The sequence below is a fragment of the Empedobacter sp. UBA7248 genome, from assembly GCF_002472945.1.
GTDB classification, from domain to species: Bacteria; Bacteroidota; Bacteroidia; order Flavobacteriales; family Weeksellaceae; genus Empedobacter; species Empedobacter falsenii_C.
Window position 1 is genome coordinate 173,015 of sequence record NZ_DKSU01000009.1, and the last position, 57,671, is coordinate 230,685.

The 57,671-nt window shown below is 31.4% G+C and carries 56 protein-coding genes and 2 riboswitches (2 of these 58 running past the window's edge); of the genes, 33 read left to right on the forward strand and 23 right to left on the reverse strand.

What is annotated here, in order from left to right:
- From B4A23_RS10665 to B4A23_RS10700, 8 genes are all read left to right on the forward strand, one after another.
- Nucleotides 1-44: the 3' portion of an acyl-CoA thioesterase gene (locus B4A23_RS10665; RefSeq protein WP_180906805.1), read on the forward strand. The gene continues 505 nt to the left of window position 1, outside the view; 44 of the gene's 549 nt are visible here — the last part of the coding sequence; its start codon lies beyond the left edge, outside the window; it ends in the stop codon at nucleotides 42-44.
- 242 nt (nucleotides 45-286) lie between these two features.
- A complete protein-coding gene (locus tag B4A23_RS10670) occupies nucleotides 287-496 on the forward strand; it encodes a hypothetical protein (protein ID WP_291119802.1) in 210 nt (69 codons plus the stop codon).
- 59 nt (nucleotides 497-555) lie between these two features.
- Nucleotides 556-1,107 carry a hypothetical protein gene (locus B4A23_RS10675; protein WP_291119804.1) on the forward strand — a complete coding sequence of 184 codons (552 nt, stop codon included), beginning with the start codon at nucleotides 556-558 and terminating at the stop codon, nucleotides 1,105-1,107.
- Between the two features lie 56 nt (nucleotides 1,108-1,163).
- On the forward strand, nucleotides 1,164-1,991 hold the full coding sequence (locus B4A23_RS10680) for a 5'-nucleotidase, lipoprotein e(P4) family (RefSeq protein WP_180906414.1): 828 nt from the start codon (nucleotides 1,164-1,166) through the stop codon (nucleotides 1,989-1,991).
- 296 nt (nucleotides 1,992-2,287) lie between these two features.
- The gene (locus B4A23_RS10685) at nucleotides 2,288-3,727 is read left to right on the forward strand and encodes an MFS transporter (protein WP_286476800.1); all 1,440 of its coding nucleotides are present in this window, start codon (nucleotides 2,288-2,290) and stop codon (nucleotides 3,725-3,727) included.
- Nucleotides 3,728-3,879: 152 nt separating this feature from the next.
- Nucleotides 3,880-5,541 (forward strand): hypothetical protein, encoded by a 1,662-nt coding sequence (locus tag B4A23_RS10690; protein WP_291119809.1) that lies wholly within the window; start codon nucleotides 3,880-3,882, stop codon nucleotides 5,539-5,541.
- Nucleotides 5,542-5,653: 112 nt separating this feature from the next.
- A complete protein-coding gene (locus B4A23_RS10695) occupies nucleotides 5,654-6,145 on the forward strand; it encodes a hypothetical protein (RefSeq protein WP_291119812.1) in 492 nt (163 codons plus the stop codon).
- Nucleotides 6,146-6,636: 491 nt separating this feature from the next.
- Nucleotides 6,637-7,854, forward strand: a complete 1,218-nt coding sequence (locus B4A23_RS10700) for a hypothetical protein (RefSeq protein ID WP_286501149.1) — start codon at nucleotides 6,637-6,639, stop codon at nucleotides 7,852-7,854.
- A 38-nt stretch (nucleotides 7,855-7,892) separates the two neighbouring features.
- On the opposite strand, the gene B4A23_RS10705 is transcribed toward B4A23_RS10700, so the two are convergent.
- Nucleotides 7,893-9,167 (reverse strand): hemolysin family protein, encoded by a 1,275-nt coding sequence (locus tag B4A23_RS10705; protein WP_291092596.1) that lies wholly within the window; start codon nucleotides 9,165-9,167, stop codon nucleotides 7,893-7,895.
- Nucleotides 9,168-9,236: 69 nt separating this feature from the next.
- Here B4A23_RS10705 and B4A23_RS10710 point away from each other — a divergent pair, with 69 nt between their 5' ends.
- Nucleotides 9,237-9,983 carry a M15 family metallopeptidase gene (locus B4A23_RS10710; protein ID WP_236688214.1) on the forward strand — a complete coding sequence of 249 codons (747 nt, stop codon included), beginning with the start codon at nucleotides 9,237-9,239 and terminating at the stop codon, nucleotides 9,981-9,983.
- 103 nt (nucleotides 9,984-10,086) lie between these two features.
- A complete protein-coding gene (locus B4A23_RS10715; RefSeq protein WP_286485707.1) occupies nucleotides 10,087-10,623 on the forward strand; it encodes a hypothetical protein in 537 nt (178 codons plus the stop codon).
- Here the strand turns inward: B4A23_RS10715 and B4A23_RS10720 are convergent, their stop codons facing one another.
- The 4 genes from B4A23_RS10720 to B4A23_RS10735 form a co-directional block, all read right to left on the reverse strand.
- Nucleotides 10,624-11,238 (reverse strand): alpha-ketoglutarate-dependent dioxygenase AlkB family protein, encoded by a 615-nt coding sequence (locus B4A23_RS10720; RefSeq protein WP_291119817.1) that lies wholly within the window; start codon nucleotides 11,236-11,238, stop codon nucleotides 10,624-10,626.
- 485 nt (nucleotides 11,239-11,723) lie between these two features.
- The gene (gene metF / locus B4A23_RS10725; RefSeq protein ID WP_115000637.1) at nucleotides 11,724-12,680 is read right to left on the reverse strand and encodes a methylenetetrahydrofolate reductase [NAD(P)H]; all 957 of its coding nucleotides are present in this window, start codon (nucleotides 12,678-12,680) and stop codon (nucleotides 11,724-11,726) included.
- A 306-nt stretch (nucleotides 12,681-12,986) separates the two neighbouring features.
- Nucleotides 12,987-15,650: a methionine synthase gene (gene metH / locus B4A23_RS10730; protein WP_291119819.1), complete on the reverse strand. Its 2,664-nt coding sequence runs from the start codon at nucleotides 15,648-15,650 to the stop codon at nucleotides 12,987-12,989.
- Nucleotides 15,638-16,636 (reverse strand): homocysteine S-methyltransferase family protein, encoded by a 999-nt coding sequence (locus B4A23_RS10735; protein ID WP_180906737.1) that lies wholly within the window; start codon nucleotides 16,634-16,636, stop codon nucleotides 15,638-15,640. The genes metH and B4A23_RS10735 overlap by 13 nt, the downstream gene beginning before the upstream one ends.
- A gap of 43 nt (nucleotides 16,637-16,679) precedes the next feature.
- A riboswitch (SAM riboswitch) is annotated at nucleotides 16,680-16,778 on the reverse strand.
- A gap of 445 nt (nucleotides 16,779-17,223) precedes the next feature.
- A riboswitch (SAM riboswitch) is annotated at nucleotides 17,224-17,322 on the forward strand.
- A 127-nt stretch (nucleotides 17,323-17,449) separates the two neighbouring features.
- On the opposite strand from B4A23_RS10735, the gene B4A23_RS10740 reads away from it, so the two are divergent.
- Nucleotides 17,450-18,631, forward strand: coding sequence for a homoserine dehydrogenase (locus B4A23_RS10740; RefSeq protein WP_038331702.1), 1,182 nt, complete (start codon nucleotides 17,450-17,452; stop codon nucleotides 18,629-18,631).
- A gap of 57 nt (nucleotides 18,632-18,688) precedes the next feature.
- Here the strand turns inward: B4A23_RS10740 and B4A23_RS10745 are convergent, their stop codons facing one another.
- Both B4A23_RS10745 and B4A23_RS10750 read right to left on the reverse strand, forming a co-directional pair.
- Nucleotides 18,689-19,135 carry a thioredoxin fold domain-containing protein gene (locus B4A23_RS10745; protein WP_286512028.1) on the reverse strand — a complete coding sequence of 149 codons (447 nt, stop codon included), beginning with the start codon at nucleotides 19,133-19,135 and terminating at the stop codon, nucleotides 18,689-18,691.
- Nucleotides 19,135-21,189 carry a TonB-dependent receptor plug domain-containing protein gene (locus B4A23_RS10750; RefSeq protein WP_291119822.1) on the reverse strand — a complete coding sequence of 685 codons (2,055 nt, stop codon included), beginning with the start codon at nucleotides 21,187-21,189 and terminating at the stop codon, nucleotides 19,135-19,137. Before B4A23_RS10750 ends, B4A23_RS10745 begins: the two co-directional genes overlap by 1 nt.
- Before the next feature lie 105 nt (nucleotides 21,190-21,294).
- On the opposite strand from B4A23_RS10750, the gene B4A23_RS10755 reads away from it, so the two are divergent.
- Nucleotides 21,295-21,951, forward strand: coding sequence for a metal-dependent transcriptional regulator (locus B4A23_RS10755; protein ID WP_038331708.1), 657 nt, complete (start codon nucleotides 21,295-21,297; stop codon nucleotides 21,949-21,951).
- 51 nt (nucleotides 21,952-22,002) lie between these two features.
- Here B4A23_RS10755 and B4A23_RS10760 read toward each other — a convergent pair whose 3' ends face one another.
- A complete protein-coding gene (locus tag B4A23_RS10760) occupies nucleotides 22,003-22,368 on the reverse strand; it encodes a DUF1573 domain-containing protein (protein WP_291119827.1) in 366 nt (121 codons plus the stop codon).
- A gap of 171 nt (nucleotides 22,369-22,539) precedes the next feature.
- On the opposite strand from B4A23_RS10760, the gene B4A23_RS10765 reads away from it, so the two are divergent.
- The 3 genes from B4A23_RS10765 (at nucleotide 22,540) to B4A23_RS10775 (ending at nucleotide 26,709) form a co-directional block, all read left to right on the forward strand.
- On the forward strand, nucleotides 22,540-25,161 hold the full coding sequence (locus B4A23_RS10765; RefSeq protein WP_291119829.1) for a valine--tRNA ligase: 2,622 nt from the start codon (nucleotides 22,540-22,542) through the stop codon (nucleotides 25,159-25,161).
- A 95-nt stretch (nucleotides 25,162-25,256) separates the two neighbouring features.
- Complete coding sequence (locus tag B4A23_RS10770; protein ID WP_291119832.1) at nucleotides 25,257-25,988, forward strand: alpha/beta hydrolase; 732 nt, start codon at nucleotides 25,257-25,259, stop codon at nucleotides 25,986-25,988.
- Nucleotides 25,989-26,070: 82 nt separating this feature from the next.
- Nucleotides 26,071-26,709, forward strand: a complete 639-nt coding sequence (locus tag B4A23_RS10775; RefSeq protein WP_038334451.1) for a LysE family transporter — start codon at nucleotides 26,071-26,073, stop codon at nucleotides 26,707-26,709.
- A 4-nt stretch (nucleotides 26,710-26,713) separates the two neighbouring features.
- On the opposite strand, the gene B4A23_RS10780 is transcribed toward B4A23_RS10775, so the two are convergent.
- Nucleotides 26,714-27,148, reverse strand: a complete 435-nt coding sequence (locus tag B4A23_RS10780) for a hypothetical protein (protein WP_038334450.1) — start codon at nucleotides 27,146-27,148, stop codon at nucleotides 26,714-26,716.
- Nucleotides 27,149-27,211: 63 nt separating this feature from the next.
- Here B4A23_RS10780 and B4A23_RS10785 point away from each other — a divergent pair, with 63 nt between their 5' ends.
- The 4 genes from B4A23_RS10785 (at nucleotide 27,212) to B4A23_RS10800 (ending at nucleotide 32,585) form a co-directional block, all read left to right on the forward strand.
- Nucleotides 27,212-28,621, forward strand: a complete 1,410-nt coding sequence (locus B4A23_RS10785) for an aldehyde dehydrogenase family protein (protein WP_291119834.1) — start codon at nucleotides 27,212-27,214, stop codon at nucleotides 28,619-28,621.
- Between the two features lie 77 nt (nucleotides 28,622-28,698).
- Nucleotides 28,699-29,106: an RrF2 family transcriptional regulator gene (locus B4A23_RS10790; protein ID WP_038334449.1), complete on the forward strand. Its 408-nt coding sequence runs from the start codon at nucleotides 28,699-28,701 to the stop codon at nucleotides 29,104-29,106.
- Between the two features lie 111 nt (nucleotides 29,107-29,217).
- Nucleotides 29,218-30,525, forward strand: coding sequence for a tRNA lysidine(34) synthetase TilS (gene tilS / locus B4A23_RS10795; RefSeq protein WP_291119837.1), 1,308 nt, complete (start codon nucleotides 29,218-29,220; stop codon nucleotides 30,523-30,525).
- Entirely contained in the window at nucleotides 30,519-32,585 is a 2,067-nt protein-coding gene (locus tag B4A23_RS10800; RefSeq protein ID WP_291119840.1) for a protein-disulfide reductase DsbD family protein, read from the forward strand. The genes tilS and B4A23_RS10800 overlap by 7 nt, the downstream gene beginning before the upstream one ends.
- A 72-nt stretch (nucleotides 32,586-32,657) precedes the next feature.
- On the opposite strand, the gene B4A23_RS10805 is transcribed toward B4A23_RS10800, so the two are convergent.
- Together B4A23_RS10805 and B4A23_RS10810 are read right to left on the reverse strand one after the other, a co-directional pair.
- A complete protein-coding gene (locus B4A23_RS10805) occupies nucleotides 32,658-35,756 on the reverse strand; it encodes a M60 family metallopeptidase (protein ID WP_291119843.1) in 3,099 nt (1,032 codons plus the stop codon).
- Between the two features lie 186 nt (nucleotides 35,757-35,942).
- Nucleotides 35,943-36,275: a DUF3060 domain-containing protein gene (locus B4A23_RS10810; protein WP_160279610.1), complete on the reverse strand. Its 333-nt coding sequence runs from the start codon at nucleotides 36,273-36,275 to the stop codon at nucleotides 35,943-35,945.
- A 92-nt stretch (nucleotides 36,276-36,367) separates the two neighbouring features.
- Here B4A23_RS10810 and prmC point away from each other — a divergent pair, with 92 nt between their 5' ends.
- The 3 genes from prmC to B4A23_RS10825 all read left to right on the forward strand — a co-directional run bounded on the left by prmC (nucleotide 36,368) and on the right by B4A23_RS10825 (nucleotide 38,463).
- Entirely contained in the window at nucleotides 36,368-37,192 is an 825-nt protein-coding gene (gene prmC, locus B4A23_RS10815) for a peptide chain release factor N(5)-glutamine methyltransferase (RefSeq protein ID WP_291119846.1), read from the forward strand.
- A 123-nt stretch (nucleotides 37,193-37,315) separates the two neighbouring features.
- Nucleotides 37,316-37,843 (forward strand): hypothetical protein, encoded by a 528-nt coding sequence (locus tag B4A23_RS10820; RefSeq protein ID WP_180904616.1) that lies wholly within the window; start codon nucleotides 37,316-37,318, stop codon nucleotides 37,841-37,843.
- A gap of 53 nt (nucleotides 37,844-37,896) precedes the next feature.
- Nucleotides 37,897-38,463, forward strand: a complete 567-nt coding sequence (locus tag B4A23_RS10825) for a GNAT family N-acetyltransferase (protein ID WP_286512013.1) — start codon at nucleotides 37,897-37,899, stop codon at nucleotides 38,461-38,463.
- 35 nt (nucleotides 38,464-38,498) lie between these two features.
- Here the strand turns inward: B4A23_RS10825 and B4A23_RS10830 are convergent, their stop codons facing one another.
- Nucleotides 38,499-39,311 carry a WG repeat-containing protein gene (locus tag B4A23_RS10830; RefSeq protein ID WP_291119851.1) on the reverse strand — a complete coding sequence of 271 codons (813 nt, stop codon included), beginning with the start codon at nucleotides 39,309-39,311 and terminating at the stop codon, nucleotides 38,499-38,501.
- Nucleotides 39,312-39,442: 131 nt separating this feature from the next.
- Here B4A23_RS10830 and B4A23_RS10835 point away from each other — a divergent pair, with 131 nt between their 5' ends.
- Nucleotides 39,443-40,447, forward strand: a complete 1,005-nt coding sequence (locus tag B4A23_RS10835) for a hypothetical protein (protein WP_291119854.1) — start codon at nucleotides 39,443-39,445, stop codon at nucleotides 40,445-40,447.
- A 36-nt stretch (nucleotides 40,448-40,483) separates the two neighbouring features.
- Here B4A23_RS10835 and B4A23_RS10840 read toward each other — a convergent pair whose 3' ends face one another.
- Entirely contained in the window at nucleotides 40,484-40,831 is a 348-nt protein-coding gene (locus B4A23_RS10840) for a hypothetical protein (RefSeq protein ID WP_291119857.1), read from the reverse strand.
- Nucleotides 40,832-40,921: 90 nt separating this feature from the next.
- On the opposite strand from B4A23_RS10840, the gene lpdA reads away from it, so the two are divergent.
- On the forward strand, nucleotides 40,922-42,313 hold the full coding sequence (gene lpdA / locus B4A23_RS10845) for a dihydrolipoyl dehydrogenase (RefSeq protein ID WP_180906650.1): 1,392 nt from the start codon (nucleotides 40,922-40,924) through the stop codon (nucleotides 42,311-42,313).
- 139 nt (nucleotides 42,314-42,452) lie between these two features.
- Nucleotides 42,453-43,298 (forward strand): lamin tail domain-containing protein, encoded by an 846-nt coding sequence (locus tag B4A23_RS10850; protein ID WP_286501129.1) that lies wholly within the window; start codon nucleotides 42,453-42,455, stop codon nucleotides 43,296-43,298.
- 58 nt (nucleotides 43,299-43,356) lie between these two features.
- Here B4A23_RS10850 and B4A23_RS10855 read toward each other — a convergent pair whose 3' ends face one another.
- Nucleotides 43,357-43,569 carry a hypothetical protein gene (locus tag B4A23_RS10855; RefSeq protein ID WP_291072727.1) on the reverse strand — a complete coding sequence of 71 codons (213 nt, stop codon included), beginning with the start codon at nucleotides 43,567-43,569 and terminating at the stop codon, nucleotides 43,357-43,359.
- A gap of 92 nt (nucleotides 43,570-43,661) precedes the next feature.
- On the opposite strand from B4A23_RS10855, the gene B4A23_RS10860 reads away from it, so the two are divergent.
- The gene (locus tag B4A23_RS10860; RefSeq protein ID WP_180906653.1) at nucleotides 43,662-44,486 is read left to right on the forward strand and encodes a UDP-2,3-diacylglucosamine diphosphatase; all 825 of its coding nucleotides are present in this window, start codon (nucleotides 43,662-43,664) and stop codon (nucleotides 44,484-44,486) included.
- The gene (locus B4A23_RS10865; protein WP_286512007.1) at nucleotides 44,487-45,461 is read left to right on the forward strand and encodes a glycosyltransferase family protein; all 975 of its coding nucleotides are present in this window, start codon (nucleotides 44,487-44,489) and stop codon (nucleotides 45,459-45,461) included. It begins immediately after the preceding gene.
- On the opposite strand, the gene B4A23_RS10870 is transcribed toward B4A23_RS10865, so the two are convergent.
- Genes B4A23_RS10870 through B4A23_RS10890 form a run of 5 tightly spaced genes read right to left on the reverse strand, consistent with a single transcriptional unit; the run spans nucleotide 45,458 to nucleotide 50,353 of the window.
- Nucleotides 45,458-46,999 carry a TrkH family potassium uptake protein gene (locus B4A23_RS10870; protein WP_115000925.1) on the reverse strand — a complete coding sequence of 514 codons (1,542 nt, stop codon included), beginning with the start codon at nucleotides 46,997-46,999 and terminating at the stop codon, nucleotides 45,458-45,460. The two genes, B4A23_RS10865 and B4A23_RS10870, sit on opposite strands and share 4 nt — an antisense overlap.
- Nucleotides 46,999-48,366 (reverse strand): Trk system potassium transporter TrkA, encoded by a 1,368-nt coding sequence (gene trkA, locus B4A23_RS10875; protein ID WP_180906656.1) that lies wholly within the window; start codon nucleotides 48,364-48,366, stop codon nucleotides 46,999-47,001. Before trkA ends, B4A23_RS10870 begins: the two co-directional genes overlap by 1 nt.
- A 20-nt stretch (nucleotides 48,367-48,386) precedes the next feature.
- Complete coding sequence (gene prfB / locus B4A23_RS10880) at nucleotides 48,387-49,487, reverse strand: peptide chain release factor 2 (protein WP_291119864.1); 1,101 nt, start codon at nucleotides 49,485-49,487, stop codon at nucleotides 48,387-48,389.
- A 26-nt stretch (nucleotides 49,488-49,513) separates the two neighbouring features.
- A complete protein-coding gene (locus B4A23_RS10885) occupies nucleotides 49,514-49,912 on the reverse strand; it encodes a hypothetical protein (protein ID WP_291119867.1) in 399 nt (132 codons plus the stop codon).
- A gap of 33 nt (nucleotides 49,913-49,945) precedes the next feature.
- Nucleotides 49,946-50,353 (reverse strand): DUF6146 family protein, encoded by a 408-nt coding sequence (locus tag B4A23_RS10890; protein WP_291119870.1) that lies wholly within the window; start codon nucleotides 50,351-50,353, stop codon nucleotides 49,946-49,948.
- A gap of 38 nt (nucleotides 50,354-50,391) precedes the next feature.
- Here B4A23_RS10890 and B4A23_RS10895 point away from each other — a divergent pair, with 38 nt between their 5' ends.
- Both B4A23_RS10895 and B4A23_RS10900 read left to right on the forward strand, forming a co-directional pair.
- Nucleotides 50,392-50,736 (forward strand): arsenate reductase family protein, encoded by a 345-nt coding sequence (locus B4A23_RS10895; protein ID WP_286485746.1) that lies wholly within the window; start codon nucleotides 50,392-50,394, stop codon nucleotides 50,734-50,736.
- A 48-nt stretch (nucleotides 50,737-50,784) separates the two neighbouring features.
- Nucleotides 50,785-51,000, forward strand: a complete 216-nt coding sequence (locus B4A23_RS10900; RefSeq protein WP_291119873.1) for a hypothetical protein — start codon at nucleotides 50,785-50,787, stop codon at nucleotides 50,998-51,000.
- A gap of 42 nt (nucleotides 51,001-51,042) precedes the next feature.
- Here the strand turns inward: B4A23_RS10900 and B4A23_RS10905 are convergent, their stop codons facing one another.
- The 4 genes from B4A23_RS10905 to B4A23_RS10920 form a co-directional block, all read right to left on the reverse strand.
- Nucleotides 51,043-51,174 (reverse strand): hypothetical protein, encoded by a 132-nt coding sequence (locus tag B4A23_RS10905; RefSeq protein WP_257468234.1) that lies wholly within the window; start codon nucleotides 51,172-51,174, stop codon nucleotides 51,043-51,045.
- Nucleotides 51,175-51,259: 85 nt separating this feature from the next.
- Nucleotides 51,260-53,545, reverse strand: a complete 2,286-nt coding sequence (locus tag B4A23_RS10910) for a GH92 family glycosyl hydrolase (RefSeq protein ID WP_291119876.1) — start codon at nucleotides 53,543-53,545, stop codon at nucleotides 51,260-51,262.
- Nucleotides 53,546-53,634: 89 nt separating this feature from the next.
- Nucleotides 53,635-54,291, reverse strand: coding sequence for a 3-oxoacid CoA-transferase subunit B (locus B4A23_RS10915; protein ID WP_291119877.1), 657 nt, complete (start codon nucleotides 54,289-54,291; stop codon nucleotides 53,635-53,637).
- Between the two features lie 6 nt (nucleotides 54,292-54,297).
- Nucleotides 54,298-55,011, reverse strand: coding sequence for a CoA transferase subunit A (locus B4A23_RS10920; protein ID WP_038331757.1), 714 nt, complete (start codon nucleotides 55,009-55,011; stop codon nucleotides 54,298-54,300).
- Between the two features lie 149 nt (nucleotides 55,012-55,160).
- On the opposite strand from B4A23_RS10920, the gene B4A23_RS10925 reads away from it, so the two are divergent.
- The 4 genes in view from B4A23_RS10925 to B4A23_RS10940 are tightly spaced (at most 20 nt apart) and all read left to right on the forward strand, a layout consistent with a single transcriptional unit that may run on beyond the window.
- Nucleotides 55,161-55,796: a hypothetical protein gene (locus tag B4A23_RS10925; protein WP_286485752.1), complete on the forward strand. Its 636-nt coding sequence runs from the start codon at nucleotides 55,161-55,163 to the stop codon at nucleotides 55,794-55,796.
- 20 nt (nucleotides 55,797-55,816) lie between these two features.
- On the forward strand, nucleotides 55,817-56,557 hold the full coding sequence (locus B4A23_RS10930) for an intradiol ring-cleavage dioxygenase (protein WP_115002068.1): 741 nt from the start codon (nucleotides 55,817-55,819) through the stop codon (nucleotides 56,555-56,557).
- A gap of 6 nt (nucleotides 56,558-56,563) precedes the next feature.
- Nucleotides 56,564-57,370, forward strand: a complete 807-nt coding sequence (locus tag B4A23_RS10935) for an intradiol ring-cleavage dioxygenase (RefSeq protein ID WP_291119879.1) — start codon at nucleotides 56,564-56,566, stop codon at nucleotides 57,368-57,370.
- Nucleotides 57,357-57,671: the 5' portion of a hypothetical protein gene (locus tag B4A23_RS10940; RefSeq protein WP_291119882.1), read on the forward strand. 198 nt of this gene lie beyond the right edge of the window; 315 of the gene's 513 nt are visible here — the first part of the coding sequence; the start codon lies at nucleotides 57,357-57,359; its stop codon lies beyond the right edge, outside the window. The genes B4A23_RS10935 and B4A23_RS10940 overlap by 14 nt, the downstream gene beginning before the upstream one ends.

Sequence of the window (57,671 nt, forward strand, 5' to 3'; positions counted from 1 at the left end):
ATCATTTATTGGACAATCATTTCGTTAAAATAGAACTAGATTAAAGTTTTTATATTATAAATAAAAAACTCAATTCAGTAAATGGATTGAGTTTTTTTTTGGTTTTATATAATTGATAAATAGTGTTTTATAATTTGTCCCCCCAATTGTCCCCCTCAAAAAAATTGAATATTGAACGATCATTACTAAATTGCAAATTATTTGATTTTAAGAAAATTAGGCATTGTATTTGTTTATAGAAATCTTTATTACCAAAAACTAAACTTTTGATTTTATTTGACAAACTATGAAAACTTTATTCAAATTTTTATTACTATTTATTGCGACCACAACCATTTCATTTGCTCAAACAGGAAATATTAGCAATACACAATTAATACATACAAATTTTACTAAAAATACTTCTAAATCTTCAAATCCTATTAGTTTTGCAGTAGCAGGAAGTGTACTTGTTTTAGCTTTTTGTGCTTTTCGTTTCAGAAAAAAAATTGTCTAATACAAAACAAATCCTTTTTTTCAAAATCAGAAAAACAATTTAATTTTTAAATTTGTAGAATGAAATATTTATTCATTTTACTTGTATTGTTAGTGTTGTTTGTTATTTACAAGAAATTAAAAACAGTTCAAATAGAAAAACCACTTCCAAAAGAAGAAGAACCAAAAATATCGTTTTTAAAAATTGAAAAAAATGATGATTTGATTGATGATTCCAATCAACAAATTATAGATTATCAAGTAAAAATAGATTCGGTAGCAAAGAAAAAAAATACATTAGAATTTTTAATTTCTATTCAGAATAATACCGAAAAAACAGTTCGTATAAATATTGTTGAAGCTGATTTTTATTCAAATTTTTCTCAAAAAAAGATCAAAGCTGATGTTACATTTTATGGAGAATTAGCAATGGGAACAAATGATATTTTATTGAAGAATACTATTTTACCCGAATCTCATGTTATCCGAAATATTTATTTTTTCGAAACAGATTTAATTACTTTTAATCAAAACGATTATTTGGAAATCGAAATCGAAATTAATGGAGAACATCATCAGTTCAAAAACTACTTTCATCAAACAACTTTCGAATCGATCAAATACATTCAGTAATCTGATTTTTTGATTTGAATTGTAAGGCTTAATTTTGCATTTCAGAATTTAGAGATATGAAACATATACAATTGATGCTTGGAAGCTTGATGCTTTTTGGATTAACAGCTTGTCAAACACCAAAAATAGTTACTGAACAACAACCAGTTCAGCAAAAAAGTTTGCAAGTTGATGGTAAGATTTATGCTGCATTTTTTCAACAACGTGCCGCTGAATATCAAGCCTTAAGCCAGCAAGCTTATAATGTAGCTAAAATGAGATTAGATGAAGCAATTGCGAAAAAAGGCGCAAAACCTTTGGCGATTGTAACGGATATTGACGAAACTTTTTTGGATAATTCGTACTATGCAGTAGAAATGGCGCGTCAAGGAAAAACGTGGTCGCAAGAAACTTGGGCAAATTGGACGTCGAAAGGAATTGCAACGCCTTTGGCTGGTTCTCAAGAGTTTTTTCAGTATGCGGCGAGTAAGGGAGTTCAGATTTTTTACGTTACAAATCGATATGAAGTGGAACGTCCTGGAACTTTAGCAAATTTAGAAAAATACAATTATCCAATTCAAAGTGCTCAGAATTTAATTTTGAGAAGCAAAGAAAGTAGTAAAGAAGCGCGTCGTCAAAATATTTCGAAAGATTATGACATTGTTTTATTGTTGGGAGATAGTTTGACAGATTTTTCTTCTTTATTTGATAATCATAAATCTGAAAAAGAAAGAGCGGCAGCTGTAGAAACTTTAAAATCTGAATTTGGAAAACGATTTATTGTATTGCCAAATGTTGGATATGGCGATTGGGAATCTGCAATATTTGATTACAAATATGATTTGACTCAAGAGCAAAGAGATTCGATTATATACGAAGCAGCGAGAGAAACTCCTGTGAAATAAAGAATAAAATAAATAAAAAAACTGTCGATTAAGACAGTTTTTTTTTGTTTTATAAAAAAGTGAGAAATTAATTTTTAAATAGTTTTAATATATTTTTGTTAAAAATAATCTATTAATTGTTATTTGATCTGTAAAAAATTAATATTTATTTATTAAATAGATAGTTTTGTTCTTTGTACAGTATAATATTTAAGAATTCACCTATTTGTAAATTAAACTATAAATAACCTATATTTATAAGCTGGTTGTTTAGGCAATCATCAACCAATATTTAAAAAAAAATTATATCAAAACACATGAGTCAATCACAAAAAACTAATTGGGGGCAATTTATCCCACTAGTTACAGTATTCTTCTTTTGGGGATTCGTAGCAGCAAGTAATGAAATTTTAATTCCAGTTTTTAAGAAATCATTTGATTTATCCCAAGCCGAAAGTCAATTAGTAGCAGTAGCTTATTATATCGCTTATACAGTTGGAGCTTTAATTTATATGGGTGCTTCATTATTAGCTAAACAAGATTTAATCAATAAATTTGGGTATAAGAATTCATTATCTTTTGGACTTCTTTTATCTGCCATTGGAACGCTTTTTTTTATTCCGGCAGCCAATACAGGATCATTTCCTTTAATGTTAACAGGTTTGTTTACTGTAGGTCTAGGTTTTTCGTTGCAACAAACTGTTGCTAATCCACTTGCAATTGCTTTAGGAGATGCAAGTACTGGATCTCAACGTTTAACATTAGCTGGAGGTATTAATAACTTAGGAACTACAATTGGACCTTTAATTGTTGCTTATGCAATTTTTGGTGCGGGTGGAGAAGGAGAAACAACTTTGAGTATAGAAGCAGTTAAAATTCCATATTTGTGTTTGGGTGTTGCTTTTTTAGCTGTTGCCATTTTCTTGAAATTTTCGTCTTTACCAAATCATCCAGAACAAGAGGATGATAGTGCAATTACAACTTCAAAAAATGATAAATCATCAGCCTTAAAATATCCTCAATTATTATTAGGAATGCTTGCGATCTTCTTATATGTAGGTGTAGAAGTTTCTACTGTAAGTAATTTACCAGCATATATGCACAATGAATTAGGATTCGATATACAAGGAGTAACACCATACGTTTCATTATATTGGGCAAGTATGATGATTGGTCGTTGGGGTGGTGCTGCAGAAGCATTTGGTTTAGATAAAACAAAAACATTGGCTCTTAAATTTATAGCACCTTATTTAGCTTTTGGAATTTTCTTATTAGTTAATTACATTGCAGGACATGATTTAAAACCATTTTATTTATATAGTGTAATTATTTTAATAATGATTTTAGCTTCTTTATGGACAAATGGAAATCCTGCTAAAATGTTATTAACTTTCTCAATTATCGGAATTGTAGCATTATTAATCGGAATGAATACAACAGGTTTAGTTTCTATTTATTCTATTACAAGTGTTGGTTTGTTTTGTAGTACATTATGGCCTTGTATTTTTGCATTAGCAATTAATGGTTTAGGAAAAAATACTTCGCAAGGAAGTAATTTCTTAATTATGATGATTATGGGAGGAGGACTAGTAAGTATATTCCAAGGATATATTGCAGATTTAACAACTGTTCATTCTAGTTATATCGTTTGTATTTTATGTTTTGTATATTTAGTATTCTACGCAATTGCAACGCCTAAAATTCTTAAAAAACAAGGAATTAATCTTGATGAAGTGAAATCCGAAGGAGGACATTAGGAAGATTTAATATTCAATAATTTATATAAAAGGTTGTTTTGTAATGTATTGCAAAACAACCTTTTATATTTTATATGAAAAATATCATGTGAAATTATTTCTTTTTGTAATATTGTTAAAAATTATACATTATATTTGCGAAATAATTCTTATTGCTACCAAAACCAATTAGAACCAATTTATTTATGAAAAAAACTTTACTTAGTCTTGCACTAATAAGTATTACTTATTGTGCAAATGCACAGGTGGGTGTTGGAACTAACACACCACAATCTACTTTAGACATTAAAGAAAAAAGAACAGGAACTACGAATGATGTTTCCGCTCATGATGGATTATTGATACCAAAGCTTACAAAAGTTGAATTAGCAGCGAAGGACGCTTCTGCATATACTGTTAATCAAAATGGTGCGATAATTTATATATCCAATATTTCAGGGACTCCTACAGGAACAAGTTTAATACAAGTTGCGAATATAGACGCAATTGGGTTTTATTATTTTGATGGAGATTCTCTTGTATGGAAAAAATTAGATACAAATACCAATTTGTATAGTGTAGATGGTGTTTTATCTAATAATAGAATTGTAACGATGGATACTAAAACTTTAAAGTTTAGAGATAATTTTGATAGGGCTACTGATGATCCTAACGTTCAGGAAGCCTTTGTATTTGGAGAATGGTCTAGAATCGGTAATGATATAAATCCTTTAATGGTTATTAATTCAAATCGTAGAATAGGTTTAAATAGAAAAGCTCCTAAGGTTACTTTAGAAATAGAATCAGCGTTTGCAAGTTCAAAAGAACCATCAGGTTTAATTATTCCTCGATTAACATCCGCAGAATTGTCTACAAAAGATTTGGCAACATATAAAAGGAGAGATCTTACACTCGCAGTTCCTTTTGGACATGACTCTCATGAAGGGACACTTGTTTATGTGATAGGTGATACTAATACTGGATTGGTTAGTCCATCATCATCATCATCAGTTAGTTATAGTAGAATGCAGGAAGTAACAAAAGAAGGTTTATATTATTTTGGTTTTGATGAGAAATGGCATCCAGTAGGAGGAAATAGTGTTAGTACTAACATATACACAGCAGATGGTACTTTAGCAGGAAATAGAGTTGTTACACAAGGAACTAATACATTATCATTTATCAATAACTCTAGTACTCCTAGTGGTAATAAAGTTGGTATAGGTACTTCTACACCAGCCGAAGCTTTAGATGTGGTAGGTAATGTTAAAGTAAGTTCTTTAGCAAATGCTACGAATAAAATTGTATATGCAGATGCAGGAGGTGTGCTTAAGCTTGTTTCTCCAGAGGAGTTAAATCCCCCTAAAGCTATTTTGAATACCTCTCAATCTTCTGTTGAACAACGATCAACAATATATGATGGGCCTTGTTATAAGACTTCAGACAACACATCTTCTTGTACGATTACTATTAACCATTATACTTCTTGTGCTGGATTTCAAACACCTGTTAGTACCCAAATTGTTGTGATGAATGGTATTAATACTTCTGGTACTTTTTTAGGTACTTGGTCTGCAAATTTTATTGATAATAAAGGATATACAAACACTACTGCTATAGCAAATCAAGTAGCACCAGATTATCCTAGAATAACATATAGCTCTAATAAGGCAAATTACTTGGGATCTGGAACTTTTAATGGCCAATGTAATGTAGATTTGGTAGCAACTGTTTCGACTTCTGGAACAGTTGGAAATGTAAAAATAGAATCTGTGAAGCGAAGTATGTATGCACATTTGGTGTATCTAGTTGGTGTTTCAAGAACAGCGCAATAATCAATAACAAATAATATATTTACTAAAATCTCAACCATTTGGTTGAGATTTTTTTGTTAACTCATTTATTATTAATAGTTTTAAGTTGTTAACAATAAAAACTTAAACAATTATGCCAATTACCAATCTAAACAACAAACACCTAACTCCGCAACAGTTAACGGAGATTAAAACTGCACTTACTGCAATAGAAGAAGCCTTGGCTACTTTTACGATAAATTTAACACCAGATGAACGAAAAAAATATGGTAGTATAAATGAACAAAATAAATTGATTGTAAACAAAGTGTACGACTATTATAACGATCAACCTAATTTAGCTGCGCCAGATGTAGATTGGGAAGAGTTTTTGAAAGATTATGAGAGTCGAAAAAATATGGAAACCATTTTGGCGCGCATCAATACATTAATAGATAAAGTATACAATGCCAAAATTTTGCACGATTTTGATAATTACCAAGCTGCATTAGAAGATTATTCTTATACGACTTATAAGGCAGGAAGTTCTGCAACAGGCTATGAACAAAAACGTAGTGATATAAAACAGTTTTTTGCAAATAAAGGAAGAGGGACAACAACTGTTAATATTCCGGTAACAGAATAAATAATGATTTCTTTCAAAAAAATGTAGTCTCAAAAGACTACATTTTTTTATTTATAGTATTTAAAAAATAGATTACTCAAATTATTTTTAGATGGTTTTCACGTCCAGAAGCAAGCTGGTTACGTTATTTACCTTGTTGTTTACGTTATCAATGTGAAATTTGACGTTCGTTACGTAAAAAATGACGGTCATGACGTGAAATTTCACATCCAAGAGGTCAAATTTCACGTTCTGAACGCCATTAGCTTACTTCGGGACGTAGTCAGCTACGTTCTAGACGTGATCGACTACGTCTGGAACGTCAAAAAAAGATTTTTTGAAAAGATGAAGAATGATAAAATACTTTGTCGTGTATTTCTAATTGAAATTTGTCTATTTGCTTGATTTTTCTTGTTTTATAAATTATTTATATACTATAATATTTATAATATAGTATATTTGCCAAAAATAATATTTCTCTTAACTACCAACCAATTAGAAATATTACTATAATGAAAAAAACTTTACTTAGCCTGATTTTTTTAGGTTTAACTTGGTACGTAAATGCACAAGTCGGTGTTGGAACAAATGATCCTAAGGCTACTTTAGATGTTAGAAAATCTACTAATACACCTACAACTTCTGTAGATGGAGTAATACCTCCTAATATGACAAAAACAGAATTGGCAAATAAAGCTGCAAGTACGTATGGTAATGCGCAAATAGGAGCGTTAGTATATGTGTATGATGCAACTGGAGGAACATCAGGATTAAGTCTTTCGCAAGTAGCTCAAATAACGACAACAGGTTATTATACATTTAATGGTACTGTTTGGATAAAATTATTAAATGCTACTGATGCAGATACAACAAACGATGCTTGGGTTAATAATTCTGCTAATACCCGTGTAGAGTTAGGAACTACTTCTAACGGTGTTACGAGAGTTGCTGGCACAGAGGTTGTTGCTACAGATGCTGGTAATTTAGGGCTTGGAATAGTAGCTCCAACAACGAAATTACATGTAGTTTCAGGAGGTACAACTACAACTCCATTATCTGCTGTTACAATAAATGATGGAACTCAAGCTCTAAATAGAGTTTTAACTTCTGATAATAATGGTGTTGCTAAATGGTCTGAAGTTACAGTAAGTAAAGTTAGAGGAGTTATGAGACCAGCCAATTCAGCTATTCAATTAATAGGTGGAGGGGCAGGAGTAACAACAAATAATAATACAATATCTTTAACAACAACGGTAGCAACAATAGATAAGATACATTTAGGTTCTTATATAGATTTAGATCCAGGTAAATGGGAGGTAGAAGCTAATGTATTGGTAAATCTTGGTTTACCTGCTAGTGTAGCAGGATTAAACTATGTTTTTAATAAATTTACTTTTACAGAAGAAACTACAGCTGTAGTGGTTAATCAATCTGGAGATTTACCTCTAACTTCAGAAAGTGGTTGGTTAATAGGAGGATCGACAGTGATTTTTGGAGGGTCTAGTGGATCAACAGATGCTTTTTATGCTGTTATTAACGGGAAGGTATTTATTACAAATACAAGTACAGCTAAGAAAAGATATTATTTAACACTCTGGCAAGGTTCTAGAAAATATTCTAATTATAGTAATGGTTCTACTACACAAGCTGCATCTGCTACAATATCAATTACAGGTCTAGGAAGTAGTGCTAATGGAGAAAATTATATTACTGCTCAAAAAATAAATTAGTGAGTTACAAAAAAACTCAACCATTTGGTTGAGTTTTTTTATTTCTTACGATATGCCAATATTTTATCAATACGATTACCATCTTTGTCTACAATTTCTAGCGTCAAATCTTCTACTTCTACTTTATCCCCAACATTTGGAATAGTTTCGTATTTGTCCAAGAAAATCCCAGCAACGGTAACGTACCTATTTTCGATGTCTTCGTCTATATCAATTTCAAAAAACTTCTCGAATTCATAGATCGAAAATTGCCCATCTATCAACCATGTACCATCTTCACGTTCTACGATTTCGTAATCTTCGTCTTGGTTCTCTGGTGTATCACCAACCAATTCGTCCAAAATATCATTTATTGTTACAATACCAGCCGTAGTACCATATTCGTCTAAAATAATTGCGAAATGTGCTTGCGAATTCTGTAACATTTCCAACAACGGATAACTAAACGAATTCTCGTTGACAAAAATAGGTTTGTGTATAAATTTTTTCAGGCTAAAATCTTCCTTACTTACCCCAAACATATCTTTTAGCTTCAAGATACCAACGATTTCATCCAAATTATTGTTCTTGGTAACGGGATAGGCTGAGTATTTGTTTTTCTTGACTTTTGCACGGGCTTTCTCATAATCATCCGAAATATCTAATGAAGCAATTTCTGAACGATGCGTTGCCAACGTATTCACACGACGATCTCCAAGCTCAAAAACACGTTCTAAGATTTCGTGTTCTTTTTCCTGAATTTCACCACCTTCAGTACTTTCTTTGATGATATTTTTTATTTCTTCCTCCGAAACAACTTCGCTGCTATCGTCTTTAATACCAAATAGTTTTAAGAAAAAATTATTTGTAACTGTTAACAACCAAACAAATGGTGAAGTGATGATAGATAACCATTTCATCGGTTTCGAAACAATAGTAGAAACCATTTCAGGAAATTTCATTCCCAAACGTTTTGGTAATAATTCGCCGAATACAATCGAAAAATAAGTGATGATAACCACCATAATAATTGGAGAAAGTGTTTTGGCGTAAGGTGCAATGAAAGCGATAGATGTTAAAAATTCTGTTAAATCTGCAGTTAGTTTATCACCAGAGAAAACCCCTAACAAGATACCAATAAGGGTAATTCCGATTTGTACGGTTGATAAAAATTTGTTTGGATTCTCAGCAAGTTCTAAAGCTGTTTTAGCCCCAGAACTTCCTTTCTTCATTTGATTTTCTAATTTGAATTTTCTTGACGAAACAAGTGCCATTTCTGACATGGAAAAAATTCCGTTCAATAAAATCAATACGATTATTATAACAATCTCCACTTTTATTCTTTAATTTTGATAAAAATAAACCAAAATCTAATACCTACCATAATGTCTCAATTTAATATTATGAAATTTTCTTATTTAATTTTACTTGCTTTTATGCTAAATGCTGGTTGTGCTTTCGGTAGTAGCGATCAAACACCAGAAGAAACAGATACTATTTTACCTGCTTTTACAACTGCTGAATTGATTGGTAAAGGAAATCCTACGATGGTGGGGAATGGGTATAAATTGTTGCCAGAAGTTGCAAAACAATTTGAATTAATGAAAGCTGATGCGCAAAAAGCAGGCTTTAAAATACAAGTGATTTCGAGTTATAGAAATTATACTTACCAAAATGGAATTTGGGAGCGCAAGTATAAAGCGAATCAGGCGAAGAAAATTGCAGCGAAAGAAAACATCGAAAAGATTATTGAATATTCTACCATTCCAGGAACTTCTCGTCACCATTGGGGGACTGATTTGGATATTATAGATGGGACGCGTGGAATACCAGCAGATCCGTTGAATGAGAAACATTTTAATGAAGGAGGATCAATGCATAAGTTTAAGCTTTGGTTAGATGAAAACGCTTCGAAATATGGTTTTTATTTGGTGTACACGGATAATTCAGCGAGAAAAGGATTCAAATATGAGCCGTGGCATTTTACGTACAAAGCGATTTCTGAACCGATGTTACAAGCCTACAAAAAGCTAGATATCAAAAAAGTTTTGCAAGAAAATAAATTGTTAGGAAGCGAAAATTTTACAGATGATTTCATAGAAAAATATAGAAAAGAAAATATTTTGGATATAAATCCTGTTATTAAATAGTTAAAGCTCCTTTTTGGAGCTTTTTTTGTGGTATCTTTAGATAAAAATTAAAACATTATACTTTCTGATGAGGTTAATATTTTTCATATCGTTGTTTTTGAGCATGAGTCTATTGACTTTTGCAAAACAATCGATTGTGAAAGATTTGGACGGAGATGGAAAGTTTGACAAGGTTTCGATTAATTTTGAAACGAATAAAATAGAGTTTTTACTTTCTGATACTGAATATAAAAAGCAGAGTAGTTTAGCTTTTCATGAATTGGATCGCAATGCGAAAATTGAAGAAACAAAGAAAGGTTTTAAGATTATCAATAAAATAGGAGATGTTTTGTTTACATCTTATTTTCGATACAATCGTCAGACAAAAAAGATTGAATTATCTGCTATAAAACGTTCAATAGTTTCGGATGATTATTCGAAAGAAAATGGCGAATCGACTTTTATTACAGCGACAAAAGAGTTTATTGCGAAATGGAATAGTTTGGATAAATCATCAAATAAAGTGATTGCTTTACCAACGTTAAAAACCAAAATTGATTTGGATGTTATTTCTTTGAATGATTTTAATGATGCATTTCTGAATAAATTTAATCAACAAAGTTTGACTTTTTATAAAGCTGAAATCTCCAAGCAAAAATAATTATTGCTCCAAATCTATTGTTCTGAATGTTAGATTAATTCGTGGCGAATTTACTTTTTTAGTAGGAGGTAAGCGATGCAGCCAATAATCTTGCGTTTCATTTTTCATTACCAATAAACTACCACTTGCAAGATTTAAAGAAATTACTTCTTTGGTTTCTTTGTGTTTAAAACCAAATTTACGTTCAGCACCAAAACTAAGCGACGCAATTGCGCCATGACGTTTCAATTGTTTTTCGCCATCGCTGTGCCAAGCCATTCCTTCAGAACCATCATGATATAAATTTATCAAACAAGAATTATAAGTTTCACCAGTTTTTTCCTCAGTTAATTTTTTTAATTCAAGTAAAGTATCAGTCCAAGGTAAAGCTGTTTTCGTGATTTTGGAATAGGTATAAGCAAATGGAAAATCTCCATACCAAGCAATTTTTCGTTTAGTTTCGATTAATTTACCAAAAATAATTGCTTGATCGTTCTTCCATTCAATTTCATTTAATAAATCAGAATAATAACGATGCGCTTCTTCATCGCTCATAATTTGCCCAAAATAATTTACAGTTCCATCTTTAGGAAGTAGATTTTCTTGTCCGTCAAATAAATCATTAAATAGGTCCATTTATAGTTTTATATGATCAAAAATAAGGAATTTAGATTTAATTTGGTTTATGTAACATGCAGATAAATAAAATTTTACTAACGTTTGTTATTTTAAATTTAATATTGAATAAGTCAAAAAAAATTTGGATTATATAATTTTTTATTTATTTTTATTTAACCAAAATTTAACACAAAATGAATAAATTGATTTTTAAGAACACAATTAAGTTCTTTCTTGTAAGTAGTATTTTACTTCTTGTTTCTGTCTTTTTAAAAATGTTAAATGTAAATCATGCAGATTTTATTTTGAACATTAGTTTTTCGGTTACAATTATTTCGCTTATCGCTGTAATGATGAGTTATAAGACTATAAGGGAAAAAAACAATTTATCTATAGATTAATTTTAATTAATAATTTTGGTTATTTATTTATGAAAAGATAAACAACCAACTGTTGTTATATAAATATTAAAATAGAAGAGAGAAANNTTTCTCTCTTCTATTTTAATAAACCGCCTCAGCGATTCTTTTAGTATTTATTGAATTACTCATCGTATAGAAATGTAATCCTGGAACACCAAAATCGATCAACTCTTTACATTGTTGAATGCACCATTCAATCCCGATTTCCTTAATTCGTTCCTTATCTTTCGACTTCAAAACTTCCATTGCCAAAGCTTCTGGTAAATCCAAATAGAAATTCTGCGGAATCGACGTTAGTTGATTGAAAGTTGTTAAAGGTTTTATACCTGGAATAATCGGAATATTAATATCCATTTCGCGACATTTCTTCACGAAATCAAAATATTTCTGATTATCGAAAAACATTTGCGTCACGATATAATCTGCACCCAATTCCACTTTCTTTTTCAAATAATACAAATCCATTGCAAGATTCGGCGATTCGAAATGCTTCTCAGGATAACCCGCCACACCAATACAAAAATCCATTGCATGAGACTCTTGTAGTTCGTCATCCAAATAATTTCCAGTATTTAAAGCCGTAATTTGCTCAATCAATTCCGATGCATGCGCATGTCCACCAACTTCTGGAACAAAAGATTTTTCCGATTTAATAGGATCTCCACGCAAAACCAAAAGATTATCAATTCCTAAGAAATTCAAATCAATCAATGCATCTTCTGTGTCCTCTTTTGTAAATCCACCACAAATCAAATGCGGAATTGCATCTATCTTATAATGATTCTGTATCGCAGCGCAAATCGCAACTGTACCAGGACGTTTTCGTACTTGATATCGCTTCAACAATCCGTTTTCTTTCTGTTTGTAAATATACTCTTGACGATGATAAGTTACATCGATAAAAGCTGGATTTAACTCAACTAATGGATCTAAAGTTTTGAACGTCGCATTGACATCTTGCCCTTTCAAAGGTGGTAAAATTTCCACAGAAAACAACGGTTTTCCGTTTGCGCGTTCTATATGTTCGGTAACTTTCATTCTTTATTTTATCGTTTAGCGAAGTTCGAATCTCGAATTTCGATTATATAATTTCTTTTATAAGGGCGTTCCCTTTGGGCGGGCTTTTCGTTACAATCTTTTTTGTTGATTTCGACTTCGCTCAATCAACAAAAAAGGATTTTAACTGCAATCCCTAACGCATTTTTTAATTTTGTTCTACGTTCGTTATCATTCTGAACTTATTTCAGCAACTCATCCAAATTTGCGCGATTCTTCGAAAAGCTCAGGATGTGAATTTTTGAGTTAAGTTCTAAATATTAATGTCTAAATACTAATATCTAATTCTTACGCCAAATTAGGACTCAACCAACGTTCAGCTTTATCAAGTTCTATATTTTTACGTTTAGCAAAATCTTCAACCTGATCCATTTTTATTTTTCCAACTCCAAAATATTTTGCTTCTGGATTTCCAAAATAATAACCTGAAACAGACGAAACGGGGTACATCGCCAACGAACTTGTTAACTCAATTCCTGCATTTTTCTCTACATCCAAAATCTTGAAAATCGTTTCTTTTTCTAAATGGTCAGGACACGCAGGATAACCAGGAGCAGGGCGAATTCCTTTATATTTTTCTGAAATTAATTCGTCATTTGATAAAGTTTCATCTTTCGCATAACCCCAAACTTCTGTACGAACATATTTATGCAAATATTCTGCATAAGCTTCAGCCAAACGATCGGCAATTGCTTTTACCATAATCGAATTGTAATCATCTAAATTAGTTTCGTAAGCTTTGGCAACCTCTTCAATTTCTTGTCCTGCAGTCACAGCAAATGCACCTATGTAATCTTGAATATTTGAATCTTTTGGCGCAATAAAATCAGCAATCGAAATATTTGGTTGCTCTTTCGATTTTTTTGCTTGTTGACGAAGTGTGTAGAATTCTTCGATTTTGTTATCATTTTCATCAAACAATTCAATCGTGTCATCGTTTACCGTATTCGCTTTGAAAAGCCCAAAAACAGCTTTTGGTTTTGCTAAATTTTCAGTTTCGATTTTATTTAACATCGACAATGCATCAACATATAATTCTTTGGCATTTGTTCCAACAATTTCATCATCTAAAATCGCTGGAAACTTTCCGTGTAAATCCCACGTTTTGAAAAATGGAGTCCAATCTATAAAATCTCTTAATTCAGAAACTGTTGTTTGATGCGTAAAAACACCTAATTTATTTGGTTTAAAAGGTTTATTTTCTTCAAAATCAACTTTTAATTTATTTTTTCGAGCATCTTCAATCGATAGATATTCCTTTGATACAGCACGATTCAAGAAACCTTCTCTAATTTTTGTATAATCAATAGTTGTTTCTGTAAGTAATTCTGCCTGTTGATTTCCAATCAATTTTTGACAAATCGTAACCGAACGAGAAGCATCTAAAACATGAATTGCTTTATCGTATTCTGGTGCAATTTTAACAGCTGTATGCGCTTTAGAAGTCGTAGCGCCACCAATCATCAATGGAATATCAAGATTAAGACGTTTCATTTCTCTAGCAACATGCACCATTTCATCTAACGAAGGTGTAATTAATCCAGAAAGACCAATCACATCGACATTATTTTTTTGCGCTTCATCTAAAATCGTTTCAGAAGAAACCATTACACCTAAATCTATGATTTCGAAACCATTACAGCTTAAAACAACTGAAACAATATTTTTTCCGATATCATGAACATCACCTTTTACAGTTGCCATTAAGATTTTAGAAGGCTCTTTGTCTGTTTTATTTCTAAGTTTTTCTTCCTCTAAAAAAGGCGTTAAATAAGCAACCGACTTTTTCATTACACGCGCTGATTTCACAACCTGAGGTAAGAACATTTTTCCACTTCCGAAAAGGTCTCCAACGACATTCATTCCATCCATCAAAGGACCTTCAATAACACGTAAAGGAGAACCAATTTTTTCTAAAGCTTCGGCAGTATCTTCGTCAATAAATTCTGTAATTCCTTTAACCAAAGAAATTTCAATACGTTTTTCTAATGGTAACTCACGCCAAGCATCATCTTTCTTTTTCTCTTTTGTAACACCTTTTAGATGTTCAGCAAAATCAATCAAACGCTCTGTCGCATCATCACGTCGATCCAATAAAACATCTTCAACGTGTTCTAATAAATCTTTTGGAATATCATCATAAATCTCAATCATTTCTGGATTGACGATTCCCATATCCATTCCGTGTTTGATGGCGTGATATAAAAACGCTGTGTGCATCGCTTCACGAACTGCATTATTTCCACGGAATGAAAACGAAACATTGGAAACTCCACCCGAAACTAATGCATGTGGAAGATTTTCTTTGATCCATTTAGTTGCATCAAAAAAATCGATTGCATTTCGTCGATGTTCGTCCATTCCCGTTGCAACTGGGAAAATATTCACATCAAAAATGATATCTCTTGGATTGAAATTTACTTCATTCACCAAAATATCATACGAACGTTTTACAATTTCGATTCGACGTTCATAATTATCTGCTTGACCTTTTTCATCAAACGCCATAACCACTGTTGCAGCACCATAACGCTTAATTTTTTTGGCATGTTCAATAAATAATTCTTCACCTTCTTTTAAAGAGATTGAGTTGACAATTGCTTTACCTTGCACATTTTTCAGACCAGCTTCGATTATTTCCCATTTTGAAGAATCAATCATAATTGGAACTTTCGAAATATCAGGTTCAGAAGCAATCAAACGTAAATATTTCACCATAGAAGCAACACCATCAAGCATACCTTCATCCATATTGATGTCGATAATTTGCGCACCACCATCTACTTGATCACGTGCAACTTGAAGTGCTTCTTCAAATTTTTCTTCTTTGATTAATCGCAAGAATTTTTTAGAACCAGTAACATTTGTACGTTCACCAACGTTTACAAAGTTTGAATTTTCACGTACAATTAAAGGTTCTAATCCAGAAAGTTGAATTTTTACGCCTGACATTCTACATTAATTTTTCGAGGTTCGTATTCTTTTGCTAAATCTGCCATCAATTTGATATGATCTGGTGTAGTTCCACAACATCCACCTAAAATATTTACCAATTTTTTATCCAAGAAGGGTTTGATAAAATCTCGCATCATTTCAGGAGTTTCATCGTATCCACCGAAAGCATTTGGTAAACCAGCATTTGGATATGCGCTCACATAAAATGGAGCTTTTTCGGCTAAAACTTCCAAGTATGGAATCAAATCTGTTGCACCTAAAGCGCAATTTAATCCAACTGAAATTAAATCAATATGTTCTAATGAAATCAAGAAAGCTTCGGTTGTTTGTCCAGAAAGCGTACGTCCAGATTTATCTGTAATTGTACCAGAAGCCATTAATGGAACGTTAATACCTGTTTTTTCTATCGCATCTTGAATTCCATAAAATGCAGCTTTTGCATTTAAAGTATCAAAAATAGTTTCAACAAGTAAAATATCGGCACCAGCTTCTAACATTGTTTTTGCTTGACGATAATAAACATTTGCCAATAAATCAAAATCCACATCGCGATAACTTGGATCGTTAACTTGTGGCGAAATAGAGGCAGTTTTGTTCGTAGGACCTAAAGAGCCAACAACAAAACGAGGTTTATCTGGCGTAGAAAACTCTTCACACGCTTCTTTCGCTAAACGAACGGCTTCGTAATTTAATTCATCAACCAAATCAACCATATCATAATCAACCATAGAAATAATATTGGCATTGAACGTATTTGTTTCGATCAAATCCGCGCCAGCAGCCAAATATTCTCTGTGTATATCTTTGATAATTTGCGGTTGCGTTAAAACCAATAAATCGTTATTTCCTTTTAAAGACGTATGAAAATCCTTGAATCGTTCTCCACGATAATCTTCTTCTTGTAAATTATGCTTTTGGATCATTGTTCCCATCGCACCATCTAAAATTACAATACGCTCTTTTAGTATATCGTCTAATTTCATTCTAAATATTTTAAAAGCTTTATGGGAAGAAGTGTGAGGTGAGTCCTTATCTTTCTCTATTTGAGTAGGATTTAGCACCCAACTATACTTTGGGTTGCTAAGATTTCAACGGGCCTATTCCCTCCATCTTTCTTTATAAAGCTATGTGCAAAATTATTTAAAGTATTGAAAATAAAAAAATCAAGATTGAAAAAAACGAGTTTAGAATTTGGTTCATAGAAATAATTTTTGTTTGAAATAGTTCAAAATCTCTAATAGGTCATTTTTGAAATTTATTTTAGAAAATTATTCTTTAAAATGCTATTTTTAAAGAAATAATATTTTAATCAATTGTTAAAACTAATCGTTTTTAGAATATTTTTAATATAAAAAGGTTTTCTTGAAAAAATATTAAGATTTGTTTTTTCTTTTAATTGTGTTTTTTAGAAAATTATTTTTACATATTGATATTTATAGAATAAAATTCATAATTTGTGTGTTTTTATTACTAATTACGGAAAATATTAAATTAAAAAGATGAAATTAATTTGGATATATAGAATTCTTTCACCTAAATTTGTCCTCAGAAATAGTTCATTAAAATTTACATTTTATCAAGAAAAGTGGAGGGAAATGGCCCAAAGAAACTTTAGCAACCTGATTAACAAATCAAGGTGCTAAATCCATCCTTATAGGAAAGATGAATAAAAACTACTGTAAACCAATCATTCAATAATATTCTTTATTCAAAATGGTTCAATTGTTTTTATGCGATTGAACCATTTTTTTTTCTTCACTTTTCTCTGATAAAAAATTATTAAAACAAAAGAATACATGAAAAAAATAAATATCGGATTGTTCGGATTTGGAGTTGTAGGAGAAGGAATTTACAAGGTTTTAGAAGAAAAACCACAATTGAATGCTGCAATTAAAAAAATTGTGATTAAAGATAATTCTAAACCTAGAAATGCTCCGTCTGAATTATTTTCGACTAATGCGGATGATATTTTAAATGATGATGAAATAAATGTTGTTGTTGAGTTAATTTCGGATGCTGATGCGGCGCATGATATCATTATAAAAGCGTTCAATAAAGGAAAACATGTGGTAAGTGCAAATAAAAAATTGATTGCCGATCATCACAAAGAATTATTGGATTTGCAAGCAAAAAATAATGTTTCTTTTCTTTATGAAGCATCTGTTTGTGGATCAGTTCCGATTATTAGAAATTTAGAAGAATATTTTGATAATGACTTATTGAATTATGTTTCTGGAATTGTAAATGGTACAACAAATTACATTTTGACGAAAATGGCAAATGAAAATGAGTCGTATCAAGATGCCTTAAAAGCAGCGCAAGAAAGTGGTTTTGCAGAAGCTGATCCAACTGCTGATGTAGAAGGTTTTGATGCGTCGAGTAAATTGGCGATTATTACGTTGCATGCTTTTGGAAAAAAGATTGATGTTGAGCAAGTTATCCGAAAAGGAATTACCTCATTGAAAGTGGAAGATTTTAAATACGCGAAAGAAAAAAATTATACTATAAAGTTGATTGCGAATTCTAAAATTAATCATCAAACAGGTGAAATTACATCAACAGTTTTACCAACTTTTGTTGAATTAAATAAAACAATTGCGCTTGTAAACAACGAATATAATGGTGTTTTAATCGGAAGTTCGCTTTCGGATGAACAATTTTTGTATGGAAAAGGAGCAGGGCGTTTCCCAACTTCTTCGGCTGTTTTGAGTGATATTTCTGCGTTAAAATATGATTATCAATATTCGATTCGAAAATATGAAAACAAAGAAGAAGGAGTTTTTAATCAAACAGGAAAAAAGAGAATTTATATCGGTTTTGAGAATCAAGCAGATGATGTTTCAAACATTTTTGATGAAATAGAAGAGCGTTATCAAAGTAAAAATTACAACCATATTGTTGGTGTGATTGATATAGAAAAGCTCAAACAAAAAGAGATTATCGAAAATCCAAAACTTTCAATAATTGCGTTTGAGTAAATTTTTGTGATTAAAAAGCCTCAATGTTAATTGAGGCTTTTTTTGTAAATCTAAAAATTAAGGGTTTTGTAAATACTTTTTCAATAAAAGTTTTAGTGGTTTATTTTTAATTAATCCAGCATAAGTCATTTCAATTTTAAAATCTTTTGAGATCAAAACCCAATATGGATAACTAATTTGTTCGTTTTTATCAGTAAATTCTTCTAAAAATGGGTGAGTTTTTTCATTCGATTTATGTTCATATTTTTTGTTAAAAAAAATAATTGATTCATTTGTTTCTGCATCAAATTCAATAAAATAAATGTCATTATTTAGAATTTGAAGTAATTCATCATCTTTTTCTAATTGTTTTTTTTGAATCATACAGTAACTACACCAATTGGTAGAAAAATAAAGCAGAATTGGTTTAGGATTTTCATTAAAAATTGAATTAAATTTTTCTAATGAAATCTGTGCTTGGAGATTCAATGATGATAAAATGAATATGAAGTACCAGATTTTCATTAACGTAAATTGTATCGGACACCTATAAAACCTCTTGTTCCCTGCATAGGTGTATAGCTGTAATCATTTGGCTCAAAAATAACATCGTTTCTTCCTTTAGGAGGAGTAACACTATTTCCAGGTTCTCCAAATGGATCCCACCAACGAGCAATTACATCGCCTTTTGGTAAAACATTAAAAATATTTTTTACTCCACCATAGATTTCAATATTATTTTTGAATGATTTAGTAAATTGAATATTGGCAATAAAAGTTGGTTTTGAATATTCAGGTCGATAATCATTTTCTACGCGAGGTAATTTCATTTTATCATTATAATTGGCGGTTAAATCAATAGTGAAACCTTTTTTGAATGTATAACTTGCTAAGAAATTTCCAGACCATTTTGGTGCGTGATATTGAACTTCTTTTTCACCATCTTCTTTTTTGTAAACATTCATATAGGTTGCGCCAAGCATTATTTTTAGAGGAAAGTCAAATGTTGCATCTATGTTTAAAGAAACTCCTTGAGATATTGCGTGTCCATCTAAATTGTCATAGATAATCTTTGTTTCGTCAGTATCTGTATCAGCAATAATTTTGTTTGTGAAATAAGAATAGAATGTTGTGAAATCAAAGTTTAGAGCTGCAAAAGAAGTTGGTAGTTTGAACACATAATTAATATTTCCATTATATGATTTTTCAGGTTTTAATTCATTTTCAAAAACTACTTGTCTAGCTCCAGTTAATGCACGATGATCTTCTGTGAAAACATTTACAACACGAAATCCTGTACCAAAACTTGCTCTTAAAGTATGATGAGATGAAGGTGAAAATTTGTAAGCTACTCTTGGAGAGTGTATTCCTTTATGTGTTTTATCGTAATCAAATCTATAACTAAGTAAAAGTTTATTTTCAGTATTCAAAGTCCATTCGTCTTGTACAAAAAAACCAGGAATCGGTGTGTTCATTGGATTATTCTTGATTAAATTATTATCTTCATCATATTCTCCAGTCCCTCTTGTGTTATCATCGTAATAGGTATACTTAAATGAAGTTCCTAAAAGTAAACTATGTTGTCCAATTATTTTATCCCAATAAGCTTGAGCAAAAACAACTTGTTGTTTTCCTTGATACGATTCTGGACCATAAAATGAATTCTGTTGATGAAAATTATAAGAAAATTGAGTCATTATTTTCTCTTTTAGAGGTAATTGATACATTCCTATCGCTTCAAAACGATTTGTCATAATGCTTTCTGCATAAACTTCGTCACTTCCTCTGTGTAGTTTTCTTTTCCAATTCATTTGACCTCCCCATCTATCTTCATATAAATAACGTAAAGCAACCGATGCTGTTCTATTTTCTTGACGTTCAAAATCAAATTTATTGAATAACGTGATGCGATCATGTAATGTTACATCTGTAAAACCGTCGTTATTTTTATCTTTCTTGTTTCCATATTTAAAGTAATTAAAGCCAAATAAACCATTTACCTTTTCTCCTAAATTATATTTGTATCCACCATCAAGATTGGTTTCCAACCAAGAAGTTGTAAAAGCATCCAAAGATAATTTTGGAGCAGATTTAGGAGATTTGGTAATTACATTAATTATACCTCCCATAGCTTCTGTTCCATAAAGGGAAGATGCTGGTCCTTTTACGACTTCTATTCTTTCTACCAAAGAATTCGGAATTCCACTCAAACCATAAACAGTAGATAAAGAAGAAACAATTGGCATTCCATCAATTAAAATCATGGTATATGGACCTTCCATTCCGTTAATATGAATATCACCTGTGTTGCAAACGTTACAATTTAATTGCGGTTGAACACCATTTATTAATTGTACAGCGTCAAATAATGAAGGTGTTGGATTTTTTTGAAAAAACTTCGGTGTATAGATTTCAATTGGAACTGGACTATCAGACTTTCTCACAGCTTTCATTGTTCCTGTAACTACAATCTCATCTAAATTTTCTGAAGGATCTTTCACATAAATAGAATCTTTTTGTTCCTGAGCATTTGATAGAATGGAGGTTAAAGCAATGAATGAATAAAATATTGTTTTCATATCAAGTAAATTTATAATCAAATTAAAAAGTTAGACAAATCTAACAAAAATATTATTAAAAATGAATTATTAAATTTTACTTAATTTTCAACTATATTTGTTTCTATGAATTCATTGGTCGAAGAAAATTACTTAAAAGCATTATTTCATCTTTCTGAAAATGGAAAAGGAGAAGTGAATGTGAAGGATTTGAGTAAGCATTTGGAAATAAAAATGCCTACTGTAAATAGTATGATGAAAAAATTAGCTGAAAAAGAATTGGTGATTTACGAATCATATAAACCACTTCGGTTATCTGATAAAGGAATTTTAAAAGCTTCTTTGATTGTAAGAAAACACCGATTGACAGAGATGTTTTTGGTAGATAAAATGGGATTTGGCTGGGAGCAAGTGCATGAAATTGCTGAGCAAATAGAACATATTCAAAGTTCAATTTTTTTCGATAAAATGGACGAATTATTAAATTTTCCTAAATTAGATCCGCATGGTTCTCCAATTCCAGATAAAAACGGAAAAATAGAAATTATCAATTACAAAAAATTGGCAGAATTTAAAGAAGGTGACAAAGTAGAAATATGTGCTGTCATTGGTTCTTCTGATGAATTTTTGAAATATTTGAATTCAAAAAATATTCATTTGAATGATGAAATTGAAATCATTTCAGTCGAAGATTTTGATGGAACAATGAAAGTTAAATTTCTAAAATCAAATGAAATTGAATCATTTAGCAATCATGTAACTTCAAGATTGTTAGGTAAATAATGGTTTTTAATTTATAAAAAGAAAAAGCAAGTTATTTAACTTGCTTTACTATTATTCTGCTTTTCCTTTTATTCTGAAAATTTTTCGAGAAGAAACCGGATCGTTAGATGTGATTGTTACGGATTTATTAAAATCTCCAGTCACAGAACCACTTGAATATTTAACGGTAATATCCGCAGATTTTCCTGGTTCGATAGGTGTTGTAGGATATTCAGGAACTGTACATCCACAAGATCCAACAACGCTTTTAAGAATTAAAGGTTTATCACCTGAGTTGGTTACTTTCATCTTAGCTGTTACTTCAGTATTCAATTTTATATTTCCAAATTGAATTTCTTCTTTTTCTAAACTAAGTGTTTGAGCAAATAAATTTGTAACGCCTAAAGCAAAAGCACCTAAAAACATTAATTTTTTCATGACGATAATTAATTTATAATCAAATGTACAAAAGAATTTTACTTTAAATAAAATTACTTTCGAATTTATTACAAATAACATTCCAATTTTATAATATATATTTAATATACTAGGCAGTTTAAGGCAGATTGTGTAAATTTGCCCAAATTTATTTTAAGTCATATATAAATAATGGAAATCGCATCTAAATATACGCCAACTGAAGTTGAAGGAAAATGGTATGAATACTGGATGGAGAAGAAGTATTTTAAATCTACTCCAGATGAAAGAAAAGCTTACACAATCGTCATTCCACCACCAAATGTAACAGGGGTCTTACACATGGGACACATGTTAAATAATACGATTCAGGACGTTTTAATTCGTCGTGCACGTATGCGTGGATTCAATGCTTGTTGGGTACCAGGTACAGACCATGCTTCGATTGCTACGGAAGCGAAAGTTGTTGCGAAATTAAAAGAAGAAGGTGTTTCTAAATTTGATATTGGTCGTGAAGAATTTCTTAGTCATGCTTGGGATTGGACGCATAAGCATGGTGGAATTATTTTAGATCAATTAAAAAAGTTAGGAGCTTCTTGCGATTGGGATCGTACAAAATTTACGATGGATCCAGATTTATCTGAATCTGTTCAACGTGTTTTTGTTGATTTATATAACAAGGGATTAATTTACCGTGGATACCGTATGGTAAACTGGGATCCAGAGGCGAAGACAAATATTTCTGACGAAGAAGTTATTCATGTTGATAAAAATGGAAAATTATATCATTTAAAATATCAAGTTGACGGAACTGATCAATATATTGTTGTAGCGACAACTCGTCCTGAAACAATTTTTGGTGACTCTGCGGTTTGTATCAATCCAAATGACGAGCGCTACGAATGGTTGAAAGGAAAACAAGTTATTGTTCCAATCGTTGGTCGTAAAGTAAATATTATCGAAGACGAATATGTTGACATCGAATTTGGTACAGGATGTCTTAAAGTTACGCCTGCACACGATGTGAATGATTACGAATTAGGTAAAAAACATAACTTAGATTTCATTGATATTTTTACAGATGATGCGAAATTGAATGATTTAGGATTAAATTATACTGGATTAGATCGTTTCAAAGCGCGTAAAGAAATCGAGAAAGAATTAGAAGAAAAAGGTTTACTTGAAAAAGTAGAAAACTATAATAATAAAGTTGGTACATCTGAAAGAACAGGAGCGGTGATTGAGCCTAAAATCTCAAATCAATGGTTCTTGAAAATGACAGATTTAGCTAAACCAGCTTTAGATAATGTAATGAATGATACGATTAAATTTCATCCTGCGAAATTTAAAAATACGTATCGTAATTGGATGGAAAATGTAACAGATTGGAACATTTCTCGTCAATTATGGTGGGGACACCAAATTCCTGCATTTTTCTATGGTGATGGAAACGAAGATTTCGTTGTGGCTTTAACAAAAGAAGAAGCTTTACCATTAGCACAAGAAAAAACAGGAAATGCTGCATTAACTATTGAAGATTTACGTCAAGATGAAGATGCATTAGATACTTGGTTTTCTTCTTGGTTATGGCCAATTTCTGTTTTCAACGGAATTAATGAGCCAGAAAATGAAGAAATCAATTATTATTATCCAACACAAGATTTAGTAACTGGTCCAGATATTATTTTCTTCTGGGTAGCGCGTATGATTGTGGCTGGATATGAGTATCGCAACGAATTACCTTTCGAAAATGTATATTTTACAGGAATTGTTCGTGATAAACAAGGACGTAAAATGTCGAAATCGTTAGGAAATTCACCAGATCCAATCGAATTGATGAACGAATACGGTGCAGATGCAACGCGTATGGGAATGTTGTTAACGGCGCCTGCTGGGAATGATTTACCTTTCGATGTTGATTTGTGTTTACAAGGACGTAATTTCGCCAATAAAATTTGGAATGCTTTCCGTTTAATCAAAGGTTGGGAAGTGAAAGAAGATTTAGAACAAACTTCTGCTCAAGCAAAAGCGGTTGAATGGTTCGAAAATAAATTCCAACAAACATTAGCAGATATCGAACATAATTACGATCAATATCGTTTATCTGATTCATTGATGGCGATTTATAAATTGATTTGGGATGATTTCTGTTCTTGGTATTTAGAAGCGATTAAACCTACTTTTGGTGAGCCAATTGATGCAAAAACTTATGCAGCAACCATTTCTTATTTAGAAAATGTATTGAAAGTTTTACATCCATTTATGCCTTTCTTAACAGAAGAAATTTGGCATTTAATTGCAGAAAGAACAGAAAACGAAGCATTGATTATTTCTAAATATCCAGAAGTAACAACTTTCAACGAAGAAATTATCAAGAATTTTGAAAATACAAAAGAGGCAACAACAGCTATTCGTGGATTACGTTCAGAAAAAGGAATGTCGCCAAAAGAAGCTTTAGAAGTTTTTGCTGATACACAAGCTGCGATCGAAATATATGTTGATGTTTTCTCTAAATTAGGAAATGTTTCTAATTTCAATACAGGAGATAAACCAGAAAAAGGTTTTGCTTTCCGTGTTGGTACGTTAGAATTTATGGTTCCGATGTCTGATAATATCGATATTGAAGCAGAACGTGAGAAATTACAAAAAGAGTTGGATTACAACCAAGGTTTCTTAAATTCTGTTCGTAAAAAATTATCAAACGAAAAATTTGTTGCTGGAGCGCCAGAACAAGTAATTAACGCAGAACGCAAAAAAGAGGCAGATGCTTTAGAAAAAATTGCACAAATTGAAGAACAATTAGCTTCATTGTAATTTTTTATCAAAATAAAAATTAAAACCACTTCATTTGAAGTGGTTTTTTTATTGATTTTTTTCAATTAACTTTAATAAAGTCTCAAAAAGTAGATATGTCAAGCAAATTAAATTACAAAAAGGAAAAGTTATATTCTGAATTTTTAAATCAAGAAAGAAATATTTTTGTTTGGATTCCAGAACGTTTTAAAAATGAAAGTTTGCCTGTTATGTATTTATTGGATGGCGGTATTAATGAGAAATTTAAACAAATAGCAAAACTAATTGATGAGTTAATCATATCAAATCATATTCAACCATTGATGATTGTGGGAATCGAAAATATCAATCGAAATTTTGATTTTACAAGAAATACAAAAGTTGCAAAAGACAAAAAATGGGTTCCAGAATATGGAAATGCAGAAAATTTTGAGAAATTTATTGTATTAGAATTACTTCCTTATATTTCGAAAAATCACAAGACAAATAACTCGAAAACTATTGTTGGCGAGTCTTTAGGAGGATTATTGGTAATGGATATATTGTTTTATTTTCCTCATTATTTTGATTCATTTATCGTAATTGATCCTTCGCTTTGGTGGAATAATCACGAATTGTTTGATTCTTATTTAGAAAAATTTGATTTTAATCTGTTAGAAAATAAAAAGATTTGGATTTCGAGCTCTAAAACAGTCTCAATTTCAACGTTTACAGATCAATTTGTAGAAAAATTACGAGGAAAAGACAATTTGAAATCAAACTGGAATTATTTACATGATCCTTCTCAAAATCATTTCACAATTTTCAATTCATCAATAGAATCAGCATTAATATGGACGTTTAAGTAATATTTTTTGTACGATTCATATGACTTCAATAGGTTTCTCCAACAAGTTTGTCTAAATTTGCAAACCTTTTTAAAAAGAATTAATGCAGTATTTAGAACTACTTTTAATCGGAATTTTCACAGCTTTTATCGGATCGTCCATTCCTGGATTGTTGAATATGACGGTGGTGAAAATTGGGAAACAAGAAGGAGTAAAAAGTGCATATACTTTTATGTCAGGAACAGCGGTTACGATTGCAATTCAGGTTTATTTAGCAATTTTTCTGGCAAAGTTTATTGATTTTAATGAAGAAGTTACCAAAATTTTTAGGGAAGTTGGACTAGCTGTTTTTGTAATTATTACCATTTATTTTCTCTTTTTTGCGAAGAAACAAGATCAAAAAAAGAAGAATAAAAAGCTAAAACAACAAGGTGATGTAAAACAAAAAAATAAATTCATTTATGGATTATTGTTATCTGCTGTAAATGTTTTCCCTATACCTTTTTATGTGTTTTTAAGCGCAACGTTGGTTTCGTATAATGTTAATGTTTTTGGACAACCAAATAGCTCAGTTTTTGCTTTAGGAGTTGTAGTTGGTTCGATGATTATTTTTGGACTGTATCTGAAATTTTTTAACTCAAAATCGGAAGAAGATTCATTTATTTTGAAGAATATTAACTATGTAATAGGAGGAGTGACGAGTGTGATTTCTTTGTTAACGATTTATCAACTTTTTCAATAAAAATTTAATTCAAATTTTGTTTTGGATGCGAGTATTTAACCAAATATTCCATCACTTCATCACATTCTTTTCCTTCTAAAATATAGCTCAAAATATCTTCGATTAATTCATCAATAATTTGGGGATTAAACTCAAATTTTTTAGCTAAATCAATACAAATAGCTTTTTCATTTTGATGAATATTCAAATCCACAACCATTAACAAAACAGCGTCGTACAACAAAGAAAGTCGATCTGTAAAGGTTTTAGGCAATGTAAAATCAAACTTCGTGTTTTCGTTCAAAATATAACTTACATCTTTGGCAGAAAGTTCATGATATTTGGCGATATCAGAAATAATTTGAATCTCTTTTTCATTCAAATTTCCATCACTTTTACCAATAATAAATAAATTTTTGATGTGATTTAATTTGTCAACCAAAGTAAGATTATTTTTCATTTGTTGCTTTTTGGGATTAAAAATACTCAAAATAGTAGTAAATTAACGTTCAAATTTTTTCATGTGTCAGATTTTAAAACGAAAATAGATGAGATTTATGATAAGCAATGTGAGAATAAAGCAAATATTCGTCATCTTACTGTTTATCAGCGGAAAGAATATTTGAGAAACTTAGAAAATTCAATTCTAAATCATCGCGCTGAAATAGAAGAAGCATTGTTTTTGGATTTAAGAAAATCTAAAATTGAAGCTGATTCTACCGAAATATTTCCTGTTTTAGCTGAAATTCGATTATTTCGAAAGAATTTGAATCGTTGGACAAAAGCGAAATCAGTTTCAAATAATTTACTTTTTTTAGGTTCAAAAGCTAAAATTCAATCGGAAGCTTTGGGAAATTGTTTGATTATTTCGCCTTGGAATTATCCTTTTCAATTGTGTTTAGTGCATTTGATTGCATGTATTTCGGCTGGAAATACAGCAATTCTTAAACCTTCGGAGTTTTGTCCAAATGTTTCGAAAGTTATTGATAAAATTATTTTTGAAGTTTTTGATGAAAATCATATCGCCCTTATCGAAGGTGAAATTGAAGAAACGACATATTTGTTAACCAAAAAGTTTGATCATATTCATTTTACAGGTTCGCCAAAAGTGGGTAAAATTGTGATGCAAGCAGGAACAAAGCATCTTTCTTCGGTGACGTTGGAGTTAGGAGGGAAGTCGCCTTTGATTATTGATGGAACAATTCCAATGCAAGAAGTGGTTGAAAAAGCAGTTTGGGGAAAATTGATAAATTTTGGTCAAACATGTATTGCGCCAGATTATATTTTGATTAAAAAAGAATTTCAAGAGCAATTTATAAATATGTTTATTGAACATATAGAAAAAGTCTTTGGAAAAAATCCTTCACAATCGAAAGATTTGGCAAGAATTGTAAATCTTCAAAATTATAATCGATTAAAAAACTTGATTGAAAATGCAATAGAAAATGGTGCAAATTGTCCTTTCGGAAATGAATACATTGAATCTGAATTGTACATTAAACCAACTTTATTGACACATATTCCAATAGATGCAAAAATCAATGAAGAAGAAATATTTGGACCAATTTTTCCGATTTATACATTTACAGTAATAAATGAAGTAATTGAATATATCAATCAGAAAGAAAAGCCTTTAGCTTTATATATTTTTTCGAAAGATTCTATTTTTATTGATAAAATTAAGATTGAAACTTCATCTGGTTCTGTGGTAATTAACGAAACATTGGTGCAGGTTTTACATCCAAATTTGCCTTTTGGCGGAGTTAATAATTCTGGAATTGGAGCTTCAACAGGTTATGCAGGTTTCAAAGATTTTTCGCATATGAAACCTATTTTAAAAGTTAATCGTATTTTATCTCCATCAAAATTTCTCAATTATCCCTATAATTCTACAACTCAAAAGGTAATTGATTTTTTGATGAAATATTTTTAAATCTCGGTTCAACGATTTAATTTTATATTTGTTTTATACAACAATCAACGTTATTTTTGTAGTTAAATCTTATAGAATTGTTATCAAAAAAGACAAAATACGGACTAAAAGCGATGGCTCATTTGGCCAGACAAGAAAGTAACAAACCAGTTTTAATCGGACAAATTTCTGAAACAGAAGTTATCCCTAAAAAATTCTTGGAAGCTATTTTATTGGATTTAAAAAAGTTAGGTTTCGTCAATTCGAAACAAGGAAAAGGAGGTGGATATTATTTGGCGCGCGATGCGAAAGATATCAGTTTAGCATCTTTGATTCGTGTTTTAGAAGGGCCGATCGCGCTTTTGCCTTGTGTAAGTAAAAATTATTACGAAAAATGTGATGACTGTCCTAACGAAGGCGTTTGCACATTGAATAAAGTGATGGTTGAATTGAGAGATTCGACTTTAGAAATTCTTGAAAATAAATCTTTAGAAAGTTTAAAATAAATCTTTAGCCTGAGTTTTTCAGGCTTTTTTATTGGAAAATTTTATAAGAACGAAGAAAAAAAGTATAACTCTTTTTCGAGAATTCTTCCTAATTTCGAACATTTATATTTCATGAAAAATAAATCTATACAAGAAGAGTTTAAAGAACTTTTAGATCAACATTCTTTTTCTACGCATCGCTATTTATTGGCGATTAGTGGAGGAATTGATAGCATGGTTTTGTTAGATTTATTTCGTCAAACTGCTGCAAATTTTCAGGTCGCACATTGTAATTTTCAGTTGCGTGAAGAAGACGCAAATGGTGATGAAATGTTTGTGAGAGAATATTGCGGAAAATATAATATTCCATTTCATTCAGTTCGTTTTGATGTTGCAGCTTATCAGAAAACAGGAAATTATTCGGTCGAAATGGCTTGCAGGAATTTGCGTTATGAGTGGTTTGAACAAGTTCAAAAACAAAATCATTTGGATATTTTGGTGACAGCGCATCATTTGGATGATAATATCGAAACATTTTTGATTAATCTTTCTCGTGGAACAGGTTTGAAAGGTTTGGTTGGAATGCAAATTGATAATGGAAAAATTTTTCGTCCACTTTTGAATCTTACGAAAAATGATTTGTTGGAATATGCAAAATCAAATGAAATTAATTGGCGAGAAGATTATACGAATGCGACGGATGATTATACCAGAAATAAGATTCGTCATCACATTACGCCAATCCTAAAAGAGCTTCATCCGCAATTTGATGAGAATTTTTTGTCAAGTTTAAATCATATCAACGATAATTATCAAATTGTACAAAATAAAGTTGAAGAAATTAGAAGTGACTTATTTTCAGGATATAATCCGATTGAAATTGAAATTTCTGCATTAAAAAAACTTCAACCATTAGAAACATTTTTACATTATTTGTTCGAAAAATATGGATTTTCGTCGAGCAAAGAAATTTTGAAATTTTTGGATGCAGAAACGGGAAGTGAAATAAAATCAGCAACTTATCGATTAATTAAAAATCGAGAAAATTTGTTGTTGCAAAAAATAGAAGAAGAAAATGAAGATGAATTAACGATTTTTGATGAGTTAATTGAAATCAATTCGTTAAATTTGAAGTTCGTGAAATCGATAAATCCACACGAAAACGCTACTGAAATAGTAGACTTTACATCAATTTTGTTTCCGCTTAAACTTAGAAAAGTGAAAGAGGGAGATTTCTTTTATCCAATTGGAATGAAAGGTCAAAAAAAATTGTTGAGTAAGTTTATGAAAGATTTGAAACTTTCTAAGTTAGAAAAAGAGAAGGTTTGGTTGCTTTGTGACCAAAAAGATCAGATTATTTGGGTGGTAAATCATCGTTTGGATGAACGTTTCAAAACGACAGAAACAAGTAAAAACTTTTTAAACATTACAGTATGTTAAAGAAACTTTGGATACTTTTTTTGTTTCCAATTTTAATCAACGCACAATTATTTAGTCCTGCAAAATGGTCGAGTTCGGTGAAGGAGGTTGGACAAAATGAGTTTGAAATCGAGGTAACAGGAAAAATTGATAAAGGTTGGCACCTTTATTCAATGAAACATCCTGATGGAGGAATTGGAATTCCAGCAAGTGCATCATTTAAACCAGCTGCAAATGCAAAATTGGTTGGAGGTGCGCGAGAAGTTGGAAAACGTATAGATAAATACAGCCAAATTTTTGAACAAGATGAAAAATATTACGAAAATCAAGTAAAATTTGTTCAAAAAGTGAAAGTTTCAGGTGATAAACCTGTAAATGTATCGTATACAATCGAATTTCAGATGTGTGATGCAGAACGTTGTTTGCCACCAGATGAAACAAGCGGAACGATAAAATTAACGCCTTCCGCAAAAGTTGAAGAGACAAAAGAAGAGGCAAAGCCAGCAGATGCTACAGAAGCAAAAGATACTGTTGCAGTAAATGAAATTACACAAGATTCTGTTCAAGAGGATTCTACAGCAGTTGTTACGATAACACAAGATACAATCAAAAAAGTTGATGATTCTTTATTAGCAGATAACGAAAAGAAAAATAATGGTTTATTGAAAATCTTTTCTTTAGGATTTTTAGGAGGATTAGCAGCGTTATTAATGCCTTGTATTTTCCCAATGATTCCTTTGACAGTAAGTATGTTTACAAAACAAAGTAAATCGAAAGGAGAAGGAGTTGGAAAAGCATTTATTTATGGATTATCAATTATTGTTATTTATGTTGCATTAGGTTTATTGGCGACAGTTATTTTTGGACCATCAGTCCTAAATGAAATGTCAACAAATCCGTGGGTGAATTTAGCATTCTTTGCAATTTTTATTGTATTTGCAATTTCATTTTTCGGAGCTTTCGAATTGACATTACCAAGTAAATGGGTAAATGCAGCTGATAAAGGTGCTGATAAAGGTGGATTAATCGGAATCTTCTTTATGGCATTTACATTAGCATTAGTCTCATTTTCTTGTACAGGACCAATTATTGGCTCGTTATTAGTTCAAGCGACACAAGGAGGGAACTATTATTCGTTAATCGTAGGAATGTTTGGATTCTCTTTAGCATTAGCTATTCCATTTACATTATTTGCGATGTTCCCAGGATGGTTAAATTCAATGCCAAAATCTGGAGGATGGTTAAATACAATCAAAGTTTCATTAGGATTTATTGAATTAGCTTTTGCCTTGAAATTTTTATCAAATGCTGATTTAGTTTGGCAAATGAACTGGCTACCAAGAGAAATTTTCTTAGCATTTTGGATTGCAATTTTTATCTTCTTAGGATTATATCTTTTAGGTAAATTTAGATTAGAATTAGATTCACCTGTACAAACAATTGGTGTTCCGAGAATGTTATTTGCATTGGTTTCAGTATCATTTGCGATTTACATGATTCCAGGTTTATGGGGAGGACCATTAAAATTATTAAGTGGTTTAACACCTCCAATGACATATTCTGAAGCGCCACGAGGTTTCCACGAAGGTGTAGGTGGTGGACAAGCGACAGCTAAATTTGATGATCCTAATATGGTTGCTGGACCTCATGGAATTCCTGCATTCAAAGATTTTGATCAGGCTGCAGCTTATGCAACGAAAGTTGGAAAACCAATGTTGTTAGATTTCACGGGACATGCATGTGCAAACTGTCGTAAAGTTGAAGAACGTGTTTGGAGTGATGAGCGTGTGAAGAAAATTTTGGCTGAAGATGTTATTTTAGTTTCTTTATATGTTGACGAAGCAAAAGAATTACCAGAAGATCAAAAAGTATTTTCGAAAGCATTAGATCGTAATTTGAAAACAGTAGGTAACAAATGGACTTCTTTCGAGATTGAACATTTCAATGCAAATGCACAACCTTATTATATTTTGGTTGACAAAGATTTGAATCGTTTCTCAAAACCTTTAGAAGCTGAACTTGATGTAGAAGTTTACTTAAAATGGTTACAAGATGGAATCGCGAAGTATAAAGCGAAATAATTATCTTTATATATAGAAATAAAAACTCCCGCAAATGCGGGAGTTTTTTGGTTTTAGAACTAATGAATCAAATTATTCTTTAATAACCTTTTTTGTATAGTTTGAAGTTTCATTTTTCAATGTAACAACATAAATACCTTTTGGTAACGATTTGAATTTTGAATTAACCGTTTTATTTAATTCATCTATATTTCCAATTGTATTTGTTATGACTTTTCCATTGATGTCAATCACACTTAAATTGTATTGTCCTTTTGAATTGTTAAGTGTAATCTTAATACTTGAGTCATTTTTGATTGGATTTGGAACAATATTAAAATCAGTTGATTTGATACTTTCGCTGGTAGATAAATTAGTTGGATAAACTAGTATTTTAGCACCATCGAAACCAATAGCATATACTTTTTTAGCTTCGGTAGGGAAATCTACAAACGTATTTTTAAGCGTAACATCTCCTGTACCTAAAACAGAAACAGAAATTAATTCGTCTTCTTCATTGTAAGTTTCGTAAGCAACAGCATTTGCCCATTTTGCAGTTTCAACAGTTAAAAACGTTCCGTTCGTATTTGTTACAATAGTAGCACCTTCACCTGTTTTCCCAGAAAGTTTTAATTTGTCTTTGTAAATATTTACATTAAATGAGTTTAGATAATGCATTACTGGAGAAACTGGTTTTGGATAATTTTTGGATTTGATATACGATTTTGCTTCATCAATCATTTCTTGCGTAACAATGATAGTAACTATTCCGTAATCATCAATTTCTTTAGTAACAGGAGTGAAGAATCCTATATTTGTAAAGAAGTCAGTTAAGTCCTCTTGTACAGCATCTACTAAATCTTTAGCGAAATTTAGATTATTTTGACCCATTGTTATTTTAGAAGAATCTCTATTTCTTGCTTGTTCAGCAGTATAAGCAAACCAATGTGCGTAATCAATACCAGTTGAAGGTGAAATAGTAGTGTTTTTTAACTCGTCTGACATATCATTATCAAAAGCTAAAGTTGGTGCACCTTTAGCAGCTCCAGCTAATTGATAATACAAACTTAATTGCCAAAATGGAACTAATTTTCTGAAATGAGGATCATCATCAATATCGTTAAAACTTTTTTTGTTGATTAATGTATGTTTGATAAATTCACCATATCTGTTTCCTGATACTTTAGGATAATTAGTAGCATCTCCTGTTTCTGATTCAACCCTTAGATAATTAATACTTCCATTTTGTTTAATTAGATTATAAGTAGCCCAAACTGAATAAATATTATTTGTAACTTCTGTAGTTCCAGTCCATTTTAAATCTGGTCTAATTTGGTTAACATGTCCCAATTCATGAGCTATACCCCAAACATCTAATCCTGTTGGAGAAGCTGAGTTTGCAGCACCCCAAGTTAAATCTAAATGTGCTCCAGTTCCGCCAGCAAACCAACCACCTTTATTCTCTGTGTAAACTAATTGTTTTGTGTTAAAGTCTTTATTGTATTTGAAGAATCCCATCAATTCTCTTTCAGATTTTGTAATAGCATCGTATTTGTCTATTAAGGCTTGAGGAGAATTAACATTATATAATTTTACAGGAGTTTTATCAATAATAAGGTGCGTGTAATATCCTACAATATCTACTTTAGAATAAACGTTATTTTCTACTATTTCTTTCCATTTTTCAGCTGTTGTAGAGTAGGTATTATAAACACCATTTACGATACCTGATACTACATTTAATTTTATATTTGGTAGATTATTAGAATCAGAATAATAAGAGATATATCCTAATCCATTATTTTTCATCTCAATGGCATTTATTCCATTTGTCAAAGGGTAGGAGATATCAGTTACATTTGCTTCATTTGCAGAATCTCTAACACGTAAATATACACTTTCACCAGAAGGAATACCACTTACAAACATAACGCTAGTTGTTTTTTCCGAAAAAACTATTCCAGTTGGATTTTCGTAAGCATTGTAATTTCCTATTTTGTATTCTTTATTGATAGAAGCTATTGTTTTATATGCTTTATGTTCGTTAACACGATCTATTTTTTTGTATTTATTATCTAATAAACATTGTGCTAAAGATTTAACAAATGGAGATGTAGTAATTCCATCAATTGTTTGTTGATTTACACCTGAATTTAATTCTGAGAATAAATCATCTTTAAATATAGTTGAATACTTTTTCTGATCAAACTTGTTTGAATTTTTTTGATAAAATTCCATCTCGGCAACACTTGCAAAATTTCCTTTGCCATCTAAAATTTCTAATTTGATAGAGGAAGGTTTTATTTGTGATGGAAAAGATATATTTCTTACATCGTTTGTTTGCGCAAAATCTTGTGTAGAAATTTCAATATAAGTAGGATCAGCTATAGTATTATAACTAACTTTTACTTTTCCTAATAAACCATTTACTCCACCATCATTTCTTGGATAATAGATCAGATAATCTAATGGTGTGTTTCCATCAAAAGCATAAATTAATGAAATAGGGAAAGTTTTGTCAGTAGAATTGTAGTTAGAATGATAAAGCGTATTGTAATCTCCATCAAATGATTGCTCGATGTTTTCCCCTGTTTGAAAACTTGATGCTGACGAACCTGCAACTAATGGAGAAACTTTCATATCCTTATAGTTTGAGAACTCATTTGTTTGTATTACACACTCCGAAGCTATTGGAGCAATTTGATCAGACGAGTAAAACTCAACTTCCGCAGCACTCGAGAAATTTCCTAAAGCAGCATTCACTTTTATTCTAATGACTGCTGGATTGATAATTTCTTTATCAAAATCAAATTTTTTAGATGTAGAATCTCCAGCCCATGTTATAGCACTAGTAGTCGCAGTTTTGAAATTTGTTGGATCATCTTTAGTTGAATATAAAATTTCAACATTTGTCCAAATCCCATTAGTACCAGTTTGCCTTGGAAAATAGGCAAGGGATTTTATAGATTTAACTTGATTATTGAAACTAAAATCTAATTGATCTGGAATACCAGTTTGATTCCATTTAGAATGATACATTGTCGTTAATATACCATCTGCGCTAAAAGTAGCTTCATTACCACTTTGTGCCTCTTGTTTAGAAGTAACACTAGAGACAGGCATTTTGTAATCCTGTGCAAAAGAATTTATACCAAGTAAAATCATACTTAGTAGGAAGTAATTTTTTTTCATAAATAATTTGTGTTAATTGATATTTTGTTGTTTAGACAAGTTAATTAATACATTTTATTTATAATTAGCTAAAAATCAATTTGTAAAAAAAATAAGGAAATATGAAGAAATAAAGAATCCCTTTCTTTAATAATACAATTAAGAAAGAGATTCTAACTATTAAAGACATAATAAATGAAAAGATTTTTACTGCTTTTTGATAATTGTATTGTTATTTCCCTCAATTATTTGAGGTAATTTACCATTTTTAGATAAAGCTTTACGATAATATAATGTATTTCCTTCGCCAGCTAATTCAGCAGAAGTTAATCCATTAACAGATATTGTATTATTTGTTCCCATGATCTCAACTTTGGTACAATCTCCTTTCAAATTGATCACATGTCCACTCCCACCAACTTCTACTTTTTGTCCCTTACAATCTAACGTTAGTTTTTTATTATTTCCATCAATTTCTATCTGCGCAAAAGAAAGGTGACTAATAAATAACATCGTAACAGCACATAATAATTTATTCATTTTCATTGTGATTTATTTTTTGGTTACTTTTTAGAAATCAAGAATCGTGCACTTTCAATTAATAAAATCTAACTTTACAAAAATTTAACAGAATGACTTTAGTTGAGCTAAAACAATTGTTTTTAGATAAATTGCAATTACTATATGATAAAGAAGAAGCTTCTCATATTTTCATGATTTATGTAGAAGATAAGTTGAATCTTGATTTATCTAGCCAAGTTGAAATTGAATTAACGACTGAAATTTTATCAGATTTAGAGCAATTAAAAAAAGGTCAACCGATACAGCATATTACTGGAAAAGCTTTTTTCTATAATGATTTCTTTTTTGTGAATGAGAATACATTAATTCCTCGTCCTGAAACGGAAGAATTGGTCGAATTAATTAGAAATGATTATGTACAAAATCAAGATATTTCTATGATTGATTTAGGGACAGGAACAGGATGTATTCCTATTTCGTTGGCAAAATTATTTCCAAATGCAAAAGTTTCTGCGTTAGATATTTCTGAAAAAGCGTTGGAAATAGCGCAATTAAATGCTGAAACTTTAAAAGTTAATATAAATTTTTATCATAATAATTTACTGGAGGACATTCAATTAAACCAGAAATTTGATGTAATTATTTCAAATCCACCTTATATCCGAAATCTTGAAAAAGAAGAAATGCATCAAAATGTTTTAAATTTTGAACCTCATTTGGCGCTTTTTGTTGAAAATGATGATGCTTTAATTTTTTATGAAAGAGTAATAGGTTTTGCTAAAAATCATTTGAAAGAGAATGGAAAAATTTATTGCGAAATCAATCAATATTTGGGAGAAGAAACAAAACAATTATTCCAAAAGTTTTATCAAAATGTAATCATTCACAAAGATATTTCTGGAAATGATCGTATGTTAAGTGCTTCTAATCAATAATTATTTATAAAAATCTTGTTTTATTTTCTGAAAAGATTTAATTTTAATTCAATAATCGTTCGCAATTTGGTATTAAAATTGTTAGAATTGATTCTTATTATTAAAACAATTAAATAAACAACTATGAAAAAATTATTTGTATTAGTGGCAGTTGCTTCATTATCATTTGCTACTTCTTGTAAACAAGAAACTTCAAAAACAACTGAAACTAATGTAACTGTAGATTCATTAGCGAACGACTCTACGGCTGTTATCAAAGAAACGACAACTACAACAACTACATTATCAGAAACTGATGCAAAAGCGAAAGTAGATGAAGCAAAGAAAGCTTTAGATGAAGCAAAAGCGAAAGGTGATAAAGCTGCAACAGAGGCTGCGCAAAAAGCTTATGACGATGCTAATAAAGCGTGGATTGATGCAAAAGCTGCTGTAAATAATGCTGCTCAAGATGTAAAAGATGGAGTGAATAATGCAGTAGACAAAGTAGATGCAAAAGCTAATCAAGCAAAAGAAGATATTAATACAGCTGCAAAAGACGCAAAAGCTGATATTAATGCGGCTGCAAAAGATGTGAAAGCAGAAGCGAAAGAAGCTGGAGAAAAAGCAAAAGAAGGATATAACAATACGTTAGATAAATTAAAAGCGAAATAATTTCAAAATAATTATTGCTAACTTAGCCTTGAGAAATCTCAAGGCTATTTTTTATGTTAAATTTTAGAGAAGCAACAAAGACAGATGCGTTATCAATTGCAAAATTGATGATGTTAGCAATGGATAAAATCGTTTATGATTTTATCGGAAAAACAGATTATGAAGAAGGAGTTAACTTCTTGAAAAAATTAATTGAACAAGAAGAAAATCAATATAGTTATCAAAATACAGTTGTTGTAGAATATGATAAGCAATTTGCTGGAACAACAACTTTTTATGATGGCGGAAAATTAGAAGAACTTCGAAAACCTGTTTTAGAATTATTGAAAAATGATTATAACCAAATTATTCATCCGCAAGATGAAACACAAGCAGGTGAAATATATATTGATACCATTGCAGTTTCTGAAGATTTTAGAGGAAAAGGAATTGGTTCTAAAATATTGGATTATTTGATTGATGAAATAGGAAATAAGCAAGGCAAAACATTAGGTTTATTGGTTGACTTTACAAACCCGAATGCAAAGAAATTGTACGAAAGAAAAGGTTTTGAAGTGGTTGGAGAAAAAATGTTGATGAAGGAAAATCATGAACATATGCAATACAAACCAAAACAATAGATAATAAAAAAAGAGCTTTCAGAAAAGCTCTTTTTTTATTTCATTACCCCTAATTGAGTTAAGATTTTTTCTTCGTACGGATCGATTGTAAATTGTTCAAATTTCACAAAATCTTTTCCATCTTTTAAGTAACCTAATTGATAATTTTGACGAATAACAGCTTGATTTTCGAAACTTTCTAAAATTGGTAATTCAGAAATTGGACTTAAAATTTGTTCGTCTTTGGTAGAAATTAATCCAAAATGCATCAAATAATTCTCTTTTGATAAGAAATATGGAAAATAAGCTAATATGTCTGGACGCTCAATTTTTAGTGAAGTAGCTTCTCCAAAAGTGGCAAAATTTTGATCGACAGGTGTTAAATATTCGTATTGATAAGCTATAATCAGCTGATTATTTTTATCAATCATTCCCCATTTCCCATCTTTTTCAACTCCAGCTAAACCAGCTCTAAAATCTGTACAACCATCATATTCGAACGGGATCACAACTTGATTTAATAAATCAATAAAACCCCATTTTCCGTCTTTTTTTACAGCACAAATATTCTCAATAAAATCACTCGTTAAATCATATTCGAACGGAATCAAAATTTGGTTAGATTTTGTTATAATTCCCCACTTATTATCTTTTTGCGCGCTGTAGGCATTAACAGTTGTAAGTACAAGTTGTTGATATTCGAACGGAATAATCACATTTCCTTCTTTATCTATTAAACCAAATTGATTATCAATAGATATTGGTGCCAAATTATTGCGATCGAAAACAGTTAAATCTTCAAATGTCGTTGTTTCTTTGTGAACAAAATCGTCAAACTGGTCTGTATCTTTTGGTGATATTTTAGTCATAATTCTATAATTCGACGCAAAATTAATTAATCAAAAATTAATAGTTTGCATATAAATTTTAAAATATCCGATTTTAAACACTTTTTGTAAATAAAATTCTTATTTTTGTGAGAAAGCTTAAAATATAACCTATGAATATTTTTACTAAACTATTTTTAACCACAACTGTTATGGCGAGTAGTTTTGTTGCTGCTCAACAAGATAGTATAAACATTACTAATTTACCAACTACGATTAATAAAGATTATTCTTTTGAAGGAATATGGAAAATTTCTAACGACGGAAATACATCTAACTATAAAATTTCTGGAGGAAAATTGACAAATTATTCAAACAAAACAAGTCAGACTTTATTTCTTGATTTATATTTTGCTCCATCAAAAACATCTGTAGATTTATATAATTTACCGAATAAAATCAATACAAATGCACAATTAGGGAATTTAGAAGGTAACGGAACTAGTTTCAATAATGTGATTGTAACATTCAAAGGTTCTGATGTGCAAGCTTTATCGCAAGGAGATTATACACCAATTTTGTTATTGAAAGAAAAAGAATCTGGTTCTATTTTGAATTATAAAGTTTTGAGTAATAAAATTTCTTTAGAATCTAATAATATATTAATAGATAAAGTTGTAAAGAATGTAGAATTACCTCAGGTTACAAATGATAATACTTTAGCTTCTACAAAGAATATAGATGCTACTTTATCAGATATATACACACCTGTTGAGAGTTCTTTAGATATAGAAAATGCAAATAGAAAAGTAAAATTATCAGGCGTTTGGAAGTTAGAAATTGATTTTAATAATTTGATGGTTACCGTAGATGGAATCAACAATTCTATTCAAAATTTAGGATCAAAACCGACAAATAAGTTAAAGCTATTGGTTTATTTTTCAAAACAAAATATTTCGGATGCTAAAGAAATAGATGGTTTTGAATTATTAAACTTCGATATATTTCCGATTTCCGGAAATACTAAGGCAGAAAAGCTAACTTTTACTTCTAACATTACAAAACTAGTACCTGCTGGAGAATATTATCCAATTTTAGTTCTTACAGAGAAAAATGATGAAGGTAATTATATTATAAAATCTACACTAGGGTTAGGTGAAAAATATATTTGGAAATAAGATCTAATATATTATATAAAAATAAAAAAGCAACGATTATTTCGTTGCTTTTTTTGTTAAATACTGTTCAAACTTCAATCCTTTTATGTTGTAAGGATCAAATCCTTTGTATAAATCTTCTAATAATTGCATTACTTGAAAATAAGTAAATAATACTGAATATGAAGCTTGTTCTTGATAAACAGGGATTTCTACTAAAAATAAAAATCGATCATATTTCGAAATCTGAACAGTATTCCCATCTTGATTCATCAAACCAATATAACTTCCGTCATAATCAGGTAGGTTATGAAAAATCTCAATAGCTTGTGATAAACTACCTTCTAAAGGTAATTCAGTTTCGATTTGTAAGCCGTCAGCGTAATTTTCAAAGAATATTTTCACATTGCAAAAGTAAGAAATTTTAATCTATTTTAAGGAATTCCTTTTTTTTCGGGTTATAATTATTAAATTAGCATTCAAATTATGGAAAAAATGAGTTACGACATTATAGTTATTGGAAGTGGTCCTGGAGGATACGTTGCAGCAATTAGAGCAGCACAATTAGGTAAAAAAGTAGCAATCGTAGAAAAAGCTGAATTAGGAGGAATCTGTCTTAACTGGGGATGTATACCTACAAAAGCTTTATTAAAATCTGCTCAAGTATTCAAATACTTAAATCATGCAGAAGATTTTGGAATTAACTTACCTTCAGATATTTCATTCGAATTTGGAAATGTAGTTTCTCGTAGTAGAGGAGTGGCGGATCGTATGAGTAAAGGTGTTCAATTCTTAATGAAGAAGAACAAAATTGAAGTAATTCAAGGTGAAGCAAAAGTTTTACCAGGAAAAAAAGTAAAAGTTACTGCAGCAGATGGTTCTGTTAGCGAATTATCTTCAGAAAATATAATTATTGCAACTGGTGCACGTTCTCGTGAATTACCTGCATTACCGCAAGATGGTAAAAAAGTAATTGGTTATCGTGGTGCATTAGCAATGGAAAAACAACCAAAATCAATGATTGTTGTAGGTTCTGGTGCGATTGGAGTAGAGTTTGCTCATTTCTACAATACATTAGGAACAAAGGTGACAATTGTAGAGTTTTTACCACGCATTGTAAATGTTGAAGATGAAGATATTTCGAAACAATTACAACTATCTCTTAAAAAATCAGGAATCAATATCTTAACAAATGCAGAAGTTACAGGAGTTGATACAACTGGAGATTTAGTAAAAGCAACAATTAAAACTGCTAAAGGTGAAGAAATCATCGAAGCTGAAGTTGTTTTATCTGCTGTTGGTGTTGTTCCAAATACAGAAAATATCGGTCTTGAAGAAGTTGGTATTGCAACTGAAAGAGGTAAAATTGTTATCAATGATTTCTGTGAAACATCTGTAAAAGGATATTACGCGATTGGTGATGTTGTAAAAGGAGCAGATTTAGCACACTTAGCATCAGCTCAAGGTATTTTATGTGTTGAGCATATTGCTGGTGAAAAAGTAGAACCAATCGACTACGGAAATATCCCAGGTTGTACATATTGTTCACCAGAAATTGCATCTGTTGGGCTTACAGAAGCAAAAGCAAAAGAAGCAGGCTACGAAGTGAAAGTTGGTAAATTCCCATTCTCTGCAAATGGAAAAGCTGTTGCAAATGGAGCTGCTGATGGATTCGTAAAAGTTGTTTTTGATGCGAAATATGGTGAATGGTTAGGATGTCATATGATTGGTGATGGAGTAACTGAAATGATTGCTGAGGCAGTTGTTGCACGTAAATTAGAAACGACTGCACATGAAATTATGAAATCAGTACACGCTCACCCAACAATGGCAGAAGCTATTATGGAAGCGGTAGAAGATGCATATGGACATGCAATTCATATCTAAGAAATAAAATTAATATTTATAGTTGAAGCAGCCTTTTGGCTGCTTTTTTAGTTTTACCAAATCGTTAATTTTTTGCGTATTGTATATTGATTTAGTTTTTTAACTATCTTTATGATAATAATTTAAAAACAGATATAATATGAAAAAATTTTATTCTTTGGTAGCATTTGCTGCATTATCTACTTTATCGTTTGGACAAGTTGTGATTAGTCAAGTTTATGGTGGAGGAGGAAATTCGGGTGCAAAATATACGCATGACTTTATTGAGTTGTTTAATAGAGGCTCTCAAGCTGTTACATTAAAAGGTCATTCACTTCAATATGCTTCTGCTACAGGTACTGTTAGTGCAGCTAATACACAAGTATTAGCAGATATTACAATTCAGCCAGGTAAATATTATTTAATTCAACAAGCTAAAGGTAGTAGTGGTACAGATGCTTTGCCAACTCCTGATCAAGTTCCTACTACAGCTCTTGCATTAGGAGCCACAAACGGTAAAGTAGCACTTGTTTCTAATGTTGATCCAATAACTGATATAACAGATAAAGATATCGTTGATTTTGTAGGTTTTGGAACGTCTAATGAATATGAAGGATCTGGTCCTACTGCGGCTTTATCTAATACTGATTCTGCTCAAAGAAAGTTAAAAGGATGTCAAGATACAAATGATAATAAAAATGATTTTGACGTAGCTGCTGCTGCTCCTAGAAATGGACAGACGGCTGCAAATGTTTGTACAAATTTGAGTACAGATAATTTAACATTAACTAAAGCAGTTTCTAATACATTATGGACAAATACAGCTTCTTTTAATGTAAAAGATAAAACAATTGTAGAAGTTTACAATATTAACGGACAATTGGTAAAATCTTTCGAAGTTAAAGGTGTTCAAAATGTAGACGTTTCTTCATTAGTTAAAGGAACTTATGTAGTTAAAACAACTTCTAACGGAAAATCTTCTACTCAAAAAGTAGTAAAAAAATAAGAAAGAATATATTCTTAATTTAGCAAGAAAGCGATTCAGTTTACTGAATCGCTTTTATTTATTCTTTTAATTTCTGAATCTTAAAACCTGCATCTGTCACGGCTTCCACAACCTCTTCTTCATCTTCGGTTGTTGTCACAGTCAGTACTTTTCGTTCATCAGAAGTATCAACTTTCCAATTGTCTTCACCTACAGCTTCATCCAAAAAAGGTTTTACAGATTTGATACAGCTTTCACAATTTATATTTGTTTTGAATTTCAATTCGCTCATAACTTTACAATTTAGACTCAAATTTATAAAGATTTCATAAGATTAAAAAAACGTTTAAGTAATATTTGATTTCGAAATTTAAATAAAAATCAATGAAGCGTAATCTTGATGTTGTTGTTATTTCGGATGTGCATTTAGGAACTTTTGGTTGCAAAGCACAAGAATTGTTGGCTTACTTACAGTCAATCAATCCAAAAAAAATTATTCTCAATGGTGATATTGTGGATATTTGGAATTTCAAGAAAAGTTATTTTCCAGAAACGCATCTTCAAATCATTAGTTATTTATTGAATTTATCTGAACAAGGAATTCCAATCGTTTATATCACTGGAAATCATGATGAATTGTTGCGTAAATTTACGACAATGCGTTTTGGGAATATTCTTTTAACGGATAAATATATGTTGAAACAGAATGATAAAGTCGCATGGATTTTTCATGGAGATGTGTTTGATGCCTCTATTCAACATTCGAAATGGATTGCTAAATTAGGAGGTTGGGGTTATGATAAATTAATTCAGTTGAATTATTTTATCAATAAATGTTTAGAGTTTTTTGGAAGGGAACGTTATTCACTGTCTCAAAAGATTAAAAACTCAGTTAAAAAAGCGGTGAAGCATATCAATGATTTTGAACAAACTGCTGCCGAATTAGCGATCGAAAATGAATATGATTACGTGGTTTGTGGACATATTCATCAGCCACAATTGCGAAAAGTAAAAACGGATAAAGGAACTTGTGTGTATATGAATTCGGGAGATTGGATTGAGAATTTATCGGCTTTAGAATGTGTAGACGGAAATTGGTCAGTGTTTTATTTTGAAGAACACAAACATACTTTGATGCAAAATTTAGAAGAAATCGAGTTCAATTATTCATTGGATGAATTGATTGTTTCAATTCTCAATAAGAAGTAAATGAAAATTTTATATGCTTTACAAGGAACGGGAAATGGACACTTGGCTCGTGCTCAAAAAATGTTACCAATCCTCGAAGAATACGGAGATTTGGATGTTTTTGTAAGTGGCTCTAATTCACAATTACAACTCGAGAATTTTCAATTTAAACATCATAAAGGATTGTCATTATTTTATAATCAGATGGGAAAAGTTTCATATAAACGAATTTTTAAGGAGAATAGTTTTAAATCTTTTTGGAATGAAGTGAATCATTTTCCAATTGAAAAATATGACTTGATTATTAATGATTTTGAACCAATTACGGCACATTCAGCAAGAAAGAAAAAGATAAATATTGTTGGATTGAGTCATCAAGCTTCGCTTTTATTTGATGAAACGCCAAAAGTGAAAAATAAAACAGGTGAAACGATTTTGAAATATTACGCACCAACTTCTAAGCATTACGGTTTTCATTTCGAAGAATATAATGATGCTATTTTTTTGCCAATCATTCGAGATAAAATTAGAGCATTGCACCCAAAACAAAAAGATTATTATTTGGTGTATTTACCAAGTTTTCATCCAACTGAAATTATGGAGAAATTATCATTCATTAAAGATTCAAAATGGAAAGTTTTTTCACCTTTTGTGAAAGATGTTACGCGTCAATTTAATGTTGAAATTTATCCAATTGATGAACGTCTTTTTACTAGAACTTTAGAAAATTGCAAAGGAGTTTTATGCGGTGCTGGTTTCGAATTGCCAGCTGAAAGTATTTATCTTCAAAAGAAGCTTTTTGTGATTCCGATCAAAGGTCAATACGAACAATTGTGTAACTGCGAGGCTTTAAAAATGATTGGCGTTGATTATTCATATGATTTGAATGTCGAACAATTGCAACGTTGGGTGGATTCGAATAAAATTATTGAGAAAGATTTCCCAGATCAAACCGAAGAAATCATTCAAAAAGTAATATTAGAAGCGTCTCATTAATTATTTTTCCAGAAAGCAGGCGTAAATAAAATTAAGATTGTATAAAGTTCTAATCGACCTAAAACCATTAAAAAACAACATAATAATTTTGCACTATCCGTTAAAGAATTCATTGAGGTACCCGGACCAAATTCGCCAATTCCCGGACCTACGTTTCCTAAAGTGGAAGCAGTTAATGTTAAAGAGGCCAAAATATCTTGGAAACTCATTGTTATACCATAATTCAAAAGCGCAAACAAAATAGAACTCACAATCCACGTAAACATAAACATGACAAAGAATGCCATGACGTGGAAAACAATAGATTGATTCAGCGAACGATTATTGTAACGAACCGGAATAATTGCGTTTGGATGTAAAATACGTTTAAATTCGATCCAGCTATTTTTTAATAAAATGACGTGTCTGATAACTGTAATTCCTCCAGATGTAGAACCTGCCGAACCTCCGATGAAGAACAGGGAGAAGAAAATAAGTGTGGTTACGGTTAACCAACTTGTGTAATCTTCCATTGCCAAAGCGGTTGTAGATGCGATAGAAACGACGTGAAATAATGAGCTTCTGAATGAATGTTCGAAGTTGAACCACGAATAAGTTTCGACGGAATAACTAGGATAAATATTGAAAAATAATACGACAAAAACGATAAATGTAACGACAGCAAGTAAGCCAACCCACCAGCGAAACTCTTCATTTTTCCATACTTTTTTGAATTGTCCTTTAATCAATAAATAAATCAAGGCAAAGTTTGTTCCGCCCAAAAACATCATCACGATTAATACATATTGAATAAAAACATTGTTATTCCAATACATCAAACCTTCATTTTTAGTAGAAAAACCTGCGGTTGCAATCACACTCATCGAATGATTTGCAGCATCAAATAAATTCATTCCACCAAAATAAAGCAACATCGCAAAAAAAGCAGTTAATCCTAAATAAACTAACCAAAGGTTTTTCGCTGTTTCTGTAATTCGAGGGTGAATTTTATCCGTATAAATTCCAGGAGCTTCTGCCATAAAAAGCTGTCGACCACCAATTCCAAGAAACGGTAAAATCGCAATTGTCAAAACGATAATTCCCATACCACCAATCCAATTGGTTGTACTTCGCCAAAACAATATACTTTTTGGGAGACTTTCTACATCATCATAAATTGATGTTCCAGTAGCTGTATAACCAGAAACGGTTTCGTAAACAATGTTGACAAAACTAAAATTCTCATTGATAATATGATCGTTGGGTAAAAATATTAACGAGGTAACATAGGGCAAACAGCCCGAAAGAATCAAGAAAAGCCATCCGACACAAACCACAATATAACCTTCGCGTTTGTTGATGTGTTTTCTTCTGTCACGCGTAAAATACATCATTGCAGCTCCCGATAATCCTACTAAACTCCCCGAAACTAAAAAAGGGTAGAGTAGATGATCATTAAAATAAATGCTGACACATGTTGCAATAAACATAAAGAGCGCATTTAATAGTAATAAAACACCCGAAAGATTCAGGATTACTTTGATGTTAAGTGATTTCATTATTTAAAATATTTGGTCACTTTTGGAATTAAATTCGCTTGACTAAAAACAACAACATGATCTTTTGGTTCGATAATGAAATCTTTGGTTGGAATAAATCCATCATTTCTACGAACAATTCCAGCAATAATAGCACCTTCTTTAAATGGAAAATCGCTTACTTTTTTGAATGCGATTTCAGAATTTTCGTGAATACGGAATTCTAAAACTTCGGCATCTAAATCAGAAATTCCTGTTACATCCATTACAGAACCTTGTCGAATATAACGGAAAATACTATCTGCGGTTAAGAGTTTTTTATTGATAAAAGCGTTAATTCCAACTTCTTGACTAAGATGAATATAGTCGATATTTTCGACCAAAGCAATTGTTTTTTTAACACCTTTTGATTTTGCTAAAAGACATGACATAATATTCGTTTCCGAACTTCCTGTCACAGCAATAAAAGCATCCGAATCAGAAATACCTTCTTCCAATAACAATTCTCCATCTCGACCATCACCATTGATAATCAAAATGTTATTCAAATCATCAGCTAAATCAAAAGCTTTGTTTCGGTTGATTTCTAATAGCTTAACGTTGTGCTTGTTATCTTTTAAAAGTTTGGCAACTTTGACACCAATACTTCCACCTCCTAAAACAATTACATTTTTGAAATATTCTTGTTTCTTTCCAAGGATTTTATAAACTTCTAAAATTCCAGCTTTTTTGACAATAAAATAAACGTGGTCGTCAATTCTAAATTCAGTTTCAGCTTCAGGAATAATGGTTTGATATTCGCCACGTTCGTTGCTACGGATAATTGCAATTGGCATCAAAAGATTGTCTTCACCACCTTTTGTCGTCAAATACATGTCTTTGTACTGCTTGTCCAAAATTTTACAATCTGCATCCAAAACAGTTCCAACCATAAAAAGTTGACCATTTGCAAAGGGATGCATCGCATTGAAAGCAGATTGTTGAACAAGAGAATAAATCTCATCAGCCGCTAATTTTTCAGGGCTAATTAATGCATCAATTCCCATTCCTTGAACCCAAAATTGATTTTCTTTGTAAAGAAATTCAGGATTCGAAATGCGAGCTAATGTACGTTTTGCCCCTAAATCTTTTGCAATCGAAGCACTAGTAAGGTTTGTGTTTTGAAGATGAGTGACCGATATAAAAATATCTGTATCATCAATTCCAACTTCGCGCAAAGCCTTGAAAGAAGTGATATCACCACGATAAGCCATTACATCTAACGAGTTTTCGATCATCAACAATTTGTCCTTGTCCATGTCCATGATGACGATGTCATTCATTTCATTAGAAAGTAATTTAGCCAAATGAAAACCAACTTCTCCAGCGCCTCCGATTAATATTTTCATGAAAGAAATTTAGCGTAAAACTATTTTGACGTTTCTTTTTGCCCCATTAACATTAGGAACGATTTTAAGAATTCGTCTATATCACCGTTCATTACAGCATCCACATTACCTGTTTCAGTTCCTGTTCTGACGTCTTTTACCAATTTGTATGGATGCATCACATAATTACGAATTTGAGAACCCCATTCGATTTTCATCTTATTTGCTTCAATCTCATTACGTGCAGCCATTTTTTTCTCTAATTCAATCTTGTACAATTCAGATTTTAACATCTCCATTGCACGTTCGCGATTGGCTAACTGAGAACGTTCAACCTGACAAACAACCACAATTCCTGTAGGTTTGTGTGTTAACTGAACTTTCGTTTCAACCTTATTTACATTTTGTCCACCAGCTCCACCAGAACGAGACGTTTGCAATTCGATATCTGCAGGATTGATTTCAATCTCGATTGTATCATCCACAATTGGCGAAACATAAACCGAAACGAAACTTGTGTGACGCTTTGCATTACTATCAAAAGGCGAAATACGCACCAAACGATGCACACCATTTTCTCCTTTTAGATAACCGAAAGCAAATTCGCCATCCACTTCTAATGTTACCGTTTTTACACCTGCAACATCACCCGCTTGATAGTTTAATTCTTTTACTTTATATCCATGTTTTTCAGCCCACATCAAATACATACGCATCAACATAGAAGCCCAATCACAAGATTCTGTACCTCCAGCTCCCGCAGTAATTTGAAGAATTGCACCAAGATTATCTCCTTCTTCTGAAAGCATATTCTTGAATTCTATATCTTCTAAAAGCTTAGCAACAACAGTATATTGTTCCATTACTTCTTCGTCATTTACCTCGCCTTCGCGGTTAAATTCTACTAAAACTTCGACATCATTTACTGCATTTGCAATTGTTTGGTATTCATCGATCCATTTCTTTTTACCACGCAAACCTTTCATAAAAGCTTCGGCTTCTTTCGGGTTGTTCCAAAATTCAGGAGAAGCAGCGTGTTCTTCTTCATTTTGAACTTCGATTTCTTTTTGTTCGATTTCCAAATATTCGTGCAAATCTTGTGTACGTTTTTGGATGTCTTTTAGTAATTCGTTGTTAAACATAATTGCAAATGTATAAAAATAGGAGGTTAAGCATTAATCACTTTATCATCTTTTCCGTTCCAAGAAAGAATTTTATAAGTAAAACCTTCTTCTGTTTTAATTTCTTGGTCTTTTAGCATCAAAAAAGTATCGTCCCAATCGCCCTCATCATAACTAATTACCCAGAATAATTGGTTAAACAACAAACCTTCCAAAATATACAAAAGTTCCTCCACAGAATCTACTTCGTAAGTTGTAAAAGGAAAAGAAGATTTGATCCAAATCTTATCATCATCCGAAGTCTGAATATAAAGATCTCCAAAAGTTGATTTGTATTCATTCTCGATATGAAATTCTAATAATTCGGTATCTTTCTTGTGAAGCCCCGTGAAATCTGGAATTGCTTCAATAATTTGATTATATATTTTGATTGAAAAATCGTTCATCTTTCTGAAATTAGCTTGCAAAAATAAACGATATTATCTAATTCTGACGCGATATTTATGTTCAATAAATCGAAAAAAGTTAAATAATTTGTATTCAAAATCGTAACCATAATCAACAGAAGGATCCAAATCTATACTCACCGCATACAAATCTGGATTATATGTCATCGGTTGCATATGTCGTTGATTCCAAATCATTACATATTGGCGGTTTTTTTGTTCGTAATATTCTTTCGAATATGATTCTTTGGGTAATGCAGTTGTTTTTAAATAAATATCATATTGAGGATCAAATACTACAATATCATAATCACCATCTTCATTCGGTTCAAATTTTAATGAATTCTCATCTTTATTCGGAACTGAATTTTGTGTGGATTGATTGGTTGTACAAGCAAAAAATAGGAGAGAAACGCTGATAAATAAAAATAGCTTTTTCATAATCTTTAATTTAATTAAATTTACTAAAAAATAACGATATGTACACGATTTTGCATAATTCGCGTTGCGGTAAAAGTAGAGATGCGATTAAAATTTTAGAAGAATCTGGAAAAGATTTTGTAGTAAGAGAATATTTGAAAGAACCTTTGACGAAAGACGAATTGAAAGAAGTTTTGACTAAACTAAATCTAAAACCACTTGACATTGTGCGTACAAATGAAGAAGATTGGAAAGCAAATTTTAAAGGAAAAGATCTTTCTGATGATGAAGTTTTGAATGCTTTGGTTGAATATCCAAAATTGATTCAACGTCCTATTGTAACAGATGAAAAAAGTGGAGTAATAGGTCGTCCAAAAGAATTAGTAGAAGATTTTATTAAGTAAAATTGGTTTGATAATTGTTAGTATGTCTAAAACTAAATATAAAAAGCTATGAAAATTTTAGACGCATTAACAAAAAATCAAACCGAGAAAGGAACTAAAATAAGTCTTTTAACAACTGCTGCTACAACAGGTGTGACTGTAGCTAAATTTTTAGGAAAACGTTCTATTTATGGAATAATTGGAGGAATCGCTGTGACGTTAGCTGCAGATTATATTCGAAAAAAATACGAGAAGAAAGTTGAAGCAGAGAATGAAACTATTTAAGATAAATAAAAAACCACTTCTAATGAAGTGGTTTTTTTATATTTAATTTTTTGCGTTATTGCGACGTTTTTTCTTTAAACGATTCGTTTGAACTAATTGTTTATGTTTTGGATCTTTTAATTTATCCACTAAAACTTGTAAATGATTTTCTTCTTTTTTTGCCTTTTTAGCCATTTTTCTTGGTTTTAAATTTGATTTAAATTAATCATTATTCCTCAAGTAGTCAAACTTATTTGTTTAATTATAAAATATTTAACGTTTATTTTTTAGGTTTATCACTCATGTAGAACGTGATTTTTCCGCCATTTACAATATCAAAATGATTCAAATTAAAAGATGAATAAGTTTTTCCATTCAACTCAATTTTCTGGATGTAAACATTCTTCTTCGATTGATTTTTAACGTCAATTTCAAATTGTTTTCCATTTTCCAAATTCAATATAGCATGATCTACTAAAGGACTTCCAATTCCGTAATCAGTCGATCCTTGTTGAACCGGATAAAAACCTAATGCACTAAAAATATACCAAGCACTCATTTGTCCCGTATCATCATTTCCGCCCAAACCATCTGGTGTTGGCTTGTATTGCATATCCAAAATCATTCTGATTTTTTCTTGTGTTTTCCACGCTTGTCCAGCCCAATTATACAAATACGCAACATGGTGTGCCGGCTCATTTCCATGAACATAACCACCAATTATACCTTCACGCGTAATGTCTTCTGTATCCGCAAAATATTCGTCAGGTAAATGCATCGTAAATAATTCGTCCAATTTCGCTCCAAACTTCTTTTTTCCGCCCATAGCTTCAATTAGTCCATTTGGATTTTGAGGAACGAAAAAGCTGAAATTCCACGAATTTCCTTCAATAAAACCTTGTCCATGTGTATTCAACGGATCAAATTCTTTTTTGAAACTTCCATCTGTTAATCGAGGACGCATAAATCCAACCGAAGCATCGTAATTGTTTTTCCAATTCTCAGAACGCTTCATAAATGTTTCATAGACATCCATTCGATTCAATTTTTTAGCAGCTTGAGCAATCGACCAATCATCGAAAGCATATTCTAACGTATTCGAGATTGAAGTTCCATTTTTCTCGGCTGGAATATAACCTTTGTCGATATAATCGCCAATTCCTTCATAATCACGCTTATTTGCTGTGACAATACACGCATCCAAAGCAGCATTTGCATCTCCATTATAAATTCCTTTTACAATTGCATCTGCGATTACTGTAACCGAATGATAACCGCTCATACACCAGTTTTCGTTGGCGTAATGCGACCAAATTGGCAACATTTTGATTGGATTTTGCTCATAATGTTTCATCATCGATTTTACCATATCATTGTTGCGTTTTGGCTGAATGATATTGAACAACGGATGCAGTGCACGATAGGTATCCCAAAGCGAAAAAGTGGTGTAATTTGTAAAATCTTTGGCTTGATGAATTTCTTGATCCAAACCTTTGTATTGCCCATTCACATCCATATAAGTTGTTGGATTGATGAAGGTGTGATACATCGCTGTGTAGAAATTTATTTTATCATTTTCTGACGCTTTGATCTGAATTCGATTCAATTCTTTGTTCCAATTTTTCTTTGCTTCATTGCGCACTTGTTCAAAATTCCAATGTGGAATTTCTGTTGTCAAATTTTCTAACGCATTAGTTTGACTAACTGGAGAAATTGCAAATTTTATTTTTACTTTTTCATCTTTTTCTGTATCAAAGTCAAAATACATTTTGATCTTTTTTCCTTCAATTAAAGGAAAATTCTGCGTTTCGTTCCATTTTCTCCAAAAACCTTTGTAATCAACTTGACCATCTTCATTTTTCTGACCATAATTTTTGAATGGTTTCGAAAAAGTCATCGCAAAATAAACCGTTCTATTTCTTGCCCAACCACGTGTTTGTCGATAACCTGTAATCAACGTATCATTCACCACGTGAACATATGTCCATGTATTTTTGTCATCGTAATTATAAATTCCAGCATTCAAATCCAAAATAATATGTGAATCAATCGATTTTGGAAATGTATATTGATGAAAACCAACTCGAGTAGAAGCGGTCATTTCTGCCCAAATATTGTAATCATCCAATTTCACTTTGTAATATCCCGCTTCGGCAGTTTCGTTTTGATGCGAAAATCGAGAACGATAACCACTCTCAGGATTTTGAGCAGTTCCGGGATTCAGTTTTAATTTTCCAACGGTTGGCATAATCAAAAAATCGCCCAAATCAGAATGTCCTGTTCCATTGAAATGTGTATGACTAAATCCTGTTATTGTTTTATCTTCAAAACGATAACCCGCACAATAATCATAAACTTTTGGATTGTATTTGTGATTGACAGCATAAGGAATAGAATCCGTTTCAGGACTTAATTGTACAGCGCCAAAAGGAACAGTTGCGCCAGGGAAAGTGTGCCCCATTTTTTCTGTTCCAATCATAGGATTGACGTATTTCACTAAATTCTGTTGCTGCGCAAAAGCAAGAGTATTGAATGAAAGTAGAGCGATTACTAATTTTGTTTGCATCGATTTTTAAGTATTAATTTGAATAAAGTTAAAGAAATCGAGCATAAAAAAAGGAAAGCTTTTCAACTTTCCTTTCAAAATCATTATTTTTATAAAACCATTTCCGGAATTTCTCCTTCAATAATTAATTTTCCTTCTGTTGCATTTTTGATGTCTTCCACAGAAATTCCAGGTGCTCGCTCCAATAATTTGAAACCACCTTCTGGTAAAATTTCTAAAACAGCCAATTCTGTTACGATTTTTTTGACACATTTTATTCCTGTTAAAGGAAGTGTACATTCTTTTAGAAGTTTAGATTCTCCTGCTTTGTTCACATGTTGCATTGCTACAATAATATTATCAGCCGAAGCAACCAAATCCATTGCGCCGCCCATTCCTTTCACCATTTTTCCAGGAATTTTCCAGTTGGCAATATCACCATTTTCCGAAACTTCCATTGCACCAAGAATTGTTAAATTGATTTTTCGTGCGCGAATCATTCCAAAACTCATCGCCGAATCAAAGAAAACTGAACCAGGTAAAGTTGTAATCGTTTGTTTACCTGCATTGATAAAATCAGGGTTTTCTTCACCTTCGATAGGGAAAGGTCCCATTCCTAACAATCCGTTCTCTGATTGTAAAACAACATTTACATTTTCGGGAATATAATTGGCAACCAACGTCGGAATTCCAATCCCTAAATTCACATAAAATCCGTCTTGTACTTCTTTTGCAATACGTTTTGCAATTCCATTTTTATCTAACATTTTTTCTTATGATTTAGGTTGAACAGTTCTATTTTCGATTCGTTTCTCGTATTTCGCACCTTGAATAATTCGATTTACATAAACACCAGGCGTATGAATTTGATTTGGATCTAATTCTCCAATTTCTACCAATTCTTCCACTTCGGCAATTGTAATTTTTCCGCACATAGCAGCTGGATGATTGAAATTTGCTGTTGCACCGCGGAAAACTAAATTCCCTGCAGTATCACCTTTCCACGCTTTTACAATTGCAAAATCAGGCTCGAAAGCATATTCTAACAAATATTCTTTTTCGATTCCGTGAAACGTAAATTTTCTGATTTCTTTACCTTCAGCAACTTCAGTTCCAACTCCAGCAGGTGTAAAAATTGCAGGCATTCCATAACCAGCAGCCATCAAACGAGTAGCTAAAGTTCCTTGCGGAATCAATTCAACTTCTAATTCACCCGAAAGCATTTGACGTTCAAATTCTGCATTTTCTCCAACATAAGAAGAAATCATTTTTTTGATTTGTCGTCCTTGTAATAATAATCCCAAACCAAAATCATCAACACCAGCATTATTACTGATACACGTAAGATTATTGATTTTTTTGTCCACTAAACCTTGAATAAGATTTTCGGGAATTCCAGAAAGTCCAAAGCCTCCAACAGCCAGCGTCATTCCGCTTTCGACACCTTGCAGTGCTTCTTCGATGCTGTTTACTTTTTTGTTTATCATTTTTGTTGTGTTTGATCGTATAAATTCTATTGCTAAAGATAAATAAAATCGAATCATAATTCAATTAACCTACAAAAATCTTGGGTTAACCTCTAAAATTTAGTCGAATTAACATGATAAATTACATTTGTTTCAAGATAATATGAAGTATGATAAAGTTGTGTAAAGCCGAGAATCGAAATTTATTTGAGAATAAATATATCAGAATTAATGCATTAAATGATGATAATTCTATTTCTGATTTTGCTTTTATTGATGATGTTGCTGTGAACGGTCAAGGTACTTATCAAAAAGTAATTAAAGAAAGTGGTTATTTGATTTTGTTGCCTTTGTTGAACAATATTCGCTTGAATATGAATGGTTTTAATTGGAAAATTGAAGTAAATCAATCGTTTATTTATTATTTAGAAAAAGGAACCATTATCGATATCGAAGGTGAGTACAGCAACGATTATTCGTATTTCTATTCGTTGTTTTTGGTAAAAGAAAAACAGCAAATTGCTAAAATGATTGTTCCAATTGATTTTGAACGAGAAAATAGATTAGAGAAAATTATTCGCCATGATTTGTTTAATGTCTTTTTAGGAAAATTTGATTTGAGAAGAGAATCAGAAATACCAATGAAAAAAGTTGAAAGAAGTTGGTTAGTTATTTCTTTAACAGGGATTTTTGAGATTCATAATCGTTTAATTGAATCGAGAGATTTATTGGAGATTAAGTCAGATGAACACGTCGAATTTGAATCGTTGAGCGAAAATTCTTTGTTAATGGTAATTGATTACTAATGCTAAAAATACATAACAAAATGGAAAGAAAAGATTTTATCAAAAATAGTTTGGGTTTATTGGGCGCAAGTTTAATTGTTCCGAAAGTTATATCGTCTTGTTCGAGCGATGATGCAATAAATGATGTTTCGACTTCAACAACAGAAGGTGGAACAAATCAATCGTGTACCGTTTGGCCAACCGAAACAGAAGGCCCTTTTCCGACAAAAACTCCGTCGAGTTATATGAGAAGTGATGTAAAAGGCGACCGAACGGGTGTTGATGCGACGATAGAGATTGTGGTACAAAATGCGAGTAACAATTGTTCTGCTGTAGAAGGAATTATCGTTGATATTTGGCATTGCGACAAAGATGGAAATTATTCTCAATATGGAGGAACGCAAATGCAACAAACCAATTATCAATCCTATAATTTCTTGAGAGGTAGACAAATCACCGATTCTGAAGGGAAAGTAAAATTTACAAGTATTTTCCCAGGATGGTATTCAGGTCGTGCAACGCATATTCATGTACACATTTACAACGCAAATGGTGTTTCGATAAAAGTGACGCAAATTGCTTTTCCAGAAGGTACAAGTAGTGCAGTTGCAACGGTAAATTCGGCTTCGTCTTATGGTTATACAAAAGGCTTGACGGGTTATACATATAATGCAAAGGATAATGTTTTTAGTGATGATAAAGAAGGGTTGCAAATAGCAACTGTTTCAGGAAGTTTGAGTGCTGGATACACCATTTCATCCAATATTAAAGTTTCAATTTAAAAGAAAATGGAAAGAAAAGATTTTATAAAAAATAGTTTAGGATTATTAGGAGCAAGTTTAATTGTTCCAAAAGTGTTGATGAGTTGCAAAGACTCTAATGTTGTAAATGATTGTGAAGTATGGGCCTCTGAAACAGAAGGTCCATTTCCTACAAAAAAGCCAGAAGATTTTTTATCTAAAAATATAAAAGGCGATCGAACAGGAGTAGAGGCGACAATCAAAATTAATGTAACCAATGTTGATTATAGCTGCCAACCATTAATAGGCTCGATTGTTGATATTTGGCATTGTGATAAAGATGGAAATTATTCGCAATATGGCGGAATGCGTATGCAACCAACCGACTATAAATCGTATAAATTTTTGAGAGGTAGACAAGTAACCGATGAAAATGGAAATGTTGAATTCAATTCTATTTTTCCTGGTTGGTACGAAAGCCGCGCAACGCATATCCATGTTCATATTTACGATCAAAAAGGAAAATCATTAAAAGTGACTCAAATTGCTTTTCCAGAAGGTGAAAATTCTGTTGTAGAAATTGTAAATTCAGCCAAAGAATATGGTTATACAAAAGGTTTGAATGGTTATACGTACAATGAGAATGACAATGTTTTTTCGGATGATACAGAGGGAAATCAATTGGCAAAAGTGAACGGAAGTTTAGAAAAAGGCTATACAATTGAAGCAAATATTGTAATTTCTACAGAGAATATAGAGGAAGCAAAAGAGCCGATGGGCGGAGGGCCAGGAATGCCACCACCTCCAGATGGAATGCCTCCTTTTGATAGAAAACCAAAAGATGAAAACAATTAAAAAAGTTCAGTTTGCTTATCGTTTAGTGATTGATGCTTCGACAACGTCAATTTGGGAGAAATATGTTTTTGATGCGACGTACAAAGAGTATTATTTGCAAGAGCAGCTTTTTCAGCAAGAAACGAATAAAGTAGAAACTTTTCGAGAATTGTTGCGCCAAAATAAAAAAGCAGCGCAACTGCATTATTTGGTAGGAATGGCGGCTATTCCGTATATCGAACAATTGGAAGGAAATTTGTATCAAATCACAGATAATTTGAACAAAACCCACCTTAATTTTGTAGATTTCGAGTTGGATATT

Coding starts and splice junctions, on each gene's coding strand:
- B4A23_RS10670 (WP_291119802.1), top strand. CDS start 287: ATGAAAACTTTATTCAAATTTTTATTACTATTTATTGCGACCACAACC.
- B4A23_RS10675 (WP_291119804.1), top strand. CDS start 556: ATGAAATATTTATTCATTTTACTTGTATTGTTAGTGTTGTTTGTTATT.
- B4A23_RS10680 (WP_180906414.1), top strand. CDS start 1,164: ATGAAACATATACAATTGATGCTTGGAAGCTTGATGCTTTTTGGATTA.
- B4A23_RS10685 (WP_286476800.1), top strand. CDS start 2,288: ATGAGTCAATCACAAAAAACTAATTGGGGGCAATTTATCCCACTAGTT.
- B4A23_RS10695 (WP_291119812.1), top strand. CDS start 5,654: ATGCCAATTACCAATCTAAACAACAAACACCTAACTCCGCAACAGTTA.
- B4A23_RS10700 (WP_286501149.1), top strand. CDS start 6,637: ATGAAAAAAACTTTACTTAGCCTGATTTTTTTAGGTTTAACTTGGTAC.
- B4A23_RS10710 (WP_236688214.1), top strand. CDS start 9,237: ATGAAATTTTCTTATTTAATTTTACTTGCTTTTATGCTAAATGCTGGT.
- B4A23_RS10715 (WP_286485707.1), top strand. CDS start 10,087: ATGAGTCTATTGACTTTTGCAAAACAATCGATTGTGAAAGATTTGGAC.
- B4A23_RS10720 (WP_291119817.1), bottom strand. CDS start 11,238: ATGGACCTATTTAATGATTTATTTGACGGACAAGAAAATCTACTTCCT.
- metF (WP_115000637.1), bottom strand. CDS start 12,680: ATGAAAGTTACCGAACATATAGAACGCGCAAACGGAAAACCGTTGTTT.
- metH (WP_291119819.1), bottom strand. CDS start 15,650: ATGTCAGGCGTAAAAATTCAACTTTCTGGATTAGAACCTTTAATTGTA.
- B4A23_RS10735 (WP_180906737.1), bottom strand. CDS start 16,636: ATGAAATTAGACGATATACTAAAAGAGCGTATTGTAATTTTAGATGGT.
- B4A23_RS10740 (WP_038331702.1), top strand. CDS start 17,450: ATGAAAAAAATAAATATCGGATTGTTCGGATTTGGAGTTGTAGGAGAA.
- B4A23_RS10745 (WP_286512028.1), bottom strand. CDS start 19,135: ATGAAAATCTGGTACTTCATATTCATTTTATCATCATTGAATCTCCAA.
- B4A23_RS10750 (WP_291119822.1), bottom strand. CDS start 21,189: ATGAAAACAATATTTTATTCATTCATTGCTTTAACCTCCATTCTATCA.
- B4A23_RS10755 (WP_038331708.1), top strand. CDS start 21,295: ATGAATTCATTGGTCGAAGAAAATTACTTAAAAGCATTATTTCATCTT.
- B4A23_RS10760 (WP_291119827.1), bottom strand. CDS start 22,368: ATGAAAAAATTAATGTTTTTAGGTGCTTTTGCTTTAGGCGTTACAAAT.
- B4A23_RS10765 (WP_291119829.1), top strand. CDS start 22,540: ATGGAAATCGCATCTAAATATACGCCAACTGAAGTTGAAGGAAAATGG.
- B4A23_RS10770 (WP_291119832.1), top strand. CDS start 25,257: ATGTCAAGCAAATTAAATTACAAAAAGGAAAAGTTATATTCTGAATTT.
- B4A23_RS10775 (WP_038334451.1), top strand. CDS start 26,071: ATGCAGTATTTAGAACTACTTTTAATCGGAATTTTCACAGCTTTTATC.
- B4A23_RS10780 (WP_038334450.1), bottom strand. CDS start 27,148: ATGAAAAATAATCTTACTTTGGTTGACAAATTAAATCACATCAAAAAT.
- tilS (WP_291119837.1), top strand. CDS start 29,218: ATGAAAAATAAATCTATACAAGAAGAGTTTAAAGAACTTTTAGATCAA.
- B4A23_RS10800 (WP_291119840.1), top strand. CDS start 30,519: ATGTTAAAGAAACTTTGGATACTTTTTTTGTTTCCAATTTTAATCAAC.
- B4A23_RS10805 (WP_291119843.1), bottom strand. CDS start 35,756: ATGAAAAAAAATTACTTCCTACTAAGTATGATTTTACTTGGTATAAAT.
- B4A23_RS10810 (WP_160279610.1), bottom strand. CDS start 36,275: ATGAATAAATTATTATGTGCTGTTACGATGTTATTTATTAGTCACCTT.
- prmC (WP_291119846.1), top strand. CDS start 36,368: ATGACTTTAGTTGAGCTAAAACAATTGTTTTTAGATAAATTGCAATTA.
- B4A23_RS10820 (WP_180904616.1), top strand. CDS start 37,316: ATGAAAAAATTATTTGTATTAGTGGCAGTTGCTTCATTATCATTTGCT.
- B4A23_RS10825 (WP_286512013.1), top strand. CDS start 37,897: ATGTTAAATTTTAGAGAAGCAACAAAGACAGATGCGTTATCAATTGCA.
- B4A23_RS10830 (WP_291119851.1), bottom strand. CDS start 39,311: ATGACTAAAATATCACCAAAAGATACAGACCAGTTTGACGATTTTGTT.
- B4A23_RS10835 (WP_291119854.1), top strand. CDS start 39,443: ATGAATATTTTTACTAAACTATTTTTAACCACAACTGTTATGGCGAGT.
- lpdA (WP_180906650.1), top strand. CDS start 40,922: ATGAGTTACGACATTATAGTTATTGGAAGTGGTCCTGGAGGATACGTT.
- B4A23_RS10850 (WP_286501129.1), top strand. CDS start 42,453: ATGAAAAAATTTTATTCTTTGGTAGCATTTGCTGCATTATCTACTTTA.
- B4A23_RS10855 (WP_291072727.1), bottom strand. CDS start 43,569: ATGAGCGAATTGAAATTCAAAACAAATATAAATTGTGAAAGCTGTATC.
- B4A23_RS10860 (WP_180906653.1), top strand. CDS start 43,662: ATGAAGCGTAATCTTGATGTTGTTGTTATTTCGGATGTGCATTTAGGA.
- B4A23_RS10865 (WP_286512007.1), top strand. CDS start 44,487: ATGAAAATTTTATATGCTTTACAAGGAACGGGAAATGGACACTTGGCT.
- B4A23_RS10870 (WP_115000925.1), bottom strand. CDS start 46,999: ATGAAATCACTTAACATCAAAGTAATCCTGAATCTTTCGGGTGTTTTA.
- trkA (WP_180906656.1), bottom strand. CDS start 48,366: ATGAAAATATTAATCGGAGGCGCTGGAGAAGTTGGTTTTCATTTGGCT.
- prfB (WP_291119864.1), bottom strand. CDS start 49,487: ATGTTTAACAACGAATTACTAAAAGACATCCAAAAACGTACACAAGAT.
- B4A23_RS10885 (WP_291119867.1), bottom strand. CDS start 49,912: ATGAACGATTTTTCAATCAAAATATATAATCAAATTATTGAAGCAATT.
- B4A23_RS10890 (WP_291119870.1), bottom strand. CDS start 50,353: ATGAAAAAGCTATTTTTATTTATCAGCGTTTCTCTCCTATTTTTTGCT.
- B4A23_RS10895 (WP_286485746.1), top strand. CDS start 50,392: ATGTACACGATTTTGCATAATTCGCGTTGCGGTAAAAGTAGAGATGCG.
- B4A23_RS10900 (WP_291119873.1), top strand. CDS start 50,785: ATGAAAATTTTAGACGCATTAACAAAAAATCAAACCGAGAAAGGAACT.
- B4A23_RS10905 (WP_257468234.1), bottom strand. CDS start 51,174: ATGGCTAAAAAGGCAAAAAAAGAAGAAAATCATTTACAAGTTTTAGTG.
- B4A23_RS10910 (WP_291119876.1), bottom strand. CDS start 53,545: ATGCAAACAAAATTAGTAATCGCTCTACTTTCATTCAATACTCTTGCT.
- B4A23_RS10915 (WP_291119877.1), bottom strand. CDS start 54,291: ATGTTAGATAAAAATGGAATTGCAAAACGTATTGCAAAAGAAGTACAA.
- B4A23_RS10920 (WP_038331757.1), bottom strand. CDS start 55,011: ATGATAAACAAAAAAGTAAACAGCATCGAAGAAGCACTGCAAGGTGTC.
- B4A23_RS10925 (WP_286485752.1), top strand. CDS start 55,161: ATGATAAAGTTGTGTAAAGCCGAGAATCGAAATTTATTTGAGAATAAA.
- B4A23_RS10930 (WP_115002068.1), top strand. CDS start 55,817: ATGGAAAGAAAAGATTTTATCAAAAATAGTTTGGGTTTATTGGGCGCA.
- B4A23_RS10935 (WP_291119879.1), top strand. CDS start 56,564: ATGGAAAGAAAAGATTTTATAAAAAATAGTTTAGGATTATTAGGAGCA.